This is a genomic window from Castellaniella sp. (genome assembly GCF_034007085.1).
GTDB lineage: Bacteria > Pseudomonadota > Gammaproteobacteria > Burkholderiales > Burkholderiaceae_B > Castellaniella.
In genome coordinates this window covers 1-55,940 of record NZ_JAVERO010000001.1, presented here as the reverse complement: position 1 = coordinate 55,940, position 55,940 = coordinate 1, and the positions used below count along the sequence as shown (strand labels likewise).

Here is a 55,940-nt window from a genome sequence, read left to right as displayed (position 1 = left end):
ATCGGCCACGACGGAAATCGCGTCATCCAGCCCTTCGAGTACCGTCATGAAGCGCTCGTGCGCGGCTGTCAGGGCCTCGCGGATGCGTTTGGGCTCGGTGATGTCGGTCATGGAGGTCATCCAGCCGATCTGTTCACCCTGGGGGTCGCGCAGGGGCGAGACATACATGCGCGCGGTAAAGCGTGAACCATCGCGCCGCTGCGCCTCGATTTCCAGGCCGCTGCTGGGAGTGCGGCCCGACAGCAGCTGCGCCAGGGTTTCGCGGTGATGGTCGTGGCGGCCCGGCAGCCAGTAGGGGAAAGGGGCAGTGCGGCCGATCAGATCGGCCTCGTTCCAGCCGATCATGCGACAGAAGGCGGGATTGACGTAGGCAATGCGCCCCTGCATGTCGAACACGCGCATGCCCGTGGACATGGAATTTTCCATGGCGCGGCGAAATCCTGTTTCGGCGATCAGAGCGGCCTCGGCCTGGGTGCGGAAACGGGTATACCGCCACAGCGCCAGCAGGCTGAATACAATCACCAGGGACAGGGCGAACACCACCATCATCAGGCGTTGCTGGCGCGTTTCCTGGTCGATGGTGACGAACATCACACTGTCGCTCTGCAGGCGCTGCAGCCAGATGAAGGCGCCCATGACGCACAAATAGAGCACGAGCACGACCGCCGGCGTCAGCCAGTACAGACGGCGACTGTGACGGGCATGCTCGTAGAACGTCGTCGGAATCAGGGATGTGCGGTTCGGGGTGGCCATGGACGTGTGAAGTGAGCGATGGCGCCATTTTAGACGCGAAAACCCCATTCAATTTTTCACATAATAAAAATACATATCATCTGATGAAATTTTGCTTGTGCTGGGGCAGGCTCTTTCCTAGAATGGCTGCAAGCGTCGGCTCCCGGAATGCAGATGCACCCGGAACTGTGGTTGCGGTGCTGCCGGCGCCTTTCCCCATGAATCACCGTCAGGCCGGCTCAAGCCAAGAACGCCTCCCCCGGGGCGGCAGGTCGAAGGCGCAACGGGGGGATTTTTCATCAGGCTGGCGCGATGTGTGGTCGCGTCATCGAACCACACCACAGGAGACACACCTCATGTCCTCTCTTGACCAAGTCCACGCGGCTGCGGCGGATATCGATCAGCAGGAAACCCAGGAATGGATCGATGCGCTGGAGGCGGTGCTTGACCGCGAAGGCGCGGAACGAGCCCATTACCTGATCGAACGCCTGATCGACCTGGCCCGCCGCAGCGGCGCACACATTCCCTATTCGCTGAACACGGCATACGTCAACACGATCCCCCCAGGGCTGGAGCCCGCCCATCCGGGCAATATGGTGCTGGAAGAGCGCATCCGATCGTATATCCGCTGGAACGCCATGGCCATGGTAGTCAAGGCCAACCGGGTCGAGCCCGCCGACGGCGGCAGCCTGGGCGGCCACATTGCGTCCTTCGCATCGCTGGCGACCATGATCGAGTGTGGCCAGAACCATTTCTGGCACGCCGAATCGCCCGATCATGGCGGCGACCTGGTGTATTTCCAGGGCCATTCATCCCCGGGCATGTATGCCCGCGCCTTCCTCGAAGGCCGCCTGACCGAGGAAAACCTGAATTATTTCCGCCAGGAAGTCGGCGGCAAGGGCAAGGGCCTGTCTTCTTATCCGCACCCGAAACTGATGCCCAATTTCTGGCAGTTCTCGACGGTGTCGATGGGTCTGGGCCCCATGCTGGCCATCTATCAGGCCCGTTTCCTGAAATATCTGCATGCCCGGGGGCTGGCCGATACGTCCCAGCGCAAGGTCTGGGTCTTTGTCGGTGATGGCGAAGTCGATGAACCCGATACCCTGGCGGCCATTGGTCTGGCTTCGCGCGAAAAGCTCGACAACCTGATCTTCATCGTCAACTGCAACCTGCAGCGCCTGGACGGCCCGGTGCGCGGCAACGGCAAGATCATCCAGGAACTCGAGGGCGCTTTCCGCGGCAATGGCTGGAATGTGCTCAAGCTGATCTGGGGGGGCTACTGGGATCCCTTGCTCGCGCGTGACAAGGAAGGCATTTTGCGCCGCATCATGGAAGAGACCGTGGACGGCGAATACCAGGCCTACAAGGCCAATGATGGCAAGTTCGTGCGCGAGAAATTCTTCGGCAAGCACCCGAAGCTGCTGGAAATGGTCAGCCGCATGAGCGACGAGGACGTCTGGCGCCTGAATCGCGGCGGCCACGACCCGCACAAGGTCTACGCGGCGTTCGCGGCGGCGGCCAGCCACAAGGGCCAGCCTTCGGTCATTCTGGCCAAGACCATCAAGGGCTATGGCATGGGCCACGCCGGCCAGGCCAAGAATCCCACCCATCAGCAAAAGAAACTGGACGTCGATTCGGTGCGCGAATTCCGCGACCGATTCAATATCCCCATCCCCGACGACAAGCTCGATGAGATTCCGTTTTTCAAGCCGGCGGACGATTCGCCGGAAATGAAATACCTGCACGAGCACCGCAAGGCGCTGGGCGGCTACCTGCCGCGCCGGCGCGCCAAGGCCGATCAGTCGCTGCCGGTGCCGCCGCTGGATGCCTTCAAGGCCGTGCTCGAACCCACCGCCGAAGGGCGGGAAATCTCCACGACCCAGGCGTTCGTGCGCGTGCTGAACCAGATTCTGCGCGACAAGGACCTGGCGCCGCGGGTGGTGCCCATCCTCGTGGACGAATCGCGCACGTTCGGCATGGAAGGCCTGTTTCGCCAGATCGGCATCTACGCCCCCGAAGGCCAGAAATACGTGCCTGTGGACAAGGGGCAGGTGATGTACTACCGCGAAGCGGAAAACGGCCAGCTCCTGCAGGAAGGCATCAATGAGGCCGGCGGTTTCAGCTCGTGGGTTGCGGCGGCGACGTCCTATTCCGTCAGCAACTGCATCATGATCCCGTTCTTCATCTACTACTCGATGTTCGGGTTCCAGCGTTTCGGCGATCATGCCTGGGCGGCGGGCGACATGCTGGCGCGCGGTTTCGTGCTGGGTGGCACGGCCGGGCGCACCACCCTGAACGGCGAAGGGCTGCAGCACGAAGACGGCCACAGTCATATCCAGGCTTCCCTGATTCCCAATTGCGTGGCCTACGACCCGGCCTTTGCCCACGAGGTTGCCGTCATCATTCGCAGCGGCCTGCAGCGCATGATGCATGACCAGGAAGACGTGTTCTTCTACATCACGGTCATGAACGAGAACTACGCCCAGCCGGGCCTGAGGGCGGGCGACGAGGAAGGCATCCTGAAGGGGATGTACAAGCTGCAGTCCAGCGCCAAGCCTGCCAAGAAACACGTCCAGCTGATGGGGTCGGGCACGATTCTGCGCGAAGTGCTGGCCGCCCAGGCACTGCTGGAAAAGGACTGGGGCGTGACCTCGGACGTCTGGAGCGTGACCAGTTTCTCGGAATTGCGCCGCAATGGCCTGGACGTCGAGCGCCACAATCTGTTGCATCCGACCGAGCCGGTCCAGGAAGCGTATGTGACGCGCCAGCTCAAGGATACCCAGGGGCCGATCATCGTCTCCACGGACTACATCAAGGCCTATGGCGACATGATCCGCCCGTTCGTGCCCAAGGGGCGTTCCCTCAAGGTCTTGGGAACCGATGGCTTTGGCCGTTCGGATTTCCGCTCCGAACTGCGCAAGCATTTCGAGATCGATCGCCATTTCGTGGTCCTGGCCGCTTTGCGCAGCCTGGCCGACGAAGGCGCCATCGATATCAAGCAATGCGCCGAGGCGATTGCCAAATATGGCATCGACCCCGAAAAGGCCAATCCGCATTACGCCTGAGGAGGACACAGGACATGAGCACTATCGTGGAAATCAAGGTCCCCGACATCGGCGATTTCGATGCGGTCGAGGTCATCGAGATCCTGGTGGCCGTGGGCGATACCATCCAGGCCGAACAGAGCCTGATCACGGTCGAATCCGACAAGGCCTCCATGGAAATCCCCGCTTCGCAGGGCGGGGTGGTCAAGGAAATCCTGGTCAAACTGGGTGACAAGGTGGGCGAGGGCGCGGTCATCCTGAAAATCGAGGCCTCGGATGCCGCGACGGTTCCGCCTGCGGCGGCCACCGCGCCTGCATCAGCTGCCGCAGCGGCGCAAGCCGTCCAGGCCGAAGTTTCCCCTGCCGCGCCTGCGGCGCCGGTCGCTGCAGGGGGTACGCAAGCCGTGGTCGTGCCCGACATCGGTGATTTCGATGCGGTCGAAGTCATCGAGATCCTGGTGGCCGTGGGCGATACCATCCAGGCCGAACAGAGCCTGATCACGGTCGAATCCGACAAGGCCTCCATGGAAATCCCCGCCCCGGTCGGCGGGGTGGTCAAGGAAATCCTCGTCAAATTGGGCGACAAGGTCTCGCAGGGCACGGAAATCCTGGTAGTGGAAACCACGGGCGGCGCAGCCCAGGCCCCGGTGCTCGCTGCGGCACCGGAAACCTCTGCTACACCGGCACCGGAAACCTTGGCTGCGCCGGTGGCCCCGTCGCCCGCGCCAGCCATGGCATCCAGCGCGCCGGAACGGACGTCTCCGACGGCCTCGTTTGCCGAGGCCGAGGTCCCGCTGCGCAATTTGCCGCATGCATCGCCTTCGGTGCGGCGGTTCGCCCGGGAATTGGGCGTCAATCTGACCCAGGTGACGGGCAGCGGTCCCAAGAATCGCATTACGGCCGACGATGTGCGTGCCTACGTCAAGCAGGCCCTGGCTACCGGTGGCGTCAGCCCCGTGGGTTCGACGGTGCCGGCAGGCAGCGGCTTCAGCGTGCTTGGCTGGCCCAAGGTCGATTTCGCCAAGTTCGGCGCAATCCAGACCAGGCCGTTGTCGCGCATCAAGAAAATTTCCGGCGCCAATCTGCACCGCAATTGGGTCATGATCCCGCACGTGACCAATAACGACGTGGCGGACATCACCGAACTGGAAGCCTTGCGTCAGCAGTTGAACGCGGAAAACAAGCAATCCGGCGCCAAGGTCACCATGCTGGCCTTCCTGATCAAGGCGGTGGTCGCCGCATTGAAAAAATTCCCTGAATTCAATGCCTCGCTGGACGGCGACAATCTGGTGCTCAAGCAGTATTTCCATATCGGCTTCGCAGCCGATACGCCCAACGGACTGGTGGTGCCGGTGATCCGGGATGCCGACAGGAAAGGCGTGCTGGCATTGGCGGCAGAAACCGCCGAACTGGCCAGTCTGGCGCGCGCAGGCAAGCTCTCGCCGTCGCAGATGCAGGGGGGCTGCTTTTCGATCTCGTCCCTGGGCGGGATCGGCGGCACGGACTTCACGCCCATCATCAACGCGCCCGAGGTGGCCATCCTGGGCGTGTCGCGTTCGACCATGCAACCGGTCTGGGATGGACAGGCCTTTCAGCCGCGCCTGATGCTGCCGCTGTCGCTGTCCTACGACCATCGCGTGATCGACGGGGCGGCGGCCGCGCGTTTCAACGCCTATCTGGCTGGTCTGCTGGCGGACTTCCGCCGCATCATCCTGTAAGGGGGACGGCATGAATCTCATCGATCTGAATGTCCCCGACATCGGCGATTTTGATGCGGTCGAAGTCATCGAGATCCTGGTGGCCGTGGGCGATGCCATCCAGGCCGAACAGAGCCTGATCACGGTCGAGTCCGACAAGGCCTCCATGGAAATCCCGGCCGAGCAGGGTGGGGTGGTCAAGGAAATCCTCGTCAAGCTGGGCGATAAAGTTTCCCAGGGGGTACCCATCGTCCGCATCGAGGCATCCGAGGGGGAGGCTGCGGTCCAGCCTGCTCCCGGCGCGGCAGCCGCAGCGCCTGCGCCGGCCGCCTCCCAGACTGCGCCGGCCCCAGCCCCCGCGCAGTTCTCCGGCGCTGCCGACAGCGAATATGACGTCCTGGTGCTGGGGGCAGGGCCTGGTGGCTATTCAGCCGCTTTCCGCGCCGCCGACCTGGGCCTGAAGGTCGTCCTGGTGGAACGCTACGCCACCTTGGGTGGGGTCTGCCTGAACGTGGGCTGCATCCCCTCCAAGGCGCTGCTGCACACCGTCGGCGTGCTGGAAGAAGCTCAATCGCTGGCGGCCCACGGCATCGCTTTTGGCAAGCCGGCGATCGATCTGGACAAGCTGCGCGGCTACAAGGATTCGGTGGTGGGCAAGCTGACCGGCGGCCTGGCGGGCATGGCCAAGGCCCGCAAGGTCACGGTCATCCAGGGTGTGGGCGCCTTTGCCGACCCGCATCATCTGACGGTAGCCAAGGCCGATGGCAGTCAGGTGACGGTCAAATTCGCGGCAGCCATCATCGCGGCCGGCAGCCAGTCGGTGAAACTGCCGTTCCTGCCGGACGATCCGCGCATCGTCGATTCCACGGGGGCGCTGGCCCTGAAATCCGTGCCTGAACGCATGTTGATCATCGGCGGCGGCATCATCGGCCTGGAAATGGGCACGGTCTATTCCGCGCTGGGCGCCCGCCTGGATGTGGTCGAAATGCTGCCTACCCTGATGACTGGCGCCGACCGCGATCTGGTCAAGGTCTGGGACAAGATGAATGCCAGGCGTTTCGATCACGTCATGCTCAAAACCCGGACTGTTGCCGCCGAAGCCCGGGACGACGGCATCTGGGTCACCTTCGAAGGCGAAGCCGCGCCCAAGGACCCTCAGCGCTATGATCTGGTGCTGCAGGCCGTGGGTCGTGCACCCAACGGCAAGCAGATCGGTGCCGAGAACGCCGGTGTGGCCGTGTCCGACCGGGGCTTCATTGCCGTGGACAAGCAGATGCGCACCAATGTGCCGCATATCTACGCCATCGGCGACATCGTCGGCCAGCCCATGCTGGCGCACAAGGCGGTTCACGAGGCGCACGTGGCCGCCGAAGCCATCGCCGGCCACAAGTCCTTCTTCGATGCGCGCGTGATCCCCTCGGTGGCCTATACCGACCCTGAAGTGGCCTGGGTCGGCGTGACCGAGGAGGCCGCCAGAAACGACGGCATCACTCTCAAAAAGGGGCTGTTTCCGTGGCAGGCTTCGGGTCGAGCCATTGCCAATGGCCGCGATGAAGGCTTTACCAAGCTGCTGTTCGATGCGCAAACCGGCCGGATCCTGGGCGGTGGGATCGTGGGCACCCATGCGGGCGACCTGATCGGGGAAATTGCCCTGGCCATCGAAATGGGTGCGGATTCCGTGGACATCGGCAAGACCATCCACCCGCATCCGACCCTGGGCGAATCGATCGGCATGGCCGCCGAGGTCGCCGATGGTCATTGCACGGACGTGCCCCCCGCGCGAAAGAAATAAACGCCCCATGCTGCGTGGTCTGCGGGCGGCACGTGACCGCCTTGTGGACAACAGGTTTGCCCGGCGTATTCCCTGACGGCAGGTGCTAATATCGGCACCTGCCGTTGTTGATTGCCGAAGTCCACTCATGTCCCTTTCCGCTCCTGCCCCGGGCGCCGCGCTGGCCGACTGGCTGGCCTATCTCGAAACCCTGCATCCCAAGGCCATCGATCTGGGCCTGGACCGCATTCGCGCCGTGGCCCAGCGCCTGGCTCTGTCCCTGGATTGCACCAAGATCACGGTGGCGGGCACCAATGGCAAGGGGTCCACCTGCGCCATGCTGGAATCCATGCTGCTTGCAGCGGGCTACAAGGTCGGCAAGTACACATCGCCCCATTTGTTGCGTTTCAACGAACGCATCCGCGTCAATGGCGAGGATGCTTCCGATGAAGCGATCGTGGCGCAGTTCGAGCGCATCCAATCGGTCCTGGGGCAGACGACCTTGACCTATTTCGAGATGAGCACGCTGGCCGCTTTGCTGCTGTTCCAGGCCAGTCAGCTGGACGTCGTGGTTCTGGAAGTCGGCCTGGGCGGCCGGCTGGATGCGGTCAACCTGATCGATACCGACTGCGCGATCCTGACCAGTGTCGATCTGGACCATATGCAGTACCTGGGGGATACCCGCGAGGCCATCGGTCTGGAAAAGGCTCATGTCTTCCGGGCAGGCAAGCCCGCTATCTGCGCCGATCCGGTCCCGCCGCAAAGCGTGATCGACCATGCTGCTGCGATCGGCGCCGATTTATGGCGTGTCGGGGTCGATTTCAATTATTCCGGCGACCGTCAGCAATGGGCCTACGGCGGTCGCACGCAACGTCGCAATGCACTGGGCTATCCCGCCCTGCGAGGCGCCAATCAGCTGTTGAATGCCTCGGCGGCCCTGGCGGCCCTGGAAGCCCTGCGCGACCATCTGGTGGTCACCCAGCAGGATGTGCGCCAGGGGCTGCTGCATGTCAGTCTGCCTGGGCGAATGCAGATCCTGCCGGGCCTGCCGGCCACCATCCTGGATGTGGGGCACAATCCGCACGCCATCTCGGCATTGGGTCAGAATCTGGACAGCATGGGCCATTACCCGCACACCTATGCGGTGGTCGGCATGTTGAACGACAAGGACATCGAGGCCACGCTGTCGCGTCTGGCGCAGCGAGTCGATCGCTGGCTGTGCGCCACACTGAGCGGGCCGCGCGGCACCAGCGCCCAGGAACTGGCGGCCATCGTGCGTCGCATCAGCGGCAGCCGGACACCGCCGGATTCCTTCATCGCGCACAGTCAAGAGATCACGCGGCCTACTACTGCGCACAAGCCTGGCGTGCGGCCTGCGCCCCGGCCGGCCATCGCTGCCCGGGACGTTCAGGTTTCAACTTTTGACAGTCCGGAACAAGCCTTTGCCGAGGCCCGTAGACTGGCTGGCGACAATGATAGAATTCTCGTGTTTGGATCGTTTGCCACGGTCGGCCCTGTGCTTGACGTGCTGCGCCGCGAAGGCCGGGATGTCCTGTCCTGATCGGGCCGGAAGGCCGATCCGCCACTTTTGATGGGTTGGCTGCACGATGTTTTTTCGCAAGGGAACCGAAACCGGACAACGCGCCCCGGCGCGATCCACGGGAACCGAAGCCCAGCTCCGTGAACTGCGCGTGAAAGCCCGCCGGCGTCTGATCGGCGCACTGGCGCTGGTGTTGACGGCGTTCATCATCGTGCCCTGGCTGTTCGACGAACCCGTCCCTGATGATGCCCACGCCCCGATCGTGGTGCCAGCGCCGGTGGCTGGCTTGCCGCCGGCCACCGACCCCCCCGCCATGCAGCCAGACGCTTCGGGCGGCGCTGCCCAGGATCCGGTTCCTTCAGCGCCTGCTGTCGGTGCCAGCCCTGCGGTTCCCCCCGCTGCGCCGGACCAGCCCCCGGCGCCAGCGATTGCGGCGGCCCCCGAACCCGCACCCGCCGAACCTGCACCAGCTCCCCCCGAGCCGACGCGCGAAAAACCGGTCGCAGACGCTCGCAAGGCTGCTGATCGGCCCGGCACAGAAAAACCCGCCGCCGCTCGGGCGCCGGTCGAACGCACCGACGATGGTTCTGTCGCCCTGGCCCTGCTGGCTGGCAAGACACCGCCTGCGGCCAGTTCCGGGTCGCGCGCCGCCACTGGGGGCCGCTATTATCTGCAGGTTGCCGCCTACACAACTGAACAGGATGCCCAGGCACGGCGCGACAGTCTGCGCCAAGCCGGCGTCACTGATGCGTACGTCGAACGCGGCCAATCCAACGGCCGCACGGTCTACCGGCTGCGCGTGGGCCCCTTCGGCTCTCACGAAGCCGCCCAGGCAGCCCAGGCCCGACTCCGGGCCCTGGGCTACCAGAACGGCCTGATCTCCGGCAAGTGACCAGTTTCGATTACTTCGTCCTGGCCGTGGTAGTTGTCTCGACCTTGATCGGCCTGTTGCGCGGCTTCCTGCGCGAAGTCCTGTCACTGATCGCCTATATTGCCGCTTTTGTCGCTGCCATCTGGTGGGGACCGGGCGCATCGGACTGGTTGACGGGATTGGTCGACAATGGCCTGCTGCGCGCCCTGGCGGCCTATGGGGCAGTCTTCATCCTGGCCTTGCTGGTGGTCGGCCTGTTGAACATGGCGCTGGGCGCACTGGTGGATCGCACCGGCCTGACGCCAGCCGATCACGGTCTGGGCGCACTGTTTGGCGCCGTGCGCGGCATGGTGCTCGTCCTGGCCCTGGTGGGGCTGGCAGGCTACACTCAGCTTCCCCAGGAACCCTGGTGGCAGAACGCCCGTACATCGGCAGCGGCTGTCCGGGGTTTCCAGCAAGTCAAATCACTGTTGCCGATCCAGGTGGCAGAACTGCTTCCCTATTAGCCGGAATTCATTCTTATGTGCGGAATCGTGGGTGTGATGGGGCGCGGCCCCGTCAATCAACTGATCTATGACAGCCTGCTGCTGCTGCAGCACCGGGGCCAGGATGCGGCCGGCATCGCCACCGCGCATGATCAGTTCTTCAGCATGCACAAGGCCCACGGCCTGGTGCGCGATGTGTTTCGCACGCGCAACATGCGTGCGCTGCCTGGCAACAGCGGTGTCGGACAGGTACGCTACCCCACGGCGGGTTCCAGCGCCAGCGTGGACGAAGCCCAGCCCTTTTACGTGAACGCACCGTTCGGCATCACCTTTGTGCACAATGGCAACCTGACCAACTGGCGCGAACTGCGCGAATCCCTGTTCAAGCACGATCGGCGTCATATCAACACCAATTCCGATTCCGAGGTCCTGCTCAACGTCTTCGCCCACGAACTGCAGCAGGCGTCCAACGGCGTAACGCTGGATGCCAACGCGGTGTTCCAGGCGGTGCGTGCGGTGCATCGGCGCGCCAAGGGCGCCTATGCGGTCATTGCCAACATCAGCAGCTTCGGCCTGGTGGCGTTCCGCGATCCGCACGGCATCCGGCCCCTGTGCCTGGGTCGCCATGATACGGAATCCGGGCCTGAATGGATGCTGGCCTCTGAATCCGTGGCCCTGACCGGCAGCGGTTTTTCGCTGGTACGCGACATCGCCCCCGGCGAGGCCATCGTCATCACGGAAGACGGCGAATTCAGCGCCGAGGCCTGTGCGGACTCAGGGCTGGAACATACGCCCTGTGTCTTTGAATACGTCTATTTCGCCCGGCCGGATTCCCTGATGGACGGGGTGTCGATCTACGATGCGCGCCTGCACATGGGTGAATATCTGGCGGACAAGGTCGCCAAATCCCTGCGCCTGGGCGATGTGGACGTCGTCATGCCGATCCCCGATTCCTCGCGGCCTTCGGCCATGCAGCTGGCCGCGCGCCTGGGCCTGAACTATCGCGAAGGGTTCATCAAGAACCGTTACGTCGGCCGCACCTTCATCATGCCCGGCCAGGCCGTGCGCAAGAAATCCGTGCGCCAGAAACTCAGCGCCATCGACATGGAATTCCGCGGCAAGAATGTGCTGCTGGTCGATGATTCCATCGTGCGTGGCACCACCAGCCGCGAAATCGTCGATATGGCCCGGGCCGCGGGGGCGCACAAGGTCTTCTTTGCCTCGGCGGCGCCTGCCGTCCGCTATCCGAACGTCTATGGCATCGACATGCCGACCCAGGCGGAACTGATCGCCACCGGGCGCGACGAGGCCCAGATCGCCCGCGAAATCGGTGCCGATGGCCTCGTCTACCAGGATCTGGATGACCTGGAACAATCCCTGCGCGACCTGAATCCCGCCCTGCGATCATTTGAGTCATCCTGCTTCAATGGGCGCTACGTCACCGGTGACATCGATGCCGCCTACCTGGAACGCCTGAGCCGCACCCGGGGCCTGCCACAGCGCTCCGGCGCCATGGCGGCCGCGATCGACGAAGGCTGAATTTCCCTGCGCTTCGCCTTGCGGGGAACTTTGCTCGACGGGCAGCCGATCGATCTAACGGGACGTTGATCGGCGTTCCGGCGCAGTCCAGGCTGCACGCAATGCGGCCAGCGCCAGCACGGCGCACAGGACGAACAGCGCCAGGCTCCACAAGGCATATTCCACCCCCAGCAGATTGACGCGGGCGTTCATGCAACTGGCGTAGATGCCGAACAGCCAGGGCAGGGCGGCATCCAGACCCGATGCCGAAATGAAACGATCGGCGAAGGTCTGCGCGCAAGACAGCATCTGCGAGGCGACGCTGTGCTGGTACCAGGCGACGGCGATGCCGCATACCGCCAGGGCTGCGGCCGTGATTGCACCGGCGCGGCGCGCGACGGGCGATTTCCAGCCCATGCTCGCCAGGCTGCAGACGGCTGCGATGGCCAGCAGGATGAGCCGCTGCAGCACGCACCAGGCGCAGGGCGGCATGCCGAACGCATGTTGCGAAATCAGGGCGAAGCCCACGGCAGCCAGGCACAGCAGGCCGATGAGGCGCAGAAGACGGTCGGATCGTGTCAGCGTCATGTTATTGGGATTGGGGGGGTGAAGAAAAAGAGAGGGAAGAGGGGGCAGCCACCCCCAGGGCTTCCAGCACCTGGCGTTCGAATTGCATCTGGCTGCGAGGGTGTTCCAGGCCAGGGCCGTCGAGGATGAAGATATCTTCCACCCGATCACCCAGGGTCATGATCTTGGCCATTTTCAGGCTGACATCGTGGCGGGCGAAGACCTGGGCCAGATCATGCAGCAGGCCCACGCGATCAGCGGCCGTGACGGACAGCCGCCAGTTGCCGCCTTGTTCGTCGGGCTGCAGGGTGACGCTGGGCATGATCGGAAAAGCCCGGGAACGGCGCGATCCTTGATGCGGCGCGGGGGCTTCCCGGGCACTTGCCCGGCTGTCGGCCAGCGCAGCCCGCAGTTCGTGTTCGATCAGGGTGGCATAGGACCGGTGATCCCGGCTGTGTTCGGGCAGCAGCACGATGAAACTGTCCAGCGCCCAGCCTTGGCGCGTGGTGTGAATGCGGGCGTCCTGGATGCTCAGCCCGTGGCGGTCGAAATAGGTGCAGATATCCATGAACAGGTCTGGCCGGTCGGGCGCGTAGGCCATGATCTGCAGGGCCTCGCCCTGGCCCAGGACACGAGCGCGCACAACCGGATCCGGCCCCTGGAAACAGTGGTACAGGTGCCGCGTGTGCCAGGCGATCTCGTTGGCGTCATGGCGCAGGAAATAGGCCACGTCCAACTGGGACCAGAAGGCTTCGCGGCTGTCGTCGCGCAAGCCCATCCTGCGGACTTCGGCGGCCGCGGCTTCCTTGCGCAGGGCCAGGATGGTCCGGGTGTCGGGCTGCTCGCCGCCCAGGGCCGCGAGCGTCTGGTGGTACAGATTTTCCAGCAGCTTGCCTTTCCAGGTGTTCCAGACCTTGGGGCTGGTGCCGCGGATGTCTGCCACTGTCAGCAGATACAGGGCCGCCAGCCGCCGCCTGGAACCGACCCGGGCGGCAAACTCATGAATCACCCGAGGATCGCTCAAGTCGCGCTTTTGGGCCACCTGGGACAGGGTCAGGTGTTCGCGCACCAGGAATTCCAGCAGATCGGAGGCCTCGCGGGACAGCCCGTGTCGGCGCGCGAAGCGCCGGACTTCGGCAGCGCCCAGCTGCGAATGGTCGCCGCCACGGCCTTTGGCAATGTCATGGAACAGGGCGGCCACATACAGCAGCCAGTGTTCGTCCAGGTCGGCGATCAGCTGACTGGCCAGGGGATATTCCTGGGCGTGCTCCGGCATGGTGAAACGCCGCAGATTGCGGATCACCATCAGGATGTGCTGATCCACGGTGTAGGCATGGAACAGATCGTGCTGCATCTGTCCGACGATGCGTCGGAAGGCAGGCAGATAGCGCGGCAGGATATTCCACATCGTCATGTCGCGCAGGGCATGGACGATGCCGCGTGGCTGGCGCAGAATTTCGAGAAACAGGCCACGGTTGGCCGGGTCGTCGCGGAACGCCCGATCGATGCGGTGCCGGGCGTGCCACATGGCCCGCAGGGTGCCTGCCGCCATGCCTTGCAGTTCCGGGTGTTGCTGCGTGACCAGGAAGACTTTCAGCAGCAGCCCGGGCTTGCGTTCGAAGGCATCCTCATGGACCAGGGCCAGCCGCCTGCGGCGAATGCAGAAATCCTCGTCCAGGGCGATGGAGTCATCCTGCGGTCGAGGGAACAGGCGTTCTTCCAGCGTCAGCATCAACAGGCGATTGACCTGGCAGACGACGCGGGCGGCCCAGTAGTAGCGCTGCATCAGCAGTTCGCTGGCTCGCCTGTGCGGCTGGTCGACGAAGCCATAGACCTGGGCCAGACGCAGCTGCAGGTCGAACAACAGGCGATCTTCGCGGCGTCCGGCCAGCAGATGCAGTTCGATGCGCAGACGCTTGAAGGCCAGTTCGGCCCGCCGCAGGGCGCGGAATTCGGCGGATGTCAGCAGATCGGTGCGTGCGACGGCCGTCCAGTTCGTGCCCAGGCCTGCCGCGCGCGCCAGCCACAACAGCACTTGCAGGTCGCGCAACCCGCCAGGGGATTCCTTGCAGTTGGGCTCCAGTGCGTAGGGCGTGTCCTGATGACGGGCATGCCGCTGCTGCATTTCGGTGCGCTTGGCCAGATAGAAGTCCTGGGGGTCCAGGTCCAGCCGCATCTGTTCACGAAAACGTTGGAACAGCGCCCGCCCGCCAGCCAGCCAGCGGGCCTCCAGCAGCGAGGTCTGCACGGTGATGTCGGCAGCGGCTTCGTGTCGGCATTGATCCAGGGTACGCACGCTCAGGCCGGGTTCCAGTCCGATGTCCCACAGGGCGGCGACCAGGGCTTCGATGCGCGCACGGTCGCCCGCATCGGGGGCGTGTTCCAGAAGGATCAGGATGTCCAGATCGGAGCCGGGATAGAGTTCGCCCCGGCCATAGCCGCCGACGGCTGCCACGCAGGCACCAGCCGGCAGGGGAAGCGTCTTCAGCAGGCTGCGCAGTGTTCCGTCGGCAATCCGCCGCAAGGCGGCCAGCAGCGTGTCGGGGCGCAGGTGCACGCGCCATGCCTGGATGGCCTCGGACCGGCGGGCCTGCATCCGGGCGCGCAAGTCGGACAGGGTCGCCTGGACCGGATCCTGGCCGGCAGCAACGGCGGCAGGGCGTTTCTGCTGCATGGCGCCCGCCTGGCGTTACGCGCGGCTGACTTCGCCCTGGACGAAGGCGGGCGGCGACGGCATGCCAGGCGAGACCGTCAGCACTTCGTAGCCGCCATCGGTGACCAGAACGCTGTGTTCCCATTGGGCCGACAGGCTGTGGTCGCGCGTGACGACTGTCCACTGGTCGGCCAAGGTGCGGATTTCGCGGCGGCCGGCATTGATCATGGGCTCGATCGTGAAAATCATGCCGGGTTCCAGGCGCAGGCCGGTGCCGGGCTTGCCATAGTGCAGTACCTGCGGGTCCTGATGGAAACGGCGTCCTACGCCATGGCCGCAGTATTCGCGCACCACGGAAAAGCCGGCTCGTTCCGCGTGTTTCTGGATGGCGTGCCCGATGTCGCCCAGGGTGGCACCCGGACGGACCTGCTCGATGCCCAGCCACATGCATTCATAGGTGGTGTCGATCAGGCGACGGGCCAGGATGGACGGTTCTCCCACGCAGTACATGCGGCTGGTGTCGCCGAACCAGCCATCCTTGATGATGGTGATGTCCATGTTCAGGATGTCGCCGTTCTTCAGGACCTTGTCACCGGGGATGCCATGGCAGATGACGTGGTTGACCGAAATGCAGATGGAGGCCGGAAAGGGCGGATAGCCTGGGGGGGCGTAGCCCACGGTGGCCGATTGCACGTGTAACGTGTTGGTGAGGTAATCCATGCACAGGCGTTCGAGTTCTCCCGTTGTGACCCCGGCACGCACATGGGGTTCAAGGTAATCGAGGATGCTGGCGGCGGCCTGGCAGGCGGCGCGCATCTGGTCGAGTTCGAGGGGATCGGTGATGACGGGGACCATGGGTTGCTTGCTGTATGGACGAGATGAATAGTAGAATTATAGGCTTAGCTGTAAATAGCGTGCCTGGCCGCCCAAGGGTGTGCGCGGCCTATGTGAAAAACGTCGATATTTCAGGATTCGGCTTTTTCATGTTAGTCCCGGATACTGGCCTGGTACAAGACTGAACCCTATCGGAGAATTTTCATGTCGCTCATGCGCGAAATGCTGGAAGCCGGTGTGCATTTTGGCCACCAGACCCGTTACTGGAACCCGAAGATGGCCGAATACATCTTCGGCCAACGCAACAAGATTCATATCGTCAACCTCGAACGCACGGTTGAAAAATACCTGGAGGCCAGCCAGTTCGTGCGCCAGGTCGCCGCACGCGGCGGCAATGTGCTGTTCGTGGGCACCAAGCGCTCCGCGCGTGAACTGGTCGCCGCCGAGGCCCAGCGCTGCGGCATGCCCTACGTCGACAGCCGCTGGCTGGGCGGCATGATGACCAATTTCAAGACGGTCAAGACCTCGATCAAGCGCCTCAAGGACATGGAAGCCCAGCAGGCCGAAGGCGCCACCGAGCACATGAGCAAAAAAGAAGCGCTCATGTTCGCGCGCGAAATGGACAAGCTCAACAAGTCTATCGGCGGCATCAAGGAAATGAACATGCTGCCCGACGCGTTGTTCGTGATCGACGTCGGCTACCACAAGATTGCCGTGGCCGAGGCCCGGACCCTGGGCATCCCGGTGGTCGGCGTGGTCGATACCAACCATTCCCCCGAAGGCATTGATCACGTCATTCCGGGCAATGACGACTCCTCCAAGGCGATTGCCTTGTATGCCCGTGGCATGGCCGACGCCGTGCTCGCCGGCCGCGAACAGAGCCTCAATGGCCTGGTCGAGGAACTGGCCGAAGGCGAGGAATTCATCGAGGTCGAGCAGGACCAGGATCAGGAATAACTTCCTGCCCGCTGCCGCCCCGGCCCGCCGTCATCTGGCGGCGGACCCGTCGCGCGCCGCCGGTCGGCGCGCGCATTGATTGAACAGGAGAGAACACAATGGCTCAAATCACTGCCGCCATGGTCAAGGAACTGCGCGAGAAGACCGACGCGCCCATGATGGAATGCAAAAAGGCCCTGACCGAGGCCGATGGCGATCTGGCTCGCGCCGAGGAACTGCTGCGCGTCAAGCTGGGCAGCAAGGCATCCAAGGCGGCCAACCGCATCACGGCCGAAGGGCTGATCGGCCTGCACATTGCTGCCGATGGCAAATCCGGCGCTCTGGTCGAAGTCAACTGCGAAACGGACTTCGTTGCCAAGAACGATGATTTCATCGCTTTCGTCAATGACCTGGCCCGCATCGCCACTGAAAACAATCCCGCCGATCTGGATGCGCTGAATGCGTGCGCCATGGGTGATGGCACCGTCGAATCCGTGCGCACCAGCCTGGTGGGCAAGATCGGCGAAAACATGTCGGTGCGCCGCTTCCAGCGTTTCGACACCACCGACGGCCTGAACAGCTATGTGCATGGCGGGCGCATCGGCGTGCTGGTTGATTTTGCCGGCGCCGACGAAGTCGGCAAGGACCTGGCGATGCACATTGCCGCGACCAAGCCCCGCGCCCTGAATGCCGATGGCGTGGATCCCGCGCTGATCGCCGCCGAACGGTCCGTGGCCGAACAGAAGGCGGCCGAATCCGGCAAGCCGGCTGAAATCGTCGCCAAGATGGTCGAAGGTTCCGTGCAGAAATTCCTGAAGGAAGTCACGCTGCTGTCGCAGCCTTTCGTCAAGAACGACAAGCAGACCGTCGAGCAGATGCTCAAGGAAAAATCGGCCCGCATCAATCGCTACGCGCTGTTCGTGGTGGGCGAGGGCATCGAGAAAAAATCCGAGGACTTCGCGGCTGAAGTGGCTGCGGCGGCCAGCGGTTCCTGATTCAGGTTGATTTCGGGTACGATGGCGCATCGCCATCCAGTGCCCGTTCTGCCGCGCCGTGCGCCCATCGCGACAGCCGGGCTGTCGCGATGGGCCGCGTCTGGCCTGTCCGGCTGGCCTGGACGGGCCCCTTAACAACAACGCCGGGGACGCTGTGTCCGGCTCCGTGCTGCTCTACGCTGATTACTCCTTCCAGGAATCTTGCATGCCCACCCCTGCCTACAAGCGCGTTCTCCTGAAACTCTCGGGCGAGGCTCTGATGGGCGGCGATGCCTTCGGCATCAACCGCGCGACCATCCTTCGCATGACCGAGGAAATCCATGGCGTCGTGTCCCTCGGGGTCCAACTGGCCGTGGTGATCGGCGGGGGCAATATCTTTCGTGGTGTGGCGCCTGGCGCGCAGGGCATGGACCGCGCCACAGCCGACTACATGGGCATGCTGGCCACCGTCATGAATGGCCTGGCATTGCAGGACGCACTGAAAAATCAGGGCGTGGATGCCCGGGTGCAGTCGGCGCTGAACATCGATCAGGTGGTGGAACGCTACATTCGCCCCAAGGCACTGCGTTACCTGGAAGAAGGCAAGGTCGTCATTTTCGCGGCCGGCACGGGTAACCCATTCTTCACCACCGATACGGCCGCTGCGCTGCGCGGCGCCGAAGTCGGCGCCGAAATCGTGCTCAAGGCCACCAAGGTCGATGGCATCTACAGCGCCGATCCGAACAAGGACCCGAACGCCACGCGGTATTCTTGCATCAGCTTCGACGAGGCCATCGTACGCCGCCTCGAAGTCATGGATGCCACGGCATTCGCGCTGTGCCGCGACCAAAAATTGCCGATCAAGGTCTTTTCGATCAACAAACCAGGAGCCCTCCGGCGCGTCGTCTGCGGCGAGGACGAAGGCACCCTGGTTCAGGTATAGGAATCCTCATGAGCCTTTCCGACATTCGTCGCTCGGCAGACGAGCGCATGGGCAAATCCATCGAAGCCCTGAAGACCAGCCTGGCCAAGATCCGCACGGGCCGGGCCCATGCCGGGATTCTGGATCACGTGCAGGTCGAATACTATGGTTCGCCCGTGCCGGTCAGCCAGGTGGCCAACGTGACGGTGATCGACGCCCGCACGCTGGGTGTGCAGGTCTGGGAAAAGACAATGGCGGGGCCGGTCGAAAAAGCCATCCGCGAATCGGACCTGGGGCTGAATCCGATCGCCATGGGCGACAATATCCGCGTGCCGATGCCGGCGTTGACCGAAGAGCGCCGCCGGGACCTGACCAAGGTCGTGCGCGGCGAAGGCGAGGATGCCAAGGTCGCCGTGCGCAATCTGCGCCGCGAGGCCAACGAGGCCCTGAAAAAACTCGTCAAGGACAAGGAAATCTCCGAAGACGAAGACCGCCGCGGCCAGGACGAAGTCCAGAAACTCACTGATCGCTACGTGGCCGAAATCGACAAATTGGTCGCCCAGAAGGAAGCCGAGATCATGACGGTCTGATCGGCCGTCCGCGCAAGACGCCCGGCCCATGATCGAAACCCCTTCCTCCACACTTGCCATTCCCGAGACCGGGGACGTGCCCCGGCACGTCGCCATCATCATGGATGGCAATGGCCGCTGGGCAACCCAGCGAATGCTGCCGCGCACGGCAGGGCATGTGCGCGGCGTCCAGGCCGTGCGCCGCATCGTCGAGGCCTGCGGTCGCCGGGGCGTGCGCTACCTGACACTGTTTGCCTTCAGTTCCGAGAACTGGCGCCGCCCGGCCCAGGAAGTCTCCCTGCTGATGCGCTTGTTTGTGCGCACCCTGGAAAAAGAAGTCGGGCGCCTGGAAGAGCAGGGAGTGCGCCTGCGCGTGGTCGGCGATCTATCAGCCTTCGACCCCCATCTGCGCGGCCTGATCGAAGCTGCCGAACGCCGGACGGCCGGGCAATCGGCTCTGACGCTGACCATTGCCGCCAATTACGGTGGTCGATGGGATATTCTCCAGGCAACCCGGGCGCTGCTGGCCGCTCGGCCCGATCTCGCCGCCCATCCCGAGGCACTGGACGAGGCAGCCCTGACACCCTGGCTGGCCATGGCTTATGCGCCCGAGCCCGACCTGTTCATTCGCACGGGCGGAGAACAGCGCATCTCCAATTTCCTGGTCTGGCAGCTGGCCTATACTGAACTGTATTTCACCGATTGCTGGTGGCCGGATTTCGATGCGGCGCAGCTTGACCGGGCTTTCGCATGGTACAAGGGCCGCGAACGGCGCTTTGGCCGCACCAGCGCCCAGTTGCGCGACGCCTCGAAATAAACGCGAACCGGCCCAGAAAGGAACGCCATCCATGTTGCGCCAGCGCATCCTCACCGCCATTGTCCTGCTGTTGATCGTGGTGGCCGCCGTGATGGCTCCGACACCCTGGCCGATGCTGGCCCTGCTGGGGCTGATGACGGTCTGCGCGCTGTGGGAATGGCTGCGGCTGGTCATGGACGGCGCTGCCGTGCGCTGGGGAGGGGCGCTACTGGCTGCGCTGGCTCTGGCGCTGCTGTCTCGCTGGCTGGTCGACGGCCGGCCAGCGCTGGAAACGGTTTTCGGGTCGATTCTGCTGCCGCTGGCGCTGCTGTTCTGGCTGGCCGTCGCCCCGTTGGCCGTGGCGCATGCCCGGGTCCCCGATGCCTGCCGGCCGGCGCTGCTGGCCGCAACCGGCGGACTGCTTCTGGCCGCGACCTGGTATGCCCTGGCCTGGATCTTCCTGCGTCATGGCGCGGCGGCGCTGATCAGTCTGTGGGCGCTGATCTGGGCTGCCGACATCGCCGCCTATTTCACGGGTCGTGCCCTGGGGCGTCACAAGCTGGCACCACGTGTCAGTCCCGGCAAGACACTGGAAGGCGCCGCTGGCGGCATCCTGGCGGCCACTGTGTGGCTGCTTGCCACGGCCCTGTGGTGGCCGGGCAGTTTTGGCGCATTGCTGGTGATGGGCATTGGCTGGGTGGGCGTGCTCGGGGTCGGGGTCGCGCTGGCGGCCTGGTCCATCGTCGGCGACCTGTTCGAATCACTGCTCAAGCGTCGCGCGGGGGTCAAGGATTCCAGCCAGCTCCTGCCGGGCCATGGCGGGGTGTACGATCGCATCGACGCAGTGTTGCCGGTGGCGCCCGCCGCCGCGCTGCTGCTGCTGACGAGTCTCTGATTTTTCCTGCATATCCACGGGTTCCGACACCATGTCCGTTCAGCAACGTCTCTGCATCCTCGGCTCGACCGGTTCCATCGGCGTGAGCACGCTGGACGTGGTGGCGCGTCACCCGGATCGCTTTTCCGTCTACGCGCTGAGCGCACACGGCCGGGTCGAATCGTTGGCCGAACAGGCCGCACGGCACGCCGCGCGGGTGGTGATCGTGCCGGACGATGCCGCCCGGATGCGCTTTACGGCCGCCTGGCCCGCCGGCCGGCCCTTGCCGGAAATCCGCCAGGGTGCCCAGGCGCTGGCGGACACGGCCGCCGACCCAGAGGTCACGGCCGTCATGGCCGCCATCGTGGGGGCGGCCGGACTGCCGGGCGCATTGGCGGCAGCGCGGGCCGGCAAGCGGGTGCTGCTGGCCAACAAAGAAGCCCTGGTGGCGGCAGGCAGCCTGTTCATGCAGGCCGTGCGCGAATCCGGCGCCGAATTGCTGCCCATCGACAGCGAGCACAACGCCATCTTCCAGTGCCTGCCTCAGTCGGCTGACCGTGCGCGCGCGCCGGCAAGCCCGGCCGCTGGCGTGCGCCGGCTGCTGCTTACCGCTTCCGGCGGACCATTCCGTTGCACGGCGCTGGATCAATTGGAATCCGTCACGCCGGAACAGGCGTGCGCACACCCCAATTGGCGCATGGGTCGCAAAATTTCCGTGGATTCGGCCACCATGCTGAACAAAGGGCTGGAGGTCATCGAGGCGCACTGGCTGTTTGCCATGCCAATGGAGCGTATCCAGGTCGTGATTCACCCCCAGAGCGTAGTGCATTCCATGGTCGAGTACCTGGACGGGTCCATCCTGGCCCAGCTGGGACAGCCGGACATGCGCACCCCCATCGCCTACGGCCTGGGCTATCCGGAGCGCATCGACGGCGGCGTCGGCCTGCTGGAACTCACCCGCCTGGGGCGTCTGGATTTCGAAACCCCGGACCTGACGCGGTTCCCCTGTCTGCGCTTGTCCTTTGATGCGCTGGGGCAGGGGCAGGGCGCCTGCATTGCGCTGAATGCCGCCAACGAGGTCGCGGTGGATGGCTTTTTGCGCGGACGCATCCGCTATACCCAGATCCCATCCATCATCGAGCACTGCCTGGATGATTCCGTGGCGCACGGAACGCAGACCCCGTCTTCCCTGGCAGAAATCCTCGATCTGGATGCGCGCGCGCGTCGCCTTGCGGCGGGATTCTGTCAGGCGTGCTGAAATATTCAACTGGCCGGACGATCCGTTTCTTTTTCCCCGCTTTTTCATGCTCCTGACATTGTTCGCCTTCATTCTGGCCCTGGGTTTGCTCGTGACGTTCCACGAGCTGGGTCATTACTGGGTGGCACGTCGCGCTGGCGTGCCGATCGTGCGTTTTTCGGTCGGCTTCGGCCCGGTGCTGCTGCGCCGCCGTGATCGGCACGGCACCGAATGGGCGGTATCGGCCATTCCCCTGGGTGGCTACGTGAAGATGCTCGACGAAGCCCCGCCAGGGGCCGACGAGACCACGCGCCGCGCCGTGTTCAATGCCCAGCCGCTGATCTGGCGCGCGGCGGTGGTGGCGGCCGGGCCTGCGGCCAATCTGGCCCTGGCAGCCCTGATCTACGCTTTTCTGGGACTGTGGGGCACGCAGGAGCCCGCTGCCGTGCTGGCGGCCCCGCAGGCCGGTACGCCCGCCGCCCAGGCCGGTGTGCGCGACGGCGACACCTTGACGGCCGTGGCCGGCGAGCCCGTCGCCTCCTGGACCCAGGCGCGGTGGCGGCTGGCCGAACCACTATCCCTGGGGGGCGCTGTGGCCCTGACGCTGCAATCCGCAGACGGCTCGCTGCGCACGGACACCCTGCGACTGCACCCCCAGGACGTGACGCCAGGGGGGGCCGACCCGCTCCTGGCCACTGGCCTGGCCTTGCGTGCGCCGGTTCCGGTGGTGGGGGAACTCGTCCAGGGTGGCGCTGCCGAACAGGCGGGCCTGCGAACCGGCGATCAGATCCTGATGGCCGGTGACATGGAACATCCCTCCGTCGAGGCGTTCGTGCGGACGGTCCAGGCCCATGCGGGCCAGCCGCTGCCGCTGGTCGTGCTGCGCCAGGGGGCGCGAGTCGCGCTGTCCGTGACGCCCCGGCCCGAGCGCGGCGAAGACGGCCTCGAGACCGGCCGCATCGGCGCGCTGATCCAGGCCGAGCGGCCGCTGGTGCTGGTGCGCCTGGGGCCTGTGGACAGCCTGTGGCAGGGCATGCGGCGCACGGCCGACATGAGCCTGTTCACCTTGCGCATGATGGGCCGGATGGTGGTGGGCGATGTATCCTGGAAAAATGTCACGGGTCCGGTCACGATCGCCGAATATGCCGGGCGTTCGGCCCGTGTCGGCCTGGAATCCTATCTGGGTTTCCTGGCGCTCATCAGCATCAGCATTGGCGTGCTCAATCTGCTGCCCATCCCCATGCTGGATGGCGGCCATTTGCTGTTCTATCTGATCGAGGCGTTGCGCGGCGGGCGGCCATTGTCTGACCGGGTCCGGGACCTGAGCCATCGCCTGGGACTGGGAATCGTCCTGGGACTCATGGTTCTGGCCCTGTTCAACGATTTCTCGCGGCTTTTCAGTTGAGAGGTTGTGACTTACAATCGCGCATCACTCAAGCGTGTTCTTTCACGGCCAAATTAGGATTGCCAGGATGTCGTCTCCCCGGAATTTTCGTCTGATCAAGCGCGCCATTCCCCTGGTGCTGGCGGCGCTCCTGGCGCCCGCCGTGGCCTCGGCCTTCACGCCTTTCGTCGTCCAGGACATCCAGGTCAAGGGGATCGAACGCGTCGATCCGGGCACGATCTTCACCTATCTCCCCGTCAAGGTCGGGCAGACCTTCACCCAGGAAGAAGCCTCGGCTGCCATCCAGAAACTCTATGGCACGGGCTTCTTCAATGATGTCAAGATCGACGCGCAAGGCAATGTGCTCGTCGTCACCGTCGAAGAACGCCCCACGATCGCCTCGATCAATTTCAACGGCATGCGCGAATTCGATGCCAAGGCGCTGACGAAATCCCTGGCGCAGGTCGGTTTCGGCCAGGGCCGGATCTTCGATCAGGCCATGCTCGATCGCGCGGTCTTCGAGCTCAAGCAGCAATACCTGTCCAAGGGCAAGTACGGCGTCCAGATCAATCCGGTCATCACGCCGCTGGAGCGCAACCGGGTCGGGGTCAGTTTCGATATCTTCGAAGGCGATGTCGCCACTATCGACAAGATCGAATTCATCGGCAACGAGGCATTCTCGGCCAGCACGCTCGAAGACCAGATGGAGCTGACCACCGGCGGCTTCATGACTTGGTACACCGGCACCAACAAATATTCGCGCGAAAAACTCGAAGGCGATGTGGAACGCATCCGTTCGTACTATCTGGATCGCGGCTATCTGGAATTTTCCATGGAGCCCCCCCAGGTATCGATTTCTCCGGATCGCAAGGCCATCTACATCACCATGACCCTGCACGAAGGCGAGCCCTATAAACTGGGCGAGATCGGCCTGGCCGGCGACCTGCTCGGCCTGGAAGATAAGCTCCAGCCGCTGGTCACCGTCAAGGAAGGCGAAACCTTCTCGGCGGAAAAGACCAATGCCGTGGCCAAATCCATCACGGATTATCTGGGGTCGCTGGGCTATGCCTTTGCCAATGTCAATCCCAGTCCGATGCTGGATCGGGAAAATCACGTCGCCAAACTGAATTTCTACGTTGATCCGGGCCGCCGTGTCTACGTGCGCCGCATCAACGTGGGCGGCAACACCCGTACCCGCGACGAAGTCGTGCGCCGTGAAATGCGTCAGCAGGAAGCCGCCTGGTATGACTCTTCCAGTATCAAGACGTCCAAGGAACGCATCGATCGTCTGGGCTATTTCACCGAAGTGGACGTCAAGACCGATCCGGTGCCGGGTTCGCCCGACCAGGTGGATGTCAACGTCGACGTCAAGGAAAAACCCACCGGCATGATCAGCTTGGGGGTGGGCTATGGCACGACCGACAAACTGATGCTGTCGGCCGGCATCAGCCAGGACAATGTCTTTGGCAGCGGCAATTCCCTGTCCCTGAACGTCAACACCAGCAAGACCAACCGTGCAGCGGTGATCTCGCACACCGACCCCTACTGGACCCAGGACGGCATCAGCAAGACGACGTCCCTGTACTATCGGCGCACCACGCCCTACGACGTATCCAGCAGCGGCTCGACCGGCTGGTATTCGGTCGAATCCCTGGGGCTGGGCCTGAATTTCGGCGTGCCCATTTCCGAAGTCGATCGCATCTTTGCCGGCCTGACCTACGAACGCAACTCGCTGAAGGACATCCGCCGCAGCGGCACCAATCCGGCGCCGTTGGCCTACCAGAATTTCGTCGATGATTATGGCGATACCACCAATGCCGCCATCTTCAGCGTGGGCTGGGCCAAGGACACCCGCGACAGCGCCCTGGCGCCACGCCGCGGCAGCTATTCCCGCGTGTCCGCCGATATTTCCACCCTGGATCTGCGGTATTACAAGCTTGGCGGCCAGCAGCAGTATTACTGGCCTCTGGGGCGGTCCTTCACTCTGGCCCTGAACGGCCAGGTGGATTGGGCCAAGACCTACGGCAGCAGCGGCAAGGACTTCCCGGTGATCAAGAACATGTACGCAGGCGGCATCGGCTCGGTACGCGGCTACGAGGGCGCCTCCCTGGGGCCGCGCGATACCTTGACCGGCACCTACCTGGGCGGTTCCCGGCGCATCGTCGGCAATGTGCAGCTCTATCTGCCGTTCCCGGGCGCCTCGCGCGATCGCACCCTGCGCTGGTTCATGTTCTCGGACGTCGGTCAGATCACCACGACCGATGGCTCGGGCTGCGCCAAGGGCGAATATGGCCAGGTGGCCGACCCCTGCGGTTGGAAATACTCCGCAGGCCTGGGCCTGTCCTGGGAATCGCCGCTGGGGCCGCTGCAACTGTCCTTCGGGCGCGCTCTGAACGCCAAGGAAGGCGACCAGAAGCAGGTCTTCCAGTTCCAGATCGGTACTGGTTTCTGATTCCCTTCGTTTGATGGCACAATAATCTCTTTTGTAGTCGCTTTGATCCTAGGTGGATTCCTCATCATGTTCGTTTCAGGTCTGAATTTTTCAATGTTGACGCAACGCACCCTGCGTAGCCACCGGGTATTGGCCCTGGCGGCGGCTGTGGGCCTGGGGGCGCTGTTCGTTGCGCCATCCTACGCCCAGGGCACGAAAATCGGTTTCGTCAGCACCGAGCGCATTCTGCGTGATTCCAAGCCCGCCAAGGCGGCCCAGGCCAAGATCGAATCCGAATTCAAGAAACGCGACCAGGAACTGCAGCGCCTGGCCGACAACTTGCGCAGCGAGGCCCAGAAACTCGACAAGGACGCTCCGGTGCTGTCCGAGGCCGATCGCATCAAGCGCCAGCGCAAGCTCCAGGACATGGATTCCGATTTGCAGCGCAAGCGCCGCGAATTCCAGGAAGACTTCAATCGCCGCCGCAACGAGGAATTCTCCGCCATCGTGGAAAAGGCCGATGCCGCGATCAAGAAAATCGCCGAACAGCAGAACTACGACCTGATCATCCAGGACGCCGTCACGGTCAGCCCCCGCGTGGATATCACCGATCAGGTCATTGGCGCTCTGGGCGGCTGATCTCCAATGCCTGTGCTGCTTGCGCCCGATCGGGCACCCGCGTTGTCCGAGCTGTTGCGGGCGGCCGATACGGTCGGGCTGGGATGCAGCATCACAGGGACGCCTGATTCCGGTGCGCTGAAGATCGCTGGCATCGGCTCGCTGGCTTCGGCGGGATCATCCGAAATCAGCTTCCTGTCCAACCCGCGCCTGCAGTCCCAACTGGATGATTGCGGCGCGGCTGCGGTCATCCTGCGCCAGCAGGACTGGGATGCGTACCAATCCCGTTGCGACGGCCCGCCGTCCTGGGCTGCGGTGCTGTGCCCCCAGCCTTATCTGATGTACGCGCTGCTGGCCCAGTGGTTCGACCGCCATCGCCAGGCGGGCCTGCCCCAGGGGATCCATCCCAGCGCCGTCATAGCCGAAGATGCCGTATTGGCCGACGACGTGCATGTTGGTCCGCTGTCGGTGATCGAGTCTGGCGTGCATATCGGTCCGGGCGTGCGCATCGGTCCGGGCTGCGTCATCGGGGCAGATAGCTCCATCGGGGCGGACAGCCTGCTGCATGCCCATGTGACGCTCTACCATGACGTGCATGTGGGCGCGCGGGCCATTCTGCATTCCGGTGTCGTGCTGGGGGCTGACGGTTTCGGCTTCGCACCCGACCCGCGCACGCCGGGCGCCTGGGCCAAAATTGCCCAGCTGGGCGGGGTGCGCATCGGGGACGACGTGGAAATCGGCGCCAACACCACAGTTGACCGTGGTGCGGTCGAGGACACCGTGCTGGGTGATGGCGTGAAGCTCGACAACCAGATCATGATCGGTCACAACTGCCGGATCGGAGACCATACGGCCATGGCCGCCTGCGTGGGCGTGGCCGGATCTACCACCATGGGCCAACGTTGCGTGATCGGGGGGGCTGCCATGTTCGGCGGGCACCTGACGCTGGGCGACGATGTGCATATTTCAGGCGGCACGGCCGTCACTTCGGACATTCTCACGCCTGGGCGCTACACGGGGGTATTCCCCGTGGCTGAGCACAGCGCCTGGCAACATAATGCAGCCGTGATCGGCCAGCTTGCGCAATTGCGCAAGCGGTTGCGCGCAGTAGAACGACAAGGCGCCGCCGGCATGCCCGGCCAGCCGACGAACCCCAAGCAGGACACACGCTAATGGAACTCGATATCAAAGACATCATGGAACGCTTGCCTCATCGGCAACCGATGCTGCTCGTGGACCGCGTCCTGGAAATGGACCCGGGCAAGAGCATCGTCGCCATCAAGAATGTCACCTACAACGAGCCTTTCTTCCAGGGCCATTTCGCCCACCATCCGGTCATGCCCGGCGTGCTCATCATCGAGGCCCTGGCCCAGGCTGCCGCACTGTTTTCCTTTGCGGATGCCGGCGCGCCGAACCTGGCCAGCACCAAGATCGCCTATTACCTGGTCGGTGTGGATGGCGCGCGTTTCCGCCGCCCTGTCGTGCCCGGCGACCAGTTGCGCATGGAAGTCTCGGCCGACAAGCTCAGCCGCTCCATCTGCAAGTACACCGCCGTGGCCAAGGTCGACGATCAGATCGCTGCCGAAGCCAAGATCATGTGTGCGGTGCGCATCCTGGAGGAATGATGGGCGCGGCGCAGATCCACCCCACGGCCCTCGTTGCGCCAGGGGCGGTGCTGGACGAGGACGTCGTCGTGGGTCCCTACAGCATCGTCGGCGAACATGTCCGCGTCGGGGCCCGCACGCGCATCGGGCCGTATTGCACCATCGACGGGCATACCTCCATCGGCCCGGACAATCATTTCTATCGTTATTGTTCCATTGGCGGCATTCCCCAGGACAAGAAATACGCAGGCGAACCCACAGCGCTGGAAATCGGCGCGGGCAACACGTTTCGTGAATTCGTGACTGTGAATACCGGCACCGTGCAGGACGTGGGCACCACGCGGCTGGGCGATGACAACTGGATCATGGCCTATGTCCACATCGCCCATGATTGTCAGCTGGGCAGTCACATCGTGATTGCCAACAGTGTCCAGCTCGCCGGCCACATTCACATCGGCGACTGGGCCATCCTGGGCGGCCTGTCGGCGGTGCACCAGTTCGTGCGCATTGGTGCGCATGCCATGATTGGCGGCACCAGTTCCGTGCGCCAGGATGTGCCGCCCTACGTGATCGGCGCGGGCGATTCGTTCCGTCCGGTCGGCATCAATGCCGAAGGTCTGGGCCGGCGAGGCTTCACGCCAGCCGACATCCAGGTGCTCAAGGATGCCTACAAGATCCTCTATCGGCGGCAGCTGAACGTGGAACAGGCAATCGAGGCCCTTGCCGTTCTGCAGGCAGAACATCCGGCCGAAGCCCCCGCCATCCAGACCCTGCTGGATTTCCTGCGCGCATCCAGCCGCGGGATCGCCCGGCCATGACGTTTTCCGCCGCCATCGTGGCAGGGGAACCGTCCGGCGACCTGCTGGCGGCGCGTCTGCTCGGTGGCCTGCGGGCCCGCGACCCCGAGGTCCGTGCCATGGGCATCGGGGGGCCGGCCATGGCGCGTGCGGGTTTCGAGGCCTGGCACCCCATGGATGCGCTGTCCGTATTCGGTTACATCGATGCACTGCGCCAGGCGCCGCGCCTGATCCGCACCTGGCGCGATACCCATCGGCGCACGCTGGCCTGGCGTCCGGACGTGTTCGTCGGTGTCGATGCACCGGATTTCAATCTGCGCCTGGAAGAAAAACTGCGTGCCGCCGGCATTCCGACGGTGCACTTCGTCGGCCCTTCGATCTGGGCCTGGCGTTTCGAGCGCATTCACCAGATCCGTCGTGCCGTATCGCACATGCTGGTGCTGTTTCCGTTCGAGGTGGATCTATACCGCGAACAGGGCGTGCCCGTGACCTACGTAGGCCATCCCCTGGCCGAGCTCATTCCCGCGCAGCCGGACCGTCTGGCGGCGCGCGCGCGCCTGGGACTGGAACCGGCGGGCCGGATCCTGGCGCTGATGCCGGGCAGCCGCGAATCCGAGATCCGGCTGCTGGCGCCCCGATTCCTGCAGGCAGCGCAGATTCTGCTCAGCCAGGATCCCGATTTGCAGATCATCGTGCCGGTCGTCAATGCGCACCGCCGCGCCCAGTTCGAAGCCATCCTGGCGCAGCACCCGGTGCCGGGCTGCCGAGTCATGGCTGCCTTGCCAGAAGCCGGGCAGGGGGCCGCAGCGGCGCGAACCGATGGCCTGGACACCTCTGCATGGCCGATTGCCTGGCACGCCATGGAGGCCGCAGACGCCGTGCTGGTGGCCAGCGGCACCGCCACCCTGGAGGCCGCGCTGTTCAAGCGCCCCCTGGTCATTTCCTATGTGATTTCGCCCTGGATGCGGCGCATCATGGCCTGGAAATCGGGGCAGGACGCACCCAGCCTGCCCTGGGTCGGCCTGCCCAATATCCTGGAGCGCGAGTTCGTCGTGCCAGAACTGCTGCAAGAAGCCGCTACGCCACAAGCCCTGGCCGAACACACCTGGACGGCCCTGACCGATGCGAACCTGGCCGAGCGCATCACGCGGCGCTTTACTGCGCTGCACGAAACACTCAGCCGCGATACGCCCGGCCTGGCGGCGCAGGCCATACTGGAAGCCAGCCGTGGGCATGCGTGATCTGTTCGGCACCGCAGAATCTTCCGCTCTGATCGCCGGAGTGGATGAAGCCGGACGTGGGCCCCTGGCGGGCCCTGTGTATGCCGCCGCCGTCATCCTGGATCCGGATCACCCGATCGAGGGCTTGAACGATTCCAAGAAACTCAGCCCCGCGCGCAGGGATCGCCTGGCCGAGCAGATCCGCAGACAGGCCCTGGCCTGGGCGATTGCCAGTGCCAGTGTCGAGGAAATCGAGCGTCTGAACATTCTGCAGGCAACGATGCTGGCCATGCTGCGTGCCTGCCAGGGTCTGTTCCGCGCGCCGACGCTGGTTCTGGTGGATGGCAACCGCCTGCCGGCGGGGCTGTCGTGCCCGGCCCGAGCCGTCGTTGGCGGCGACGCCCTGGAACCCGCTATTTCCGCCGCTTCCATTCTGGCCAAGACCGCTCGGGATGCTTGCTGCCTGGAACTGCATGCACGCTATCCGGAATATGCTTTTGATCGCCACAAGGGCTATGGCACTGCGCTGCATCTGGCACGATTGGTGGAATTCGGCCCGTGCCCGGCGCACCGGCGCGGTTTCGCTCCCGTGCGCCGCGCGCTGGAAGGCCGGTGTGATTCAAGCAACGCCCCGGCGCGGCGCGAGGATGCCTCATGAAGCACGCCGCTCCTGTTCGTCATATTGCTTCGCGCGACAACCCGGATTACCGCGCTTGGCTGCGTCTGGCTCAGGGCCGACCGGGGCGCCTGGATCCTCGTGTGATCCTCGAAGGCGAACATCTGTGCCGCGCCTGGCTCGAACATAAAGGACCGCCCCCCTTGCTGGTGGTCGGGGAATCCGCGCTGTCCCTGGGGTGGGTCGGCCCGCTCTGGCAGGCCTGTGCGCATGGACGCCGGGTGGTTCTGCAGGACAATCTTGCTGCCGTCCTGTCGCAGGTCGAGCACGGCCCTGCGGTATTTTTCGTCGTCGAGCCGCCCGTTCCGGAATTGCCGGCAAGGATCCGCAATGGCTGTCTGTGGCTGGATCGGGTCCAGGATCCCGGCAATCTGGGCACTTTGCTGCGCACGGCAGCGGCCGCCGGCCTGCGGCAGGCTTATTTGTCCAATGGTTGCGCAGCAGCCTGGTCGCCCAAGGTCCTGCGCAGTGGCCAAGGAGCACATTTTGCCCTGGAAATCCACGAACACGTGGATCTCCAGGCGCTGTCCGGACGGTTGGATATCCCATTGGCCGCCACGACGCTGGATCAGGCCGAAATCCTGTATGCCAAGGATCTTCGGCAGCCGTGCGCCTGGCTGTTCGGCAACGAAGGGCAGGGCGTCGCCGATGAACTGCTGATGCGGGCGGACTGGCGGATCCACATCCCGCAGGCGGCTGCGGTCGAGTCACTGAATGTGGCGGCTGCCGCCGCCGTGTGCCTGTTCGAACAGCGGCGCCAGCAGCTGATGGTCGCTGTGCAGGCCCGCAGAACCCGGCGGTGACAGAGTCGCGCCAGGCCGTGCCCGGGGATGAATGATCAGTAACTCATCCGGTTCAGGCCGACCTCGTCGAGAATCTTTGTGGAGATCTCCTCGATCGAGCGGGTCGTGGTCGACAGCCAGGGGATGTTTTCCATGCGCATCAGGCGTTCGGCGTCGGCGACTTCCTGGAGACATTGCTTCAGCGAAGCGTAGGTGCTGTTCGGGCGGCGCTCGTTGCGGACTTCGGCCAGCCGTTCGGGCTGGATCGACAGGCCGAACAGCTTGCGCCGATAGGGCAGCAGGGTAGCGGGCAGGGCGCCCCGGTCGAAGTCTTCGGGGATCAGCGGATAATTGGCGGCCTTGACGGCATATTGCATGGCCAAATAAAGGCTGGTGGGGGTCTTGCCGCAGCGGGACACGCCCACCAGGATGACGTCGGCCTGTTCCAGCCCCTGGACATACTGGCCGTCATCGTGGGCCAGGCTGAAATTGATGGCCTCGATGCGATCGTTGTATTCCTTGCTCAGGCCGTTGGTATGCGACCGGCCCACCGAGCGGCTGGCAGTCACGCCCAGGACATCTTCCAGGTGATGGACGAAGGAGCCGAACAGATCCAGGAAAATGCACGGTGTGGCGCGGATGCGGTCGGCGATTTCCGAGTCCACCAGGGTGCTGAACACCAGCGGGGGCGGGCCGCCCTGGTCCGCCTGCAAGGCGATGCGCCGCGCGGCGGCGTCGGCCTTTTCCACCGAATCGATGAAGGGCAGTCGCACAGACTGGAAAGCAATTTCCTCGAATTGCGAAAGCACCGCATGGCTGAAAGTCTCGGCAGTGATTCCGGTGCTGTCCGAGACGATGAACACCGTGCGTTCGATAGGAGAGCCAGTCATGGATTGTTGAACCACCAAGCGTCAGAAACGGTACAATCCGCGAAGATTACCAGTCACCCGAGCCGGGAGCAAGGCTGGTTTGCCGGGCGCACGCGTTCATGCCGCGCACGCGAAGGTATTTGTTCTTCGCGCCGCGTACGCCGGGCAAACACGCTTTTTCTATCTCAAAGGTGACACCATGTCGTATGTCGTATCGTTCGAGCAGCTCCGCATGACGGATGTGGACTCGGTAGGAGGCAAGAACGCTTCTCTTGGGGAAATGATCAGCCAGCTGGCTGGCGCGGGCGTCCGTGTTCCAGGCGGCTTTGCCACCACGGCCGATGCTTTTCGCGATTTTCTGAAATCTTCCGGCCTGGACGCGCGCATCAACGCGCGCCTGGATGCGCTCAATGCCGATGACGTACGCGAACTGGCCGCCGCCGGCGCCGAAATCCGCCAGTGGGTGATCGACACGCCGTTCCCGGCCGATTTCGAGCAGGCCATCCGCACGGCTTTTGCCGCGCTGGATGCCGATGGCAAGGGCTCCTTTGCCGTGCGCTCGTCGGCCACGGCCGAGGACCTGCCCGATGCCTCGTTCGCCGGTCAGCAGGAAACCTACCTGAACGTGGTCGGCATCGATGATGTGCTGGACAAGATCCGCCACGTGTTCGCTTCGCTGTACAACGATCGGGCGATCTCCTACCGCGTGCACAAAGGCTACGCGCATGCCGAAGTCGCGCTGTCGGCCGGTATCCAGCGCATGGTGCGTTCGGACAAGGGCAGCGCGGGCGTGATGTTCACGCTGGACACGGAATCCGGCTTCAAGGATGTGGTGTTCATCACTTCGTCCTACGGGCTGGGTGAAACCGTGGTCCAGGGCGCGGTCAATCCCGACGAATTCTATGTCTTCAAACCCACACTGGAAGCCGGCCACTATCCCGTCATCAGCCGGCGCATCGGCTCCAAGCTGATCAAGATGGAATTCGATGAACAACGTGTCTCCGGCCATGCCGTGCGTACGGTCGAAGTCCCCGCATCCGAGCGCAACCGCTATTCCCTGACCGACGAAGAAATCATCGAGCTCGCCCGCTACGCGACCATCATCGAAAAACACTACCAGCGCCCGATGGATATCGAATGGGGCCGTGATGGGGTGGATGGCAAGCTCTACATCCTGCAGGCCCGCCCCGAGACCGTGAAATCCCAGCAGAGCCACCACGACGTCCAGGAACGCTACCGCCTGAAGGCCACCGGCGAGGTTCTGGTCACCGGCCGCGCCATCGGCCAGAAGATCGGCTCGGGCACGGTGCGCGTCGTGGCCGATGCCTCTGAAATGGACAAGGTGCGCCCCGGCGACATCCTGGTCACCGACATGACCGACCCCAACTGGGAACCAGTCATGAAACTGGCTTCGGCCATCGTCACCAATCGGGGCGGCCGCACCTGCCACGCGGCCATCATCGCGCGCGAACTGGGCATCCCGGCCGTGGTCGGCTGCGCCGATGCCACCGACGTGCTGGCCAATGGCCGCGAGGTCACCGTGTCTTGCGCCGAGGGCGACGAAGGCCGCATCTACGATGGCCTGATCGAGACCGAGGTCGAAGAAGTCCGCTGGGGCCAGATGCCCGACATCGGCCTGAAAATCATGATGAATGTCGGCAACCCACAGCTGGCTTTCGATTTTTCGCAGATTCCCAATGGCGGCGTCGGCCTGGCGCGCCTGGAATTCATCATCAACAACAACATCAACGTCCACCCCAAGGCGATCCTGGACTACCCGAACGTCGATGGCGATTTGAAAAAGGCCGTGGAATCGGCCGCCCGGGGCTACGCCAGCCCGCGTGCCTTCTTCGTGGAAAAACTGGCCGAAGGCGTCGCCACCATCGGCGCGGCTTTCTATCCCAAGCCCGTGATCGTGCGCCTGTCGGATTTCAAGTCCAATGAATACCGCAAGCTGGTGGGCGGTTCGCGCTACGAGCCCGAAGAAGAAAACCCGATGCTGGGCTTCCGGGGCGCGTCGCGCTACATCTCCGAGGACTTTGCCGAATGCTTCCGCATGGAATGCGAGGCCCTGAAAAAGGTCCGCGACGAAATGGGCCTGACCAATGTGGAAATCATGGTGCCGTTCGTGCGCACGCTCAGCCAGGCCGAGCGCGTGGTCGATCTGCTGGCATCCCATGGCCTCAAGCGCGGCGAAAACGGTCTGCGCCTGATCATGATGTGCGAAGTCCCGACCAATGCCATCCTGGCCGAGGAATTCCTGCAATATTTCGACGGCTTTTCGATCGGCTCGAACGACATGACCCAGCTGACCCTGGGGCTGGATCGGGATTCAGGCATGGAACTGCTGGCCGCCGACTTCGACGAGCGCGATCCGGCCGTGCTGTTCATGCTGCGCCGCGCCATCCAGGCCTGCCTGAAAGCCGGCAAATACGTCGGCATTTGCGGCCAGGGCCCCAGCGATCATCCCGACCTGGCTCAATGGCTGCGCGACGAGGGCATCCTGTCCATGTCTCTGAATCCGGACACGGTGGTTGATACCTGGCAGCGTCTGGCCGACACGAAGGTCGCCGCCTGACGGGCATGCCGTCCTATGCCCTGATTGCGTCCCCCCTGGGGGCGATCCTGCTGGCCGCGGACGGCCGCGGCCTGCTGGGCCTGTATTTCACGGACCAGCGGGATCTGCCCCGGGTGCCTGGGGTGCAGGCCGCCGCCCAGGTGGTCTCCGACCCCACCATGGGGACGCTGGATGGCCGATCGATGCGTACGCTCAAGGCCGTGCGGGGACGGCCTGCGGGCCAGGACGGGGCGCTGTTCCCCACAATCACCCGGACGACCGAATCCCCAAGTGCCAGGCAGTCGGCTGGCCCGCAGACCCTGCGCCTGCTGCAGGACGATACGCCCGTCGCCGCCTTGGTAGTGCTGCAACAGGCTGGACATGAACTGGACGAATACTGGCGCGGTGAACGTCAGGTGTTCGATGTGCGGCTGGCGCCCCAGGGCACGGCTTTTCAGCGGCGGGTCTGGCAGGCCCTGCTGGCAGTCCCCTGTGGCACCACCCTGTCCTATGGCGAACTGGCCGAACAAGCGGGCCTGAGCGCGGCCCATGGGCGCGCCGTCGGTACGGCCGTGGGCCGCAATCCCATCAGCATCATCATTCCCTGCCACCGCATCCTGGCGCGCAATGGCACCCTGAATGGCTATGGCGGGGGGCTGGCCCGCAAGGTCCGACTGCTGCAACTCGAAGGCTTCACGATCTGCGGTCCGTGTCCTGATTGACCCATCAGGACACGGCTTCATTCACCCCGGCGCGTGCGGGTGTCGTGTTTCATCAGCCGTTCTTTTTCGCGCGCCCAGTCCTTGTCGCGCTGGGTATCGCGCTTGTCGTGCAGTTTCTTGCCGCGGCCCAGGCCGAAATCCAGCTTGATGCGCCCCCCCTTGTAGTGCAGGTTCAGCGGCACCAGAGCATAGCCGCGCTGTTCGACCTTGCCGATCAGCTTGTTGATTTCGTGGGCGTGCAGCAGCAGCTTGCGCGTGCGGGTGGCGTTGGGGTGGATATGGGTCGAGGCCGTGGGCAATGGGCTGATGTGCATGCCCAGGATCCACAGGGCGCCATCGCGCACGATCACGTAGGATTCCTTGAGCTGGACATGGCCTGCGCGGATGGCCTTGACCTCCCAGCCTTCCAGGACCAACCCGGCCTCGAAGCGCTCCTCGATGAAATAATCGTGGGTGGCTTTGCGATTTTCGACAATACTCATGAAAGGGTCCGGCCCAGGCGGGAACTGAAAATGTAAAATCCAGGCATTCTAGCTTAACCGACCGATTTCCCGATGCCTTCGATCCAGCGCTCCGTCCTCGTCCCATTCAGTTGCGAACAGATGTTCGATCTGGTGGCCGATGTCGGGCGATACCCTGAATTCATGCCCTGGTGCGGCGGCGCCCAGGTGCAGTGGCACAACGAACAGGGCATGCAGGCGACGGTACAGATCCATTTCGCAGGTATCCGCCAGAGCTTCACCACGCGCAATGACCACGACTATCCGCACCGGATCGTCTTTCATCTGGTGGACGGGCCGTTTTCCAGCCTGACCGGGCATTGGGCCTTTCAGCCCCTGGGCGAAGACGGCTGCAAGGTGCTCTACACCATGGAATATACCTTTTCCAGCCGTGCGCTGTCGGCTGTGGTGGGGCCGGTTTTCAATCGGATCGCCACCAGTTTCATCGATTCCTTCACCCAGCGCGCCTACGCGCTCTACGGGGACTGAACGGTGCGGGTGCAGATCGCCTTTGCCGCCCCCACGCAGCTGTGGCGGCAGACACTGGACGTGCCCGAGGGCGCGACCGTCGGCCAGGCCCTGGCGCTCAGCGGTTTTGCCGAGACGTTTCCTGAATTCTCGGATATTCCGCTTGCAACTGGCGTGTACGGCGAACGCTGCGATGAATACCGGACACTGCGCGAAGGCGACCGTGTCGAACTGTACCGGCCGCTGGTCTTCGACCCCCTGGAATCCCGGCGGCGGCGCGCGGCGCATCGGCGCGAGGCGCCGCAGCGGTCTGTGCGGACAGGCGCGCCACGCGCTTGATGGCGGCGTCTCCGGGCCGGCTGTCGATTGTCGTGTGCGCGACAGCCATGTCCAGACGGCTGCGCTAAGGTGAGCAGGCCGCAGGGGGACAGGCCAGCGAAGTGCTACAGTCAAACTGAATCCGCCAAGTAGGACACCAGCCCCAGGCGGGACCGTATCGAGCGGCGCCACGAGCACAGCCGCAGCAGCCCCATGAAATCCGGAGACACACACCATGGATTTTCGCCTTACCGAGGAACAACAGGCCTTTGCCCAGGCCGCCCGGGAATTCGCCCAGGGCGAACTGGCCCCACATGCGGCGCAGTGGGACGAGGATTGCATCTTCCCCCGAGAAACTTTCGCCAAGGCCGGCGAACTCGGATTCTGCGCCATGTATGCGCCTGAATCCATTGGCGGGTTGGGCCTGCCCCGCCTGGACGCCACGCTGGTGTTCGAGGAAATGGCTGCTGTCGATCCCTCCACCACGGCCTTCATCACCATTCACAACATGGCAACCTGGATGATCGGCACCTGGGCGCAGCCCAGCGTGCGCGACCACTGGGGGCCGCTGCTGACCAGCGGTGAAAAACTCGCATCCTACTGCCTGACCGAACCCGGCGCGGGTTCGGATGCCGCTTCGTTGACGACCAGCGCGCGCCGCGAGGGTGGGCACTACGTCCTGAATGGCGCCAAGGCCTTCATTTCCGGTGCCGGGGACACCGATGTCCTGGTGGTCATGGCGCGCACCGGCGGCGAGGGCGCACGCGGCATTTCGGCTCTGGTGGTGCCGGCCGACAGCGACGGCATCACCTATGGCCGCAAGGAACACAAAATGGGCTGGAACAGCCAGTCCACCCGTCCGATCACCTTCGAAAACGTCCAGGTGCCGGTGGAAAACCGCCTGGGCGAAGAAGGCGAGGGTTTTCGCTTTGCCATGAAGGGTCTGGACGGGGGGCGCATCAATATCGCCACCTGCTCGGTCGGTGCCGCCCAGGGGGCCTACGAAGCCGCACGCCGCTACATGGGCGAACGGCGCCAGTTCGGGCGCGCCCTGGCGGATTTCCAGGCCTTGCAGTTCAAGCTGGCCGACCTGCTGACCCATATCGTGGCTTCCCGCCAGATGGTGCGGCTGGCGGCCTGCAAACTCGACGAAGGCGATCCCCAGGCCACCGCCTACTGCGCGATGGCCAAGCGCCTGGCCACGGACCTGTGTTTCCAGTCCTGCCTGGACGCGCAGCAGATCCATGGCGGCTATGGCTACCTGAAGGACTACCCGCTGGAACGCCTGGTGCGCGATACCCGCGTGCATCAGATCCTGGAAGGTACCAACGAAATCATGCGCCTGATCGTGGCGCGTCATATTCTCACCCAGGAGGCCGATCTGCGATGAATGCGCCCGCTCTTTCCGAAGCCACCGATCAGCTCCCGGTACTGTTCCAGGAAATCCCCGGCCACGACGGCCGACGCATCGGTGTTGCCACGCTGAACAGCCCCCGGACCCTGAACGGCCTGTCCCTGGCCATGTGCCAGCTGCTGGATGCCCGCCTGCAGGCCTGGGCGGCGGATGACGGCCTCGTCGCCGTGGTTCTGAACGGTGCCGGCGACAAGGCGTTCTGTGCCGGTGGCGATCTGCACGGCCTGTACCGCGGCATGCTCGACAGCCCGGCGGGCGACGCCTGGGCCAATGTCCAGGCCCGTGAGTTCTTTGCAACCGAATATCGGCTGGATCACCGCATTCACAGCTATCCCAAACCTGTGTTGTGCTGGGCGAGCGGGATCGTGATGGGTGGCGGCGTGGGGCTGATGCTGGGCGCCAGTCACCGCGTCGTGACCGGCACGACACGGTTTGCCATGCCCGAAGTCACCATCGGGCTGTATCCCGATGTGGCGGGCACCTGGATGCTCAGCCGCCTGCCGCGCGGTATCGGCACATTCCTGGCCTTCACCGGCGCGCAGCTGGGCGCAGGCGATTGCCTGCATTACGGCCTGGCCGATCGGCTGTGCGATGCCAATGGGTTTGATGCCTTGTTGGGCGCGCTGGCGGCCACGGATTGGACGGACGACCCGACCCGGCATGCGGCTCAGGTGGATGCCGTGCTGGACGCATGTCAGGCAGCAGCCCCCGAACCCGGGCCTTTGCAGCGTCACGCGGACCGCATCCGCCTGGCCTGCGGGCGTGCCGATTTTCTGGAAATCGGCGCTGCCATCAGCGCCTGGAAAGATGATCCGGATCCTTGGCTGGCGCGGGCAGCGGCAACTTTTCTGGCTGGCTCACCGGGATCGGCCCGTCTCAGTCATACGCTGCTGGCACGCGCACGGCATCAGTCCCTGGCGGAAACCTTTCGGATGGAATTCACGGCCTCGCTGCATTGTTGTGCCGAACCCGATTTCCGCGAAGGCATCCGCGCGCTGCTGATCGACAAGGACAAGACGCCGCGCTGGAATCCGGCCACCCGAGAGCAGGCCACGGCGGACTGGGTGCAGCGTTTCCTGGCCCCGCTGGGGCCGGACGGGCTGCCGCACCCCCTGGCAGATCTGGGCCCCTGAGCCGACCGGACACGCATGACCCTGAAAAAATTCTACGCATCACCACAGGAGACACACATGAGCAGCACCATCGGATTCATCGGATTGGGCCACATGGGCGGCCCGATGGCACAGAACCTGCTGAAGGCAGGCCACAGGCTTCAGGTCTTTGATCTGGTCCCCCAGGCCGTCCAGACCCTGGTCCAGGCGGGCGCCACGGCGGCCGCCTCGGCGGCGGACGCCGTCAAGGGCGCCGATCTGGTCGTCAGCATGCTACCGGCCAGTCGTCACGTCGAAAGCCTGTACCTGGGCGACGAGGGCCTGCTGGCCTCGATTGCCCAGGGCACGCTGGTGCTTGAATGCAGCACCATTGCCCCCGAGTCGGCCCGCAAGGTCTCGGCCGCTGCCGCGCAGCGCGGCATCCGCATGATCGACGCACCGGTCTCCGGCGGCACGGGCGGCGCTGTGGCAGGGACGCTGACCTTCATCGTCGGCGGCGCAGCCGCCGACCTGGAATCGGCCCGGCCCTATCTCGAAAAAATGGGCAAGAACATCTTTCATGCGGGCGACGCAGGCGCGGGTCAGGTCGCCAAGATCTGCAACAACATGCTCCTGGGCATCCTGATGGCGGGCACCGCCGAAGCCCTGGCCCTGGGCGTGGCCAATGGCCTGGATCCCAAGACCCTGTCGGATATCATCGCCAAAAGCTCCGGGCGCAACTGGGCGACGGAACTGTACAACCCCTGGCCTGGTGTGATGGACAATACGCCGGCCTCCAAGGATTATGCAGGTGGTTTTGGCGTGGATCTGATGCTCAAGGACCTGGGGCTGGCGGCAGAAGCATCCATGCAGGCCCGTGCGACGACCCCTTTGGGCGAACTGGCACGCAATCTGTACGCGCTGCACAGCAGCCAGGGGCATGGAAAGCTGGATTTTTCCAGCATTCTGAAACTGTATCATCAGCCGCGCTGAGCCATGGACGAGGGCGCCGGGTTCCGCCCGTGCGCCGCCCATTGCACCGGCCCGACGAGATCCCCCTGATCAGTCGGAACCGGCCTGGGAAGGCACGCCCAGGTCGAGTACCGCACCGCCGGGCGCACCGATGGCATAGCGCGTCGCCGGCCAGTCCGACAGGGTGATCTCGGCAGCCATGTACAGCCGTCCCCGAGCAAGCGCCGATTCGATCACCCGGCCCACGGGCCGGCCATCGCCATCGCCGGCAGCATACAGATCCGAGCCTGGGGGCAGGGCAGGGGCGCCGGTTTCCCAGGGAACGGCCCCGCAGGCCAGGCGGCGCTTGACGGTCCCCCGATAATGGCTGCGGGCGATGACTTCCTGGCCGGGGTAGCAGCCCTTGGCAAAGTCGATGGTGCCGTTCAGGTCCATGTCCAGGGAAGCCGGCAGAAACATATCCTGGGAAGCCGCCCAGATCCAGGGCCAGCCGCTGGCCAGCCGCAGCGCTGCCCAGGCGTCTTCTCCAGCCGCGCTGGAAGCGTCAGGCAGCACATCCGGCGCAGTGTCTGCAACACGCCAGGCAGCGGGTCGTTCCGCCTGAGCCATGGGGGCCACGATCCAATCCGCGCCCGCGATCGCGACCCGTGTCCAGGCCGGTGTGCCGTGCAGTGTGGCCGCTACGGCATCGATACCCCAGACGCCCCAGGCCCGCAGGGTAGCGTCCAGATCGAGGGTGACTTTCGCACGCAGCACGAACATGCGCAGGCGTTTGATCAGACCTTCCGCCACATCCTGTGACACCATCCAGACAAAGCGATCATCCCCCGTCCGCCAGATCACGCCATTGGCCAGCAAGCGGCCCTGCGGCGTGCAGTACGCCACCGGCACCGCCCGATCGCTGCTCAGGCCAACAATGCCCTGCGTCAGCTGCCCGTGCAGGAACGCAGCGGCGTCGGCCCCCTGGATGCGCACCAGCGCGCAGCCGGGCAGGGGTTGAAATCCGTTGGTGACAAAGCCTTCCATGGAAAATCCGTGAAGATAAAGGTTTCAAGCAATTGGCCAACACCCATGATAACGCGGACGGGCGCAGGCATTGCCGGAGTCGGGGTTCGGGGAGCAATGGAACAGCCAACCGGCTTAGCGGCTTGACGGCTGCTAGGCAACATTTCTCTTGACTCTGGAGTTAACTCCAAGGTTTATTCTGAAACCGTGATGAAGCAGCGCGCAACCGCGTGCCCAGTTCCGTCACGAATTTCGAAAGGAGCCTTGATATGACTGCCAAACGCAAGGTCGAAGTGTTCAGCGCCGGTTGCCCGGCCTGCGCCGAAGTGGTTTCCCTGGTGCAAAGCCTTGCCTGCCCCTCGTGCGCGGTCGAAGTGCACGACATGCACGACATCGCAGTGGCGCAACGCGCCAAGGCGCTGGGTGTGCGCTCAGTGCCGGCCGTAGCGATCAATGCTCAACTCGCGGGCTGCTGCGCCGGGCGCGGCGTGGACGAAGCGAGCTTGCGCGCCGCGGGTCTCGGCCAGCCGTGATGCTGACCATCGGCAAGCTGGCAAAGGCGGGGGACATCAGCCCCGATGCGTTGCGCTATTACGAGCGCGAGGGCTTGCTGATTCCCGCCAGCAAGACCGAAAGCGGTTATCGCCTGTATGGCGAGGAGGCCGTGCGCCGGGTGCGCTTCATCCAGCACGCCCAGGCGTGCGGCTTCACGCTTGTCGAAATCCGCGAGCTGCTGCATCTGCGCCAATCAGCGGATGCCTGCTGCGACGACGTGCGCAGCCGCGCCGTCGAGAAAAAGCTCCAGCTCACCGCCAAGATTCGCACCATGCAGGCGATGTCGGCCGCGCTGGATCGGCTGATCGCCGAATGCGCAGACGGGACGCAGCCGGTCGATGACTGCCCGATCCTGGCGGCGCTGGAGCAGATCGATACCGATGGAGGGATCGCGCCGTGAAGATCGAACTGTTCCAGGTGCCTGGCTGCGCTCGCTGCGATGGCGTCAAGGCGGAACTCCAGAACCTACGACCCGGACAAGGCCCAGCCGGAAGCGCTGACCAAGACCACGACCAACGCGGGCTACCCGTCCGCCGTGCAGAAGTGACGCCGCGATGGCCATCATTCTCGAATCCATACTGACTTGCCCACAGTGCGGGCACGCCTGGCAGGAGACCATGCCGACGGATGCCTGCCAGTTCTACGATGAGTGCCCGGCGTGTCACACGCTGCTGCGCCCCAAGCCCGGCGACTGCTGCGTGTTCTGCTCCTACGGCTCGGTGCCGTGCCCGCCTATCCAGCAGCAGCGCGGATGCTGCGGATAGGATTGAAGCGGCTCAAACGTCGTCCTTCCTGCTCAGGGGTCGCAGCTTGCCGCGTTTGCCGTGGAAAACCTCGCGCGCCAGGCTGTGGCGGCCTTCGCCGAGGTTCAATTGCAGCAGCGTGGCGCGGCGGCGGGCCTCGTCGTCGATGAAGTTCAGAGTGTGGATGGTCTTGTCGATGCTGCCGATCTCGGCAGCAGACGCCACAGGCGCGACTCCATGCGTGAGCGAATCTCGGTCGTGTGCCGCCAGCGCTGCTCGCTCTCGCGGTAGGGCAGCACGCAGTCGGGGTCGGCGATGCCGAGCTGGGACGACAGCGCATGCAGTACCGCGCCGGGTACGGCGGCCGGGTCTTCCAGGAAGGTGCCGAGAAAGCGGGCCGTGGTCTCAGTTGCAGCGCGTAGTGCCCAGGAAGCTGACTGGCATGGCTCAAAGCGCCTCGGCGCAGAAGATGGCCGGCGTGACGATGCGCGTGCGCTCAATGCTGCCGCGTTGCAGCTGCCCGGCGCGACGGTCACCCGTCACCAGGTAGTCGACCTCGCCGCCCAAAGCCATCGCCAGCAGGAAAGCATCGTTTGGATCGTTCGCGTCAATGCCATCCGGCAGCGGCGGCAGTTGCGTCAGAACGATGGCGCGTTGCATGTTGTTGACCATCGTGCCGACGCGGTGCGCGGGCAGGATGGTCTTGAGCTTGGGGTAGCGGCTCACCCGCCGCAGCTCATCGAGCTGCGCCGCCGAAGTCACCAGCTCGAAACGCGCCGCGCGCCAGGCGCGATAGATCGCATCGGGTGGGCCGTGCGGGGAGATCAGCGCACCCAGCAGCACGTTGGTGTCGAGGATGATGCGCATCAGTGCTCACGCGCCCATTGCACAGCCTCGTCGATGAGATCGGTCAGTTCGGTTTCGCTCATGCCGGCGGCGGCCGTCTTGGCCTGATCGACGGCGCGCTCCAGCAGGTAGGCGCGCACGGCTTCCTCGATGAAACGCGACAGGTCACCCTTGCGGCCGCCGCCCTGCGCGGCGATGAACATGCGCACGGACTGATCTACATCCGGCGACACGGCGATGTTCCAGCGAACGGTCTTCATGACGCCCTCCAATACGGTGTTTAAGTGCATAGGTGCTTGTACGCCTTATCGTCATCGCTTGCAACGGTTCGATAAAACTTTCGTTTTACAAGACTCTGCCGCGCCACTCGCCACGCTGTACCGCGAGCGCAAGCTGTCGGTGGCCGCCATCGCGCAGAAGCTGCATGTGTCCAAGAGCACGCTATACAGCTACCTGCGACATCGCGGCGTCGAGATCGGCCCCTACAAGAAACCGGCGCAGACCCAGCCAGGCTCATCGACGAGTGCTGGCGAGGCTGATCCGCCGAAGGTCGCCACGATCCGGCTGACGCTGCGCATCGAGAACAACAGCCAGTTCGTGCGCGGCAAGAAGCGCGCCCGTGAGGGCATCGAGCGCTACTGCTTGTTGGAGTACGACGGCCAGCGGTAACCGACTTAAGCGCTCGGCATCATCAGGCTGTTCCATTGCTCCCCGAACCCCGAGTCGGCCAGTTCACATGGTCATCACCAGCCAATTAAATATTTTTTATATTCATACTAAGATGATTTGAATTTATTGATTGGTTGCTGATGCTTAGAATGGCCGCCTGTCTGTCTCGATTCCAGGCGTCTTCAGCATGTTGCCCATTTCCGCCGTTCCGCATCCCCTGCCATCCGCCGCCAGCCGTCCTGCTGTCCAGGCATCGCCGCACGGTGGCTCTTCGCGCGCGCCTTCGCTGTGGTACGGCCTGTTGCTGGCGGCCGGCCTGGGCCTGGCGGCCTGGTGGCTGGGTGCCCGTTTTCCACTGATCGGCGGCCCCGTGTTCGGCATCCTGCTGGGCATGCTTTGGCGCAACGTGCTGGGCCTGTCCCCGATCTTCGTCCCTGGCGTGGTCTTCAGCAGCCGTCAGGTGCTGAAATGGTCCATCATCGGCCTGGGCTTCGGTCTGAGTTTCGGCCAGGTCATGAAAACCGGGGCCTCGTCCCTGGCCGTGACCCTGATCACGCTGTCCACAGCGTTCCTGGCGGCCTGGCTGCTGGGACGCTGGCTGGAACTGAGCGGCGGCCTGCGCACGCTCATCGGCATCGGCACCGCAATCTGCGGCGGCTCGGCCATCGCGGCCGTGGCGCCGATCATCAAGCCCGACGATCACGAAACCGCCTTGTCGATTTCGACGATCTTCCTGTTCAATATCGTTGCGGTGCTGTTGTTCCCGCCCCTGGGCCATTGGATGGGGCTGAGCGACCATGGCTTCGGCCTGTGGGCCGGAACCGCCATCAATGACACCTCCTCTGTCGTGGCGGCGGGCTATAGCTACAGCGCGGCGGCGGGGGACATCGCCACCGTCGTCAAGCTGACCCGGGCGACCTTGATCATTCCGATCTGCATCGCCATCGCGTTCTGGACGGCCTGGCGCAATCAGCATTCGGAAACCCGAGTGTCGCTGGCCACGATCTTTCCCTGGTTCATCCTCTGGTTCTTGGTGGCTTCGGCGACTCGCAGCCTGGGTCTGATTCCCGACGCGCTGCTCGAACCGCTGAATCTGCTGTCGCAATTTTTGATCATCATGGCCCTAACCGCCATCGGACTGTCGTCCGACCTGCGCCACATGGCCCTGGCCGGTACCCGTCCGCTGCTGCTGGGTCTGGGTGTCTGGGCAGCCGTCTCGCTCAGCAGCCTGGGCGTCCAGTGGCTGGTGGGCCAGATCTGAGCACGATTTCCGCCGCCCGGCCCGCCAGTTCGTTAAACTGGCGGGCATGAAAAAACTGATTCTCTGGCTGCTGATCACTGGCCTGCTGTTGCTGGCGCTCGCCATCGCCGCAGCGGCCTGGTGGGGGTGGCAGCGGCCCGTGTCCATGCGTTCGCCCGTCGTCGACTATCTCATCGACGCCGGCGGCACGCCGCGCCAGATTGCGCAGACGATGCAGGACGCGGGCATCGAGATCCAGCCCGAAGCTTTTGTCTGGCTGGCTCGCCTGAGCGGGCGGGACAAATTGCTCAAGGCCGGTGCCTACGAGGCCCGCGCGGGCGATACGCCCTGGATGCTGCTGGAACGCATGGCCAACGGGGACATGACCCAGGCCCGCCTGACCTTTCCCGAAGGCTGGACCTTTGCCCAGATCCGGGCGGCGCTGGACGCAGATCCCCAGGTGCGCCATGACACGCGGGGCATGGACGATCAGGCCCTGATCCAGCGCCTGGGGCTGCGGGCCCAGGCACTCGAAGGCCTGTTCCACCCCGACACCTACGTGTTCACGCCGGGCAGTTCCGACCTGGACATTCTGCGCCGGGCCGCCGAGGCTGGCCGTCAGATCCTGGAACGCGCCTGGGCGGGACGCGATCGTGACCTGCCGCTGGAAACGCCCTACCAGGCCCTGATCCTGGCTTCCATCGTTGAAAAGGAAACCGGCCATGGCGCCGACCGGGCGCGGGTGGCGGGTGTGTTCATCAATCGCCTGCGGATCGGCATGCCGCTGCAGACCGATCCCACCGTGATTTATGGCCTGGGTGCCGATTACCAGGGCCGCCTGCGCAAGAAGGACCTGGAACGTGATACGCCCTGGAACACGTATACTCGTGCGGGCCTGCCGCCCACGCCCATTGCCAATCCGGGCCAGGCCGCCCTGGAGGCCGCCCTGCATCCGGAACGGCACCAATACCTGTATTTCGTATCCCGGGGCGACGGCACCAGTGAATTTTCCACCAATCTGGCGGCGCATAACCGTGCCGTCGGCAAATACATCCTAAAACGATAGCCCCATGACCCGGAGCGCCTGCTTCATTACACTCGAAGGCCTGGATGGGGCCGGCAAGAGCACGCACATCCCCTGGATCGAGCGCCGGCTGCGCCAGGCCGGAGTGGACCTGTTGTCCACCCGGGAACCCGGTGGCACGCCGCTGGGCGAGAGTCTGCGCGAATTGCTGCTGCATCATCCCATGGATCTGCGCACCGAGACCCTGCTGATGTTCGCCGCCCGCAACGAACACTGGCGCACGCGCATCCTGCCCGCGCTCGATCGCGGGCAGTGGGTGCTGTGTGATCGCTATACCGATGCCTCATTTGCCTACCAGGGCGGTGGCCGCGCGCTCGGTGCCGAACCCGTGCGCGTTCTGGAAGACTGGGTGCAGCAGGGCAGGGGGCCGGACTGCACCCTGCTGTTTGACGTGCCGCTGGAAATCGCCCGCGAACGCCTGTCGCGCGGGCGCGAACAGGCCGATCGTTTCGAACGCGAGGACGCCGCGTTCTTCGAACGCACACGCCAGGCCTATCATGCCCGGGCGGCGGCCGAACCGGATCGTTTTCGGGTTCTCGATGCGCGCTGGAGCATCGAAGAGATCCGCGCCGAACTGGACACTATCCTGGACGGGTTGCTGCGCACGCACGGCTACGCGTCCGCATCAAGCGGGCAGGATCGGGCATGACGGCTTTCCTGCCCTGGCAACAGGCCCCGGCCCGCCGCTGGCTGGCGGCACGCGAACGTTTTGCCCATGCCTGGCTGATCCATGGACAGCCGGGGTGCGGCCAAATGGAATTCGCCCTGGCAGGGGCCGCCAGCCTGCTGTGCGAATCGCCCCGGGACGGCCTGGCCTGTGGCACGTGCCAGGCCTGCCGCTGGGTGGCGGCCGGCAATCATCCCGACCTGCGCCGCATCCGGCCCGATGCCCAGGCGATGCACGAAGGCGCCCTGGACGTCGCCGAAGGCGCCAAGAAACAGCCCTCGCGCGAAATCCGCATCGAACAGATCCGCAGTCTGCTGCCCTGGTTCAATACCGCCACCCACCGGGGCGGCTGGCGCGTGGCCCTGCTGTACCCGGCCGAATCCCTGAATACCATCGCAGCCAACGCGCTGCTGAAAATCCTGGAAGAACCGCCCGAACATACCGTGTTCCTGTTGTCGGCCCAGGCGCCCGACCGCCTGCTGCCGACACTGGTGTCACGCTGCCGGCGCCTGCCCCTGGCACTGCCGCCCGCAGCGGAATCCCTGGCCTGGCTGCAGGCACAGGGCGTCAAAGACGCTGCTGCCAGGCTGGCCGCCGCAGGCGGTGCGCCGCTGCTGGCGCTGAATCAGGCCCAGGCGGGGCGGCCTGTGATGCCCGACTGGCTGGATCTGTTCCTGGAGCAGGCCAGTATCGGTGGCGACGGCGCCGTGCTGGCCGATGCCCTGCAGGCCAGCGAACCGGCTGATTGGGTGGACGGTTTTCAGCGCCTGTGGCTGGATCTGGGCCTGGGCGTGCATGGCCTGCCGCCGCGTTATTATCCTGGACAGGCGGCGAAAATCGCCGCGATCGCCCAGAAACTGGACCCGGCGGCTCTGGCCCGCGCTGCTGCCTGGCTGCGGGAACAACAGCGCCTGGCGCGCCATCCGCTCAACCCCAAACTGCTGGCCGACCACGCCGCCCGCACCCTGCTGCACTCGGTGCGGCCACGATAAACGCTTGCAACATGTATATCGATTCCCACTGCCACCTGAATTTTCCCGATCTGCGGGCCCAGCTGCCGGATGTGCTGGAACGGATGCGGACGGCTGGCGTGGGGCACGCGCTGGTGGTCAGTGTGAATCTGCGCGACTGGCCCGGGCTGATCGATCTGGTAGAGCAGCATTCCTTCCTGCGAGCCTCTGTGGGCGTGCATCCCGACAATGACCCCGAGGATGACGGCGGCATCGAGCCGACCCTGGCAGACCTGGTCAGCCGCGCGGCACACCCTCGGGTCGTCGCCATCGGCGAGACCGGGCTCGATTACTATCGATCGAGCGAACCGCTGGAATGGCAGCGCGATCGTTTCCGTGTCCACATCCGCGCGGCGCACGAAACCGGGCTGCCACTGATCATCCACACGCGTGCAGCCGCCGAAGACACGCTGCGCCTGATGCGCGAAGAACAGGCCCCAGGTGGCGTCATGCATTGCTTCACCGAATCCTGGGACGTGGCGCAAGGCGCCCTGGACCTGGGCTTCTACATTTCCCTGTCCGGGATCGTGACCTTCAAGAATGCGGCCCAGATCCAGGATGTTGCCCGCAGGGTGCCGCTGGATCGCCTGCTGATCGAGACCGATGCCCCCTACCTGGCGCCAGTGCCGTACCGGGGCAAAATGAACGACCCGTCCCGGGTCATTCATGTCGCCGAAAAAATCGCCGAATTGCGCGGCGTGCCCGTGGCCGAGATCGAGCGTGCCAGTACCGAAAACTACTGGCGTCTGTTTGCCAAGGCGGCTGCGACCGCCTGAATCCTGGCCCGCTGCCCGGGCCGCTTATTGACGGAGGTTTGTTCCGCCATGTTCCTGTCCTTCCCGTTTCGTTCAGGTGCGTGCCGCAGCGGCCTGGCCAGCTTGGCGCTGTTGCTGTTGCTGATGCTGACGCTAGGCGCCAGTGCGCCGTTTGCGGCCTTTGGCCAGCAGACCCCCACGGCCGACTGGTGGTCGGCCATCCGCCGTGACGATGTATCCGCAGTGCAAGGGATGCTGCTGCGCTACACCGACCCGAACGCGCGCAATGCCCTGGGCAACCCTGCACTGACCCAGGCGGTGCGAGAACAATCCTGGCGGGTGTTCGATGCACTGCGCGCGGCGCCCGACGTGCGGATCGACGAACCTAATGTCCGGGACGAAACGGCGCTGATGTACCTCAGCATCCTGGGACAGACCGACCGGGCCCGGGCGCTGATCGCCGCAGGCGCCCAGGTCAATCGCCTGGGATGGACGCCACTGCACTATGCTGCATCCAAGGCCCAGGTAGACACGGCGCGCATGCTGATCGAACAGGGCGCCATCGTCAATGCGCCAGGACCGGACGGCACGACGCCGCTGATGATGGCGGCCCTGTCCGGCACGCCGGACATCGTTCGCCTGCTGCTGTCCAGCGGTGCCGACCCGACCATGTTCAACACGGCCCACGAAACAGCGGCGGACTGGGCGCGCAAGCGCAACCACCAATCCCTGGCCGCCGCCCTGGATGATGCAGCCCGCGACATGCGGGATCGTCGCAACGCATCCGCCGCGTCAACGGCAGACGCAGAGCAACAATCCCCGCCAGCGCCGGCCCCGGAAACTCGGACAGACGCGGATGACGCGGCTTCCTTTTCGCGCTACTTCGATCTCGGGCGTTTCGAAGACACGGCGCCGGGCCGCTAGCCAGCCTCAGTTCAGAAACACCCGCGCCTGACGGGGCCGGGCGATGAATCGCCGATGGCCCTGTGCCCGCATCCGGTCGAATTCCAGACTGGGCATGACCACTTCGATGATTTCCTGATTGTCCTCGCGCCGCAGTTCCAGCTGCGCCAGCGGCCCAAAGGCGTGCGCCCGCTGCAGGTTCACCAGCAAGCCCTGGCCCGCCACGGCAGGCGCCGACGGCGGCAGGGGTTCGATCTGGATGTCGTGCGGCCGGACATAGGCCGTGCCGGGGGCATCGCTCGCGGCCTCCAGCCCCGGCACGTCGAGTGCCGCAGCGCCGGTGTGCAGCCGGCCATCGCGGACCCGGCCATGGAACAGGTTCACATGTCCCAGGAACCCGTACACGAAGGCCGTCTCGGGCTTGTCGTAGACAGCCTGTGGCGCGCCCTGTTGCTCGACCCGGCCTTGGTTCATGATGACGACTTCGTCGGCGACTTCCAGGGCTTCTTCCTGGTCGTGCGTGACAAACAGGCTGGTCATGTGCAGTTCGTCGTGCAGGCGGCGCAGCCAGCGCCGCAGTTCCTTGCGGACTTTGGCATCCAGCGCGCCAAAAGGTTCGTCCAGCAGCAGCACGCGCGGTTCCACCGCCAGGGCGCGCGCCAAGGCAATGCGCTGGCGCTGTCCTCCGGAAAGCGCCGCTGGACGGCGATCCGCCAGCCAGTCCAGTTGCACCAGTTCCAGCAGGCCCATGACCCGTTCACGAATCCGGCGCTCATCGGGCCGCTGGCCGCGGGGCTTGACGCGCAGGCCAAAGGCGACGTTCTCGAACACCGTCATGTGTTTGAACAGCGCGTAATGCTGGAACACGAACCCGACCTGTCGCAGGCGCACGTGCGTGCGGGATGCATCCTGGCCAGCCAGCAGCACCTGTCCACTGTCCGGATGTTCCAGGCCCGCGATGATGCGCAGCAATGTCGTCTTGCCGCAGCCCGACGGTCCCAGCAGTGCGGTCAGGCGGCCGTCCGGAAAAGACAGGGACACGTCGTCCAGCGCCGTGAACGCGCCAAACTGCTTGTGGATGTGACGGACTTCGATGCTCATGCGGTTTGCTCCGACGCGATTCGGGCGGCCTGGACGCGCAGGCGCCATTCCGCCAGGGACTTCAGGGCCAGTGTCAGCAAGGCCAGCAAGGCCAGCAGGGACGCCACCGAAAAAGCAGCCGTGAAGTTGTATTCGTTGTAGAGGATCTCCACGTGCAAGGGCAGGGTGTTGGTCAGCCCCCGGATATGGCCCGACACCACCGACACTGCGCCGAATTCGCCCATGGCACGTGCGTTGCACAGGATCACACCGTAGAAAAGCCCCCAACGGATGTTGGGCAGCGTCACGTGCCAGAAGACGCGCCAGCCCGAAGCGCCCAGCACGATGGCGGCTTCCTCTTCTTCGCAGCCCTGGGACTGCATCAACGGGATCAGTTCGCGGGCGACAAACGGCACGGTGACGAAAACGGTCGCCAGCACGATGCCCGGAACGGCAAACAGGATCTGGATGTCGTGTGCCTGCAGCCAGGGCCCGAACCAGCCCTGTGCCCCGAACAGCAGCACGTAGATCAGGCCCGCGATCACGGGAGAAACGGAGAATGGCAGGTCGATCATCGTGACGAGCAGGCTCTTGCCCCGGAAGTCGAAGCGGGCAATGGCCCAGGCTGCACAGATCCCGAACGCCAGGTTCAAGGGCACGGCGATCCCGGCCGCAGTCAACGTCAGGCGGATGGCCGCACGCGCGTCGGGCTCGGCGATTGCGGCCACGCAAGCTGCCCAGCCCTTGCTCAACGCCTCGTGGAAGACCGCCGCCAGCGGAATGAACAGGAACAGAAACAGGAATGCGAACGCCGTGCCCATCAGCGCCAGCCGTATGAACCGGCCTTCGGCAGGCGGGCTCAGGGCAGCGAAGTCTCGGGCGCGCGTATCGAGCGTGATGGAAGTCATGGATTGAACCCCGGCAGTTCAGGGCAGACCGGACGAACGACGCCGCGTCCAGGCCTGCAGCAGATTGATGGCCAGCAGCAACAGAAAGGAAATTCCCAGCATCACCACGGCAATGGCGGTGGCGCCCGCATAGTCGTATTGCTCCAGCTTGGTGACGATCAGCAGCGGGGTGATTTCCGAGATCATCGGCATATTGCCGGCAATGAAGATCACCGAACCATATTCACCGGCCGCGCGTGCGAAGGCCAGGGCGAAACCCGTCATCAGGGCCGGCAGGATGGTGGGAAAGACCACGCGGACAAAGACCTGCCCGCGCGAAGCGCCCAGGCTGCTGGCTGCTTCCTCGTATTCGGGCGCCATGTCCTCCAGCACCGGCTGGACCGTCCGCACGACAAAAGGCAGGCCAATGAAAATCAGCGCTACCACGACGCCCAGTGGTTTGAAAGCGACCTGAATGCCCAGCGGCGCCAGCAGCGCGCCCAGCCAGCCATTGGGCGCGTACAGTGAACTCAGGGCGATCCCGGCCACCGCTGTGGGCAGGGCAAAGGGCAGATCCACCAGGGCATCGATCAGCCGTTTGCCGGGGAAGTCGTATCGCACCAGCACCCAGGCCACCACGCCACCGAACACGGCGTTCACGGCCCCGGCCAGCAGCGCGGCACCAAAGCTCAGGCGATACGAGGCCAGCACACGGGGTGCGCTGACCGCCCGCCAGAACGCTTCTGCGCTCAGGGTCGAGGCCGTCAGGAACGCGGCCGACAACGGCAGCAGAACCACCAGGCCGAGGTAGGTCAGCGTCAACCCCAGTGTCAGGTTGCGGCCAGGCAGCACCGGGGCCGCTGCGAAGGTCCGTGGCGCAAGCATCAGGGGCATGGACTCAGTGCGCATTCGGCTGGTAGATCTGGTCGAATACACCCCCGTCCGCAAAATGCGTCTTCTGCGCCTCGGCCCAGCTTGGCGCCACATCCGTGATGGTGAACAGGGACAGCCGGGGGAATTGTTCCGCATGCCGGTCGGCGACTGTCTTCAACGTAGGACGATAGTGATTTTGTGCCGCGATCTCCTGGCCCGCTTCTGTGTACAGATAGTCCAGATAGGCTTGGGCCACGGTACGTGTACCGCGTGCTTCGACCACCTTGTCCACCACTGCCACAGGCGGTTCGGCCAGAATACTGACCGAAGGCACGACGATCTCCACCCGATCGGGACCCAGTTCCTTGATGGCCAGGAAGGCCTCGTTTTCCCAGGCCAGCAGGACATCGCCGATGCCGCGTTCGACAAAGGTCGTGGTCGCGCCTCGCGCCCCCGAATCCAGCACCGGCACCTGGCGATAGAGTTTGCCGACGAATTCCCGCGCCTTGGTCTCATCGCCGCCAGGCTGGCGCAAGGCATAGCCCCAGGCCGCCAGGTAGTTCCAGCGCGCGCCGCCGGAAGTCTTCGGGTTGGGCGTGATGACCTGCACATCCAGCCTGATCAGGTCGTCCCAATCCTGGATGTGTTTGGGATTGCCTTTGCGGACCAGGAATACGATGGTCGAGGTATAGGGTGCGCTGTTCAGGGGCAGCTGCTGTTGCCAATCCTGGCGGATCGATCCACGGGCCGCGATGGCGTCGATGTCCGGCGCCAGCGCCAGCGTCACGACATCGGCTTGCAGGCCATCGATCACCGAACGGGCCTGCTTGCCCGAACCGCCATGCGATTGGCGGATCACGACATGATCGCCCGTCTTGTCCTGCCAGTATTGCGCGAAGGCCGCGTTATAGGCCTGGTACAGTTCCCGCGTGGGGTCGTAGGACACATTCAGCAAGGTCACATCGGCCGCATGCGCGGCGCCCGCAAGACTCAGTGCTGCAGCCAGGGAAAGCAGGAATCGCATGAAAAAAACCCTCGGTGGATGAACGAGGGTTCAGGTTAAAGCGTTCCTTTCCAGGACAGAACGAATCGTTTCGTCCAACGATATGAACGCGACGCATTATGCGATGCTGCTATATGCGTATGGTCGCGCAAGGAGGCCTAGGACTGCGGGGGCAGGTACTGTGGGCGCAGGACGCCCCGCAAGCGGTCGTAGGGGATCAGCAGTTCCGGCTGCCCCCAGGCATAAGGGGCGATCTCGTAGGGCTGGTATTTGACCAGCACGCCCGCATCGGTCAAACCCACGTTGTCACTGGAAGCAAAAGGCCACATGCGGTCGAAACTGTCCCGGTCGTCGATGGCGTCCGCATGCTGGTCCAGCCAGCGGGCATGTTCGGCGCGCAATGCGGCGTCAAAGGCTGGCCGTGCGCCTGGTGCCAGCAAATTGTCGATTGTCAGGGCTTTTTCCGAGGCATTGTCCCAGTTCAGCAACTGCGATCCGCCCATGCCATGGGCCATGCCGGTCCGGTACTGGCCCGCGTCCAGTTCGACCACCGTCAGGCGCTCATTGCGATAGCGCGTTCGTGCTGTCAGGTGGACCTCGTCGCGGGCGCCGGCAGTCTTCCAGTAATAGGCTTCGAAACCGTCCAGGGTATCGTAAGGCGCCGCATGCTCGACATCGACCCAGGTCATGGCGGCCAGCGCATGGTCGATCAGGGTCGTCAGGCGGGGATGCCCTGGGAACACCAGGGAATCGACCACCAGTTTCGGGCATTCGCCCTGGCAGCCCGGCCGTTCGCGCGACCATTTGACCGGCTGTGTGAACAGACCGTCCAGACGGGTCTGCTGATCGAGCTGGGCAGGCACCAGGCTCAGGTTGTCGGACGGGCCACTGGCGCAACCGGCCAGGGCCAGGCTCAGGGCCAGGGCAGTGGCCGACAGGGCCGTGCGCGGATGAAAGGGACGGTGTTTCAACGATTGGAGTGGCAGTGGCAAGAACATCATGGCAGAGGCAGCGGCATGCGGATTCAGAGTGCGGCTGGCTGATCCGAAAAAGGTCGAATCATGGATAATAATGGCTTTCCATCCGGGGAAGACATGATCAGAATCTACCATAACCCGCGTTGCAGCACGTCGCGCAAGGCGCTGGAAACGCTCCAGGCTACCGGGCGCCCCGTCGAGGTGATTGAATATCTGCATGGCTTGCCGCCGCGCGATACGCTGCGGGCGCTGATCGGGTCCGCTGGCCTGACGGTGCGCCAGGCCATGCGTTCCAAGGAACCGATCTACGAATCCCTGGGCTTGGCGGATCCCTCACTGACCGACGAACAGTTGCTCGACGCCATCGAACAGCATCCAGTCCTGTTGAACCGGCCTTTTGTCGTCACCGACAAAGGCGTGCGCCTGTGTCGTCCTTTCGAGGCGATCCAGGAAATTCTCTGATTCGCGCCAAACGTTCATTACGCGCTTCCAAAGAGCCTGCGTCTGCCGGCATTTCACGAGGGTCACATGTACGACTTCATGTACGACCTGCCCGAATGGGCCATGTTCATTGGCTGCACACTGCTGGTGGGCGGCCTTTCGTCCGTTGCCCTGATTTCCATGTGGGGTTTGCGCAGGCTGTGGCCCCTCGACACACGGGGTTCCAATATGGCCAACACCATGCTGTCGGGCATTCTGCTGCCCACAGGCATTGTGATCGCCTTCGTGGCATCGGATATCTGGCAGCAGGATGCCAAGGGCCGCACGGCTGTGGAACAAGAGGCCGTTGCCGTGGCCGACACGCTGCGCATTGCCAAACTCCTGCCGACCGATCTGCGCGAACAGGTCACGGGGGTGCTGGATGATTACATCCGCGAGGTCATCGAAGTCGAATGGTTACTGATGGGCGATGGCCGGTCGAGCCAGGTCGCCGAGGATCAACTGGATACGTTGGTGCGCATCTCGATGCAAGTCGAGGCCGGGTCCAGCCAGATCGGTCTGCATCGTGCTGCCGAATCGCTGCGGCGCTACACGATGGATATCGAGGATGCCCGCAATCAGCGCCTGCTGGTCTCCCATAGCCGGGTGCTGCCGACCAAATGGGCCGCGATGCTGGTCTTGCTGTTCGTGGCTGCCTGCGTGCTGTGTGAACTGCACATGGGCCATCGCCGTCCCCTGGCCCTGGCCCTGACCCTGTTT

At 64.4% G+C, this 55,940-nt stretch carries 55 protein-coding genes and 4 pseudogenes (1 of these 59 running past the window's edge); 43 read left to right on the top strand and 16 right to left on the bottom strand.

All coding sequences use genetic code 11. The features are described from left to right. Positions 1-753, bottom strand: the 5' portion of a protein-coding gene (locus RBR29_RS00295; RefSeq protein ID WP_320346082.1) for a PAS domain S-box protein. 999 nt of this gene lie to the left of the window's left edge; the window shows 753 of its 1,752 coding nt (coding positions 1-753); its start codon is at positions 751-753; its stop codon lies off the left edge, out of view. Positions 754-1,088: 335 nt separating this feature from the next. On the opposite strand from RBR29_RS00295, the gene aceE reads away from it, so the two are divergent. The 7 genes from aceE (at position 1,089) to purF (ending at position 11,679) form a co-directional block, all read left to right on the top strand. After that, on the top strand, positions 1,089-3,797 hold the full coding sequence (aceE, locus tag RBR29_RS00290) for a pyruvate dehydrogenase (acetyl-transferring), homodimeric type (RefSeq protein ID WP_320346080.1): 2,709 nt from the start codon (positions 1,089-1,091) through the stop codon (positions 3,795-3,797). Positions 3,798-3,811: 14 nt separating this feature from the next. Beyond that, a complete protein-coding gene (aceF, locus tag RBR29_RS00285) occupies positions 3,812-5,494 on the top strand; it encodes a dihydrolipoyllysine-residue acetyltransferase (RefSeq protein WP_320346078.1) in 1,683 nt (560 codons plus the stop codon). A 10-nt stretch (positions 5,495-5,504) separates the two neighbouring features. Continuing rightward, positions 5,505-7,265 carry a dihydrolipoyl dehydrogenase gene (gene lpdA / locus RBR29_RS00280; RefSeq protein ID WP_320346076.1) on the top strand — a complete coding sequence of 587 codons (1,761 nt, stop codon included), beginning with the start codon at positions 5,505-5,507 and terminating at the stop codon, positions 7,263-7,265. A 127-nt stretch (positions 7,266-7,392) separates the two neighbouring features. After that, a complete protein-coding gene (gene folC, locus RBR29_RS00275; RefSeq protein WP_320346074.1) occupies positions 7,393-8,805 on the top strand; it encodes a bifunctional tetrahydrofolate synthase/dihydrofolate synthase in 1,413 nt (470 codons plus the stop codon). A 46-nt stretch (positions 8,806-8,851) separates the two neighbouring features. Further along, positions 8,852-9,676, top strand: coding sequence for an SPOR domain-containing protein (locus RBR29_RS00270; RefSeq protein ID WP_320346072.1), 825 nt, complete (start codon positions 8,852-8,854; stop codon positions 9,674-9,676). Then, positions 9,673-10,161 carry a CvpA family protein gene (locus RBR29_RS00265; RefSeq protein ID WP_320346070.1) on the top strand — a complete coding sequence of 163 codons (489 nt, stop codon included), beginning with the start codon at positions 9,673-9,675 and terminating at the stop codon, positions 10,159-10,161. Before RBR29_RS00270 ends, RBR29_RS00265 begins: the two co-directional genes overlap by 4 nt. 15 nt (positions 10,162-10,176) lie before the next feature. Continuing rightward, positions 10,177-11,679 carry an amidophosphoribosyltransferase gene (purF, locus tag RBR29_RS00260; protein WP_320346068.1) on the top strand — a complete coding sequence of 501 codons (1,503 nt, stop codon included), beginning with the start codon at positions 10,177-10,179 and terminating at the stop codon, positions 11,677-11,679. A 54-nt stretch (positions 11,680-11,733) separates the two neighbouring features. Here the strand turns inward: purF and RBR29_RS00255 are convergent, their stop codons facing one another. The 3 genes from RBR29_RS00255 to map are packed head-to-tail and all read right to left on the bottom strand — an operon-like array spanning position 11,734 to position 15,733. Further along, a complete protein-coding gene (locus RBR29_RS00255; RefSeq protein WP_320346106.1) occupies positions 11,734-12,240 on the bottom strand; it encodes a disulfide bond formation protein B in 507 nt (168 codons plus the stop codon). Between the two features lie 7 nt (positions 12,241-12,247). Then, positions 12,248-14,899 carry a [protein-PII] uridylyltransferase gene (locus RBR29_RS00250; protein WP_320346066.1) on the bottom strand — a complete coding sequence of 884 codons (2,652 nt, stop codon included), beginning with the start codon at positions 14,897-14,899 and terminating at the stop codon, positions 12,248-12,250. A 15-nt stretch (positions 14,900-14,914) separates the two neighbouring features. Beyond that, positions 14,915-15,733 carry a type I methionyl aminopeptidase gene (gene map, locus RBR29_RS00245; protein ID WP_320346064.1) on the bottom strand — a complete coding sequence of 273 codons (819 nt, stop codon included), beginning with the start codon at positions 15,731-15,733 and terminating at the stop codon, positions 14,915-14,917. A gap of 183 nt (positions 15,734-15,916) precedes the next feature. Between map and rpsB the strand changes: the two genes are divergently transcribed. The 16 genes from rpsB to RBR29_RS00165 all read left to right on the top strand — a co-directional run bounded on the left by rpsB (position 15,917) and on the right by RBR29_RS00165 (position 31,553). After that, on the top strand, positions 15,917-16,669 hold the full coding sequence (gene rpsB / locus RBR29_RS00240; protein ID WP_320346062.1) for a 30S ribosomal protein S2: 753 nt from the start codon (positions 15,917-15,919) through the stop codon (positions 16,667-16,669). 98 nt (positions 16,670-16,767) lie between these two features. Continuing rightward, positions 16,768-17,643, top strand: coding sequence for a translation elongation factor Ts (gene tsf / locus RBR29_RS00235; RefSeq protein WP_320346060.1), 876 nt, complete (start codon positions 16,768-16,770; stop codon positions 17,641-17,643). A gap of 205 nt (positions 17,644-17,848) precedes the next feature. Beyond that, complete coding sequence (gene pyrH / locus RBR29_RS00230) at positions 17,849-18,565, top strand: UMP kinase (protein WP_320346058.1); 717 nt, start codon at positions 17,849-17,851, stop codon at positions 18,563-18,565. A gap of 8 nt (positions 18,566-18,573) precedes the next feature. Further along, entirely contained in the window at positions 18,574-19,134 is a 561-nt protein-coding gene (gene frr / locus RBR29_RS00225; protein WP_320346056.1) for a ribosome recycling factor, read from the top strand. 28 nt (positions 19,135-19,162) lie between these two features. Beyond that, positions 19,163-19,930, top strand: coding sequence for a polyprenyl diphosphate synthase (gene uppS, locus RBR29_RS00220; RefSeq protein WP_320346054.1), 768 nt, complete (start codon positions 19,163-19,165; stop codon positions 19,928-19,930). A gap of 31 nt (positions 19,931-19,961) precedes the next feature. Further along, positions 19,962-20,804, top strand: coding sequence for a phosphatidate cytidylyltransferase (locus tag RBR29_RS00215; RefSeq protein WP_320346052.1), 843 nt, complete (start codon positions 19,962-19,964; stop codon positions 20,802-20,804). 31 nt (positions 20,805-20,835) lie between these two features. Then, the gene (gene ispC, locus RBR29_RS00210) at positions 20,836-22,041 is read left to right on the top strand and encodes a 1-deoxy-D-xylulose-5-phosphate reductoisomerase (protein ID WP_320346051.1); all 1,206 of its coding nucleotides are present in this window, start codon (positions 20,836-20,838) and stop codon (positions 22,039-22,041) included. Positions 22,042-22,087: 46 nt separating this feature from the next. Beyond that, positions 22,088-23,425, top strand: coding sequence for an RIP metalloprotease RseP (gene rseP / locus RBR29_RS00205; protein WP_320346049.1), 1,338 nt, complete (start codon positions 22,088-22,090; stop codon positions 23,423-23,425). A gap of 67 nt (positions 23,426-23,492) precedes the next feature. Then, positions 23,493-25,856, top strand: a complete 2,364-nt coding sequence (bamA, locus tag RBR29_RS00200) for an outer membrane protein assembly factor BamA (RefSeq protein ID WP_320346047.1) — start codon at positions 23,493-23,495, stop codon at positions 25,854-25,856. Positions 25,857-25,949: 93 nt separating this feature from the next. Next, entirely contained in the window at positions 25,950-26,474 is a 525-nt protein-coding gene (locus tag RBR29_RS00195; protein WP_320346104.1) for an OmpH family outer membrane protein, read from the top strand. Between the two features lie 6 nt (positions 26,475-26,480). Beyond that, positions 26,481-27,626, top strand: a complete 1,146-nt coding sequence (lpxD, locus tag RBR29_RS00190; protein WP_320346045.1) for a UDP-3-O-(3-hydroxymyristoyl)glucosamine N-acyltransferase — start codon at positions 26,481-26,483, stop codon at positions 27,624-27,626. Then, on the top strand, positions 27,626-28,078 hold the full coding sequence (gene fabZ, locus RBR29_RS00185; RefSeq protein WP_043682505.1) for a 3-hydroxyacyl-ACP dehydratase FabZ: 453 nt from the start codon (positions 27,626-27,628) through the stop codon (positions 28,076-28,078). Before lpxD ends, fabZ begins: the two co-directional genes overlap by 1 nt. Continuing rightward, entirely contained in the window at positions 28,078-28,875 is a 798-nt protein-coding gene (gene lpxA, locus RBR29_RS00180) for an acyl-ACP--UDP-N-acetylglucosamine O-acyltransferase (RefSeq protein WP_320346039.1), read from the top strand. The genes fabZ and lpxA overlap by 1 nt, the downstream gene beginning before the upstream one ends. After that, a complete protein-coding gene (gene lpxB, locus RBR29_RS00175) occupies positions 28,872-30,095 on the top strand; it encodes a lipid-A-disaccharide synthase (RefSeq protein WP_320346038.1) in 1,224 nt (407 codons plus the stop codon). Before lpxA ends, lpxB begins: the two co-directional genes overlap by 4 nt. Then, positions 30,082-30,732 (top strand): ribonuclease HII, encoded by a 651-nt coding sequence (gene rnhB, locus RBR29_RS00170; RefSeq protein WP_320346036.1) that lies wholly within the window; start codon positions 30,082-30,084, stop codon positions 30,730-30,732. Before lpxB ends, rnhB begins: the two co-directional genes overlap by 14 nt. Next, positions 30,729-31,553, top strand: a complete 825-nt coding sequence (locus RBR29_RS00165; protein WP_320346034.1) for an RNA methyltransferase — start codon at positions 30,729-30,731, stop codon at positions 31,551-31,553. Before rnhB ends, RBR29_RS00165 begins: the two co-directional genes overlap by 4 nt. A gap of 35 nt (positions 31,554-31,588) precedes the next feature. Here the strand turns inward: RBR29_RS00165 and RBR29_RS00160 are convergent, their stop codons facing one another. Further along, a complete protein-coding gene (locus RBR29_RS00160; RefSeq protein ID WP_320346032.1) occupies positions 31,589-32,422 on the bottom strand; it encodes a pyruvate, water dikinase regulatory protein in 834 nt (277 codons plus the stop codon). A 178-nt stretch (positions 32,423-32,600) separates the two neighbouring features. On the opposite strand from RBR29_RS00160, the gene ppsA reads away from it, so the two are divergent. Then, entirely contained in the window at positions 32,601-34,979 is a 2,379-nt protein-coding gene (gene ppsA / locus RBR29_RS00155) for a phosphoenolpyruvate synthase (protein ID WP_320346030.1), read from the top strand. 5 nt (positions 34,980-34,984) lie between these two features. After that, on the top strand, positions 34,985-35,680 hold the full coding sequence (locus tag RBR29_RS00150; RefSeq protein ID WP_320346028.1) for a methylated-DNA--[protein]-cysteine S-methyltransferase: 696 nt from the start codon (positions 34,985-34,987) through the stop codon (positions 35,678-35,680). Positions 35,681-35,697: 17 nt separating this feature from the next. Here the strand turns inward: RBR29_RS00150 and smpB are convergent, their stop codons facing one another. Next, a complete protein-coding gene (gene smpB / locus RBR29_RS00145; protein WP_320346026.1) occupies positions 35,698-36,162 on the bottom strand; it encodes an SsrA-binding protein SmpB in 465 nt (154 codons plus the stop codon). A 72-nt stretch (positions 36,163-36,234) separates the two neighbouring features. Between smpB and RBR29_RS00140 the strand changes: the two genes are divergently transcribed. The 5 genes from RBR29_RS00140 (at position 36,235) to mmsB (ending at position 40,464) form a co-directional block, all read left to right on the top strand. Further along, complete coding sequence (locus tag RBR29_RS00140; protein ID WP_320346024.1) at positions 36,235-36,669, top strand: type II toxin-antitoxin system RatA family toxin; 435 nt, start codon at positions 36,235-36,237, stop codon at positions 36,667-36,669. A gap of 3 nt (positions 36,670-36,672) precedes the next feature. Beyond that, on the top strand, positions 36,673-36,987 hold the full coding sequence (locus RBR29_RS00135) for an RnfH family protein (RefSeq protein WP_320346022.1): 315 nt from the start codon (positions 36,673-36,675) through the stop codon (positions 36,985-36,987). Between the two features lie 214 nt (positions 36,988-37,201). Further along, positions 37,202-38,356, top strand: coding sequence for an acyl-CoA dehydrogenase family protein (locus tag RBR29_RS00130; protein ID WP_320346020.1), 1,155 nt, complete (start codon positions 37,202-37,204; stop codon positions 38,354-38,356). Further along, positions 38,353-39,513, top strand: coding sequence for an enoyl-CoA hydratase/isomerase family protein (locus RBR29_RS00125; RefSeq protein ID WP_320346018.1), 1,161 nt, complete (start codon positions 38,353-38,355; stop codon positions 39,511-39,513). The genes RBR29_RS00130 and RBR29_RS00125 overlap by 4 nt, the downstream gene beginning before the upstream one ends. Before the next feature lie 57 nt (positions 39,514-39,570). Beyond that, entirely contained in the window at positions 39,571-40,464 is an 894-nt protein-coding gene (gene mmsB / locus RBR29_RS00120) for a 3-hydroxyisobutyrate dehydrogenase (RefSeq protein ID WP_320346016.1), read from the top strand. Positions 40,465-40,533: 69 nt separating this feature from the next. On the opposite strand, the gene RBR29_RS00115 is transcribed toward mmsB, so the two are convergent. Continuing rightward, positions 40,534-41,469, bottom strand: coding sequence for a folate-binding protein (locus RBR29_RS00115; RefSeq protein WP_320346014.1), 936 nt, complete (start codon positions 41,467-41,469; stop codon positions 40,534-40,536). 248 nt (positions 41,470-41,717) lie between these two features. Between RBR29_RS00115 and RBR29_RS00110 the strand changes: the two genes are divergently transcribed. The 4 genes and pseudogenes from RBR29_RS00110 to RBR29_RS00095 all read left to right on the top strand — a co-directional run bounded on the left by RBR29_RS00110 (position 41,718) and on the right by RBR29_RS00095 (position 42,767). Next, positions 41,718-41,981, top strand: coding sequence for a thioredoxin family protein (locus RBR29_RS00110; RefSeq protein WP_320346013.1), 264 nt, complete (start codon positions 41,718-41,720; stop codon positions 41,979-41,981). Further along, positions 41,981-42,403 carry a heavy metal-responsive transcriptional regulator gene (locus tag RBR29_RS00105; RefSeq protein ID WP_320346011.1) on the top strand — a complete coding sequence of 141 codons (423 nt, stop codon included), beginning with the start codon at positions 41,981-41,983 and terminating at the stop codon, positions 42,401-42,403. The genes RBR29_RS00110 and RBR29_RS00105 overlap by 1 nt, the downstream gene beginning before the upstream one ends. A 63-nt stretch (positions 42,404-42,466) precedes the next feature. Further along, a pseudogene (locus RBR29_RS00100) lies at positions 42,467-42,550 on the top strand (mercuric transport protein periplasmic component); the annotation flags it as partial. A 7-nt stretch (positions 42,551-42,557) separates the two neighbouring features. Next, positions 42,558-42,767, top strand: a complete 210-nt coding sequence (locus tag RBR29_RS00095; RefSeq protein ID WP_320346009.1) for a GDCCVxC domain-containing (seleno)protein — start codon at positions 42,558-42,560, stop codon at positions 42,765-42,767. Between the two features lie 42 nt (positions 42,768-42,809). Here RBR29_RS00095 and RBR29_RS00090 read toward each other — a convergent pair. The 4 genes and pseudogenes from RBR29_RS00090 to RBR29_RS00075 form a co-directional block, all read right to left on the bottom strand. After that, positions 42,810-42,959 (bottom strand): annotated as a pseudogene (locus RBR29_RS00090) (Tn3 family transposase); the annotation flags it as partial. A 26-nt stretch (positions 42,960-42,985) separates the two neighbouring features. After that, positions 42,986-43,174 (bottom strand): annotated as a pseudogene (locus RBR29_RS00085) (DUF4158 domain-containing protein); the annotation flags it as partial. Between the two features lie 19 nt (positions 43,175-43,193). Further along, positions 43,194-43,613 (bottom strand): putative toxin-antitoxin system toxin component, PIN family, encoded by a 420-nt coding sequence (locus RBR29_RS00080; RefSeq protein ID WP_320346008.1) that lies wholly within the window; start codon positions 43,611-43,613, stop codon positions 43,194-43,196. Continuing rightward, positions 43,613-43,852, bottom strand: a complete 240-nt coding sequence (locus tag RBR29_RS00075; protein ID WP_320346006.1) for a ribbon-helix-helix domain-containing protein — start codon at positions 43,850-43,852, stop codon at positions 43,613-43,615. Before RBR29_RS00075 ends, RBR29_RS00080 begins: the two co-directional genes overlap by 1 nt. Positions 43,853-43,958: 106 nt before the next feature. On the opposite strand from RBR29_RS00075, the pseudogene RBR29_RS00070 reads away from it, so the two are divergent. The 7 genes and pseudogenes from RBR29_RS00070 to RBR29_RS00040 form a co-directional block, all read left to right on the top strand. Beyond that, positions 43,959-44,249 (top strand): annotated as a pseudogene (locus RBR29_RS00070) (recombinase family protein); the annotation flags it as partial. 199 nt (positions 44,250-44,448) lie between these two features. Continuing rightward, on the top strand, positions 44,449-45,522 hold the full coding sequence (locus RBR29_RS00065; protein ID WP_320346004.1) for a YeiH family protein: 1,074 nt from the start codon (positions 44,449-44,451) through the stop codon (positions 45,520-45,522). A 46-nt stretch (positions 45,523-45,568) separates the two neighbouring features. Further along, positions 45,569-46,567, top strand: coding sequence for an endolytic transglycosylase MltG (mltG, locus tag RBR29_RS00060; RefSeq protein WP_320346002.1), 999 nt, complete (start codon positions 45,569-45,571; stop codon positions 46,565-46,567). A 4-nt stretch (positions 46,568-46,571) separates the two neighbouring features. Beyond that, entirely contained in the window at positions 46,572-47,234 is a 663-nt protein-coding gene (gene tmk, locus RBR29_RS00055) for a dTMP kinase (RefSeq protein ID WP_320346000.1), read from the top strand. Further along, positions 47,231-48,244, top strand: coding sequence for a DNA polymerase III subunit delta' (gene holB, locus RBR29_RS00050; RefSeq protein ID WP_320345998.1), 1,014 nt, complete (start codon positions 47,231-47,233; stop codon positions 48,242-48,244). The genes tmk and holB overlap by 4 nt, the downstream gene beginning before the upstream one ends. A gap of 11 nt (positions 48,245-48,255) precedes the next feature. Further along, entirely contained in the window at positions 48,256-49,038 is a 783-nt protein-coding gene (locus RBR29_RS00045; RefSeq protein ID WP_320345996.1) for a TatD family hydrolase, read from the top strand. Between the two features lie 48 nt (positions 49,039-49,086). Further along, positions 49,087-49,941 (top strand): ankyrin repeat domain-containing protein, encoded by an 855-nt coding sequence (locus RBR29_RS00040; protein ID WP_320345995.1) that lies wholly within the window; start codon positions 49,087-49,089, stop codon positions 49,939-49,941. Positions 49,942-49,947: 6 nt separating this feature from the next. On the opposite strand, the gene RBR29_RS00035 is transcribed toward RBR29_RS00040, so the two are convergent. The 5 genes from RBR29_RS00035 to RBR29_RS00015 all read right to left on the bottom strand — a co-directional run bounded on the left by RBR29_RS00035 (position 49,948) and on the right by RBR29_RS00015 (position 54,755). Continuing rightward, a complete protein-coding gene (locus RBR29_RS00035) occupies positions 49,948-51,021 on the bottom strand; it encodes a sulfate ABC transporter ATP-binding protein (RefSeq protein ID WP_320345994.1) in 1,074 nt (357 codons plus the stop codon). Further along, the gene (gene cysW / locus RBR29_RS00030; RefSeq protein ID WP_320346102.1) at positions 51,018-51,821 is read right to left on the bottom strand and encodes a sulfate ABC transporter permease subunit CysW; all 804 of its coding nucleotides are present in this window, start codon (positions 51,819-51,821) and stop codon (positions 51,018-51,020) included. Before cysW ends, RBR29_RS00035 begins: the two co-directional genes overlap by 4 nt. A gap of 105 nt (positions 51,822-51,926) precedes the next feature. Further along, positions 51,927-52,781 carry a sulfate ABC transporter permease subunit CysT gene (gene cysT, locus RBR29_RS00025; protein ID WP_320345991.1) on the bottom strand — a complete coding sequence of 285 codons (855 nt, stop codon included), beginning with the start codon at positions 52,779-52,781 and terminating at the stop codon, positions 51,927-51,929. 4 nt (positions 52,782-52,785) lie between these two features. Beyond that, positions 52,786-53,784: a sulfate ABC transporter substrate-binding protein gene (locus RBR29_RS00020; RefSeq protein WP_320345989.1), complete on the bottom strand. Its 999-nt coding sequence runs from the start codon at positions 53,782-53,784 to the stop codon at positions 52,786-52,788. Between the two features lie 137 nt (positions 53,785-53,921). Further along, positions 53,922-54,755, bottom strand: a complete 834-nt coding sequence (locus tag RBR29_RS00015; protein ID WP_320345987.1) for an RsiV family protein — start codon at positions 54,753-54,755, stop codon at positions 53,922-53,924. A gap of 102 nt (positions 54,756-54,857) precedes the next feature. On the opposite strand from RBR29_RS00015, the gene arsC reads away from it, so the two are divergent. Both arsC and RBR29_RS00005 read left to right on the top strand, forming a co-directional pair. Further along, complete coding sequence (arsC, locus tag RBR29_RS00010; protein ID WP_320345985.1) at positions 54,858-55,202, top strand: arsenate reductase (glutaredoxin); 345 nt, start codon at positions 54,858-54,860, stop codon at positions 55,200-55,202. 66 nt (positions 55,203-55,268) lie between these two features. Further along, a partial coding sequence (locus tag RBR29_RS00005; protein WP_320345983.1) for a hypothetical protein occupies positions 55,269-55,940 on the top strand: 672 nt, incomplete at its 3' end.

Excerpts from the sequence above, each read along its gene's own strand:
- aceE (WP_320346080.1), top strand. The coding sequence starts at position 1,089 with ATGTCCTCTCTTGACCAAGTCCACGCGGCTGCGGCGGATATCGATCAG.
- aceF (WP_320346078.1), top strand. The coding sequence starts at position 3,812 with ATGAGCACTATCGTGGAAATCAAGGTCCCCGACATCGGCGATTTCGAT.
- lpdA (WP_320346076.1), top strand. The coding sequence starts at position 5,505 with ATGAATCTCATCGATCTGAATGTCCCCGACATCGGCGATTTTGATGCG.
- folC (WP_320346074.1), top strand. The coding sequence starts at position 7,393 with ATGTCCCTTTCCGCTCCTGCCCCGGGCGCCGCGCTGGCCGACTGGCTG.
- RBR29_RS00270 (WP_320346072.1), top strand. The coding sequence starts at position 8,852 with ATGTTTTTTCGCAAGGGAACCGAAACCGGACAACGCGCCCCGGCGCGA.
- purF (WP_320346068.1), top strand. The coding sequence starts at position 10,177 with ATGTGCGGAATCGTGGGTGTGATGGGGCGCGGCCCCGTCAATCAACTG.
- RBR29_RS00250 (WP_320346066.1), bottom strand. The coding sequence starts at position 14,899 with ATGCAGCAGAAACGCCCTGCCGCCGTTGCTGCCGGCCAGGATCCGGTC.
- map (WP_320346064.1), bottom strand. The coding sequence starts at position 15,733 with ATGGTCCCCGTCATCACCGATCCCCTCGAACTCGACCAGATGCGCGCC.
- rpsB (WP_320346062.1), top strand. The coding sequence starts at position 15,917 with ATGTCGCTCATGCGCGAAATGCTGGAAGCCGGTGTGCATTTTGGCCAC.
- tsf (WP_320346060.1), top strand. The coding sequence starts at position 16,768 with ATGGCTCAAATCACTGCCGCCATGGTCAAGGAACTGCGCGAGAAGACC.
- pyrH (WP_320346058.1), top strand. The coding sequence starts at position 17,849 with ATGCCCACCCCTGCCTACAAGCGCGTTCTCCTGAAACTCTCGGGCGAG.
- frr (WP_320346056.1), top strand. The coding sequence starts at position 18,574 with ATGAGCCTTTCCGACATTCGTCGCTCGGCAGACGAGCGCATGGGCAAA.
- uppS (WP_320346054.1), top strand. The coding sequence starts at position 19,163 with ATGATCGAAACCCCTTCCTCCACACTTGCCATTCCCGAGACCGGGGAC.
- RBR29_RS00215 (WP_320346052.1), top strand. The coding sequence starts at position 19,962 with ATGTTGCGCCAGCGCATCCTCACCGCCATTGTCCTGCTGTTGATCGTG.
- ispC (WP_320346051.1), top strand. The coding sequence starts at position 20,836 with ATGTCCGTTCAGCAACGTCTCTGCATCCTCGGCTCGACCGGTTCCATC.
- rseP (WP_320346049.1), top strand. The coding sequence starts at position 22,088 with ATGCTCCTGACATTGTTCGCCTTCATTCTGGCCCTGGGTTTGCTCGTG.
- bamA (WP_320346047.1), top strand. The coding sequence starts at position 23,493 with ATGTCGTCTCCCCGGAATTTTCGTCTGATCAAGCGCGCCATTCCCCTG.
- RBR29_RS00195 (WP_320346104.1), top strand. The coding sequence starts at position 25,950 with ATGTTGACGCAACGCACCCTGCGTAGCCACCGGGTATTGGCCCTGGCG.
- lpxD (WP_320346045.1), top strand. The coding sequence starts at position 26,481 with ATGCCTGTGCTGCTTGCGCCCGATCGGGCACCCGCGTTGTCCGAGCTG.
- fabZ (WP_043682505.1), top strand. The coding sequence starts at position 27,626 with ATGGAACTCGATATCAAAGACATCATGGAACGCTTGCCTCATCGGCAA.
- lpxA (WP_320346039.1), top strand. The coding sequence starts at position 28,078 with ATGGGCGCGGCGCAGATCCACCCCACGGCCCTCGTTGCGCCAGGGGCG.
- lpxB (WP_320346038.1), top strand. The coding sequence starts at position 28,872 with ATGACGTTTTCCGCCGCCATCGTGGCAGGGGAACCGTCCGGCGACCTG.
- RBR29_RS00165 (WP_320346034.1), top strand. The coding sequence starts at position 30,729 with ATGAAGCACGCCGCTCCTGTTCGTCATATTGCTTCGCGCGACAACCCG.
- RBR29_RS00160 (WP_320346032.1), bottom strand. The coding sequence starts at position 32,422 with ATGACTGGCTCTCCTATCGAACGCACGGTGTTCATCGTCTCGGACAGC.
- ppsA (WP_320346030.1), top strand. The coding sequence starts at position 32,601 with ATGTCGTATGTCGTATCGTTCGAGCAGCTCCGCATGACGGATGTGGAC.
- RBR29_RS00150 (WP_320346028.1), top strand. The coding sequence starts at position 34,985 with ATGCCGTCCTATGCCCTGATTGCGTCCCCCCTGGGGGCGATCCTGCTG.
- smpB (WP_320346026.1), bottom strand. The coding sequence starts at position 36,162 with ATGAGTATTGTCGAAAATCGCAAAGCCACCCACGATTATTTCATCGAG.
- RBR29_RS00140 (WP_320346024.1), top strand. The coding sequence starts at position 36,235 with ATGCCTTCGATCCAGCGCTCCGTCCTCGTCCCATTCAGTTGCGAACAG.
- RBR29_RS00130 (WP_320346020.1), top strand. The coding sequence starts at position 37,202 with ATGGATTTTCGCCTTACCGAGGAACAACAGGCCTTTGCCCAGGCCGCC.
- RBR29_RS00125 (WP_320346018.1), top strand. The coding sequence starts at position 38,353 with ATGAATGCGCCCGCTCTTTCCGAAGCCACCGATCAGCTCCCGGTACTG.
- mmsB (WP_320346016.1), top strand. The coding sequence starts at position 39,571 with ATGAGCAGCACCATCGGATTCATCGGATTGGGCCACATGGGCGGCCCG.
- RBR29_RS00115 (WP_320346014.1), bottom strand. The coding sequence starts at position 41,469 with ATGGAAGGCTTTGTCACCAACGGATTTCAACCCCTGCCCGGCTGCGCG.
- RBR29_RS00110 (WP_320346013.1), top strand. The coding sequence starts at position 41,718 with ATGACTGCCAAACGCAAGGTCGAAGTGTTCAGCGCCGGTTGCCCGGCC.
- RBR29_RS00105 (WP_320346011.1), top strand. The coding sequence starts at position 41,981 with ATGCTGACCATCGGCAAGCTGGCAAAGGCGGGGGACATCAGCCCCGAT.
- RBR29_RS00095 (WP_320346009.1), top strand. The coding sequence starts at position 42,558 with ATGGCCATCATTCTCGAATCCATACTGACTTGCCCACAGTGCGGGCAC.
- RBR29_RS00080 (WP_320346008.1), bottom strand. The coding sequence starts at position 43,613 with ATGCGCATCATCCTCGACACCAACGTGCTGCTGGGTGCGCTGATCTCC.
- RBR29_RS00075 (WP_320346006.1), bottom strand. The coding sequence starts at position 43,852 with ATGAAGACCGTTCGCTGGAACATCGCCGTGTCGCCGGATGTAGATCAG.
- RBR29_RS00065 (WP_320346004.1), top strand. The coding sequence starts at position 44,449 with ATGTTGCCCATTTCCGCCGTTCCGCATCCCCTGCCATCCGCCGCCAGC.
- mltG (WP_320346002.1), top strand. The coding sequence starts at position 45,569 with ATGAAAAAACTGATTCTCTGGCTGCTGATCACTGGCCTGCTGTTGCTG.
- tmk (WP_320346000.1), top strand. The coding sequence starts at position 46,572 with ATGACCCGGAGCGCCTGCTTCATTACACTCGAAGGCCTGGATGGGGCC.
- holB (WP_320345998.1), top strand. The coding sequence starts at position 47,231 with ATGACGGCTTTCCTGCCCTGGCAACAGGCCCCGGCCCGCCGCTGGCTG.
- RBR29_RS00045 (WP_320345996.1), top strand. The coding sequence starts at position 48,256 with ATGTATATCGATTCCCACTGCCACCTGAATTTTCCCGATCTGCGGGCC.
- RBR29_RS00040 (WP_320345995.1), top strand. The coding sequence starts at position 49,087 with ATGTTCCTGTCCTTCCCGTTTCGTTCAGGTGCGTGCCGCAGCGGCCTG.
- RBR29_RS00035 (WP_320345994.1), bottom strand. The coding sequence starts at position 51,021 with ATGAGCATCGAAGTCCGTCACATCCACAAGCAGTTTGGCGCGTTCACG.
- cysW (WP_320346102.1), bottom strand. The coding sequence starts at position 51,821 with ATGGGCACGGCGTTCGCATTCCTGTTTCTGTTCCTGTTCATTCCGCTG.
- cysT (WP_320345991.1), bottom strand. The coding sequence starts at position 52,781 with ATGCCCCTGATGCTTGCGCCACGGACCTTCGCAGCGGCCCCGGTGCTG.
- RBR29_RS00020 (WP_320345989.1), bottom strand. The coding sequence starts at position 53,784 with ATGCGATTCCTGCTTTCCCTGGCTGCAGCACTGAGTCTTGCGGGCGCC.
- arsC (WP_320345985.1), top strand. The coding sequence starts at position 54,858 with ATGATCAGAATCTACCATAACCCGCGTTGCAGCACGTCGCGCAAGGCG.